Genomic DNA, 57671 nt, shown 5'->3' with positions numbered 1-57671 from the left:
AACATAGGCGTCGAGTTGGATATGTTCCGTAAACTATCAATGACATTTGATTTTTACAAAGAACAACGTGAAGGAATACTAAGTGAGCAGCTGATGCCCACCTGGGCTGGTATTGATGGTAAGATAATAAGCAACCTGGGTGAGTCTAAAACGCAAGGCTTTGAGTTGGAAGCCACCTGGCGTAACAAAACCAGCTTTGGACTTAACTACTGGATAACAGGCATATTTGCCTACACCGAAAACCGCGTTGTAAAGCGTGGCGACCCTGATGGCATGCCTGAGTACCAGAAATATGCCGGCAAACCCATTGGTACTGTCAATGCCTTGCTAAGCGATGGCTTTTACGGTTCATGGGACGACCTGTACAATCGACCACAATCTGAATGGAGTGGCAACCGTATACCTGGCGATCTGGCATATCTGGACTATAATGCTGATGGCGTTATTAACGACCGCGACAGGGTACCGATGAAATATCAGTCGACTCCTAACCTGACGAGTAGTTTGCAATTAGGTATCGAATACAAAGGATTTCATTTAACAGCCATGCTAACAGCTACCAATGGCATGTATCGTAATATGCCGGGCACCATGCTGTGGGAGTTCCAGAATGGTAATACCATGACATTCAATCATAGCCTCAACCGCTGGACGCCAGAAACGGCCGAAACAGCTACGCATCCGGCGCTGCACTTGCAGGGTGATAACAAACACAATATGCAAACGAGCCAGTTTACTTATCGCGATGCCAGCTATATACGTTTGCGCAACGCCGAATTTGGTTACACGCTACCGAAAAAGACAGCTCAGAAATTGCTGGGCATGACAAAATGCGAGCTCTATTTAAGTGGAAACAACCTATTAACATTTACCGACTTTGATAACCGCATCGATCCTGAACAAGGTACAACCAATCTATATCCGATTGTTCGCAGATTCAATGCCGGAGTAAGAATAGGATTCTAAAAACACACAGATATGAAACGAATAATATATATAATCATATTGATTCCAGTCTTTTTCTTAAGCTCGTGCTACGATTATCTGGATAAAGCACCTGAACAAGAAGTTGACATTAACGTGGTACTGAGCGATTATGCATCATTTCGCTCCTACACCGACTATTTGTATTTCCTTCGAAAAGATTATTTTGAATGGTTCCACCGTGGTTTACCTTGTGCTAACTCCGATGAGGCAGCTACAACAAATACCTCGTGGATGGACTCGTTCAAATACAAGAAAGGCGACAACTGGCAGGCACCTGACTACAAAACTACCTACGAACTGGGTTATGCAAAAAAAGCTGACAACAAGGAGTACGGTAAGGAATCTCCCATTATTGCCAATGCTATGCAAGGATTGCGTGTGGCTAACACAGCCCTTGAATACTTTCATGTATTAACCGATGCCACTGAGGAACAAAAGCACCAGATTAAAGGCGAGATACATTATTTCAGGGCCTGGTATTACATGCAGATAATTCTTCGATATGGTGGCATGCCTGTTATCGACCAAACCTATGGACCAAGTGATGACATAAATCTTGAACGCTTGTCCTATCAGGAATCGAATGATTGGCTGCTCGAAGAGTTTGACCGGGCCATTGAACTATTGCCCGAAACCTGGCCACAAAATGAGTTGGGACGTGCTAACAAAGGCATGGCTTATGCCGGTAAAAACCTTGCACTGCTTTATGCTGCAAGTCCTCTGATGAATCCTGAATTGGGACATGAGTATAATATTGAGCATTGCAAAGCCCTGTGCGATAATGCTATTAATATTTTTGAGATGGAGCAGAAAGGCATCTACCGCCTTTATTCACTGGAAGAGTACGATGATATATGGTACAGTAAAACCAAACCGGTATCCGACGAAGCCATTGTATACGTGAACTTTAAAACGCGCGAAAAAGGCGATATGAAGGTAGGCGGTGTTTGCCACCGACTGGGAGGTTTCCAATTTTTCGACTCACCCACTCAGAATGCCGTGGACCGCTATGAAACCTTGAATGGCCTGCCTATTAGCGAGGACCCAACGTATGATCCCCAGAATCCATATATCAATCGTGATCCCCGCCTTTATAAAAACATATATGTGAATGGCGATGTGATTGCCCGCCAAGGCACAAAAGAATTTATGTTTGAACCATTTGTAGGTGGATTAGATGACCCAACAAAAGAAAAAGCCGGCAAATTCAGAAGTGCGCGTGGTGGATACTTGCTTCGCAAACACTGGCCTTTTGGCGTCAATAACAAAGCTAACGACTGGGACGGGTGGTTCAAACCATGGATCAACTATCGACTGGCACAGGCATACCTCGATTTTGCTGAGGCTGCCAATGAGGCTTATGGCCCAACCGGAGCAGTACCAGGCACGAGCATTACCGCACTGGAAGCGGTAAACATTATTCGCAGACGCGCACAGATGCCGGAAGTAAATAGTCAATATACTGGTTCGAAAGACTTATTCAGAGAACGAATTCGCAACGAAAGAGCTGTTGAGTTAATGTTTGAGAACCAGCGCAGCCACGATTTACGTCGATGGATGATTGCCACTGAAGTAATGAAGGATCTGAAAAGAGCGCATATTACGAAAAATAATGACGGCACATTTACCTATGGAGCTGTTCTGCTAGATGACATTTACCAGCCCATTTTTAAGGAACGTAACTATTGGTATCCGGTACCAAACAACGACGATTTTCTGTCAACATCGTTTGAGCAAAACCCAGGCTGGTTATAATCCTATTTATTGAAAGAAAAACGAAACAAATGAAGATAATATATCATAACATAAGAGTCATGGCAATGCCTCTGTTACTGTTAGTATCGATGTTGTTTTTAATACCTCAATACGGTATGTCGCAAAAAAACAATATCACCATCAGCTCAACCGTAACAGATGCCAATGGCATCCCGGTTGCCAACGCCATGGTACGCGTATTTAACAAGGGAAAGGTCATCCATACCGACAAGGATGGCCTCTTCAAACTAGAGGTGAATAGCGATGCTGTTATTTACATTTCGGCCAATGGATTTGAAACACAAATGTATGAACTAAGCCAGAGCTTACCCGAAAAAACTATTACGCTTGCGGCCCTTACCCCATTCCTGTTACCCGAAGACCAGATCAATATACCTTTCGAGACGATTGAAAAGAACAGGCTGACGGGAGCTGTATCTGTAGTTGATGGCGACGAGCTATTAAGCTATCCTGACCTGTCGATGCTGAATTCATTGGCGGGTCGTGTGGCAGGTCTTTATTCAACCCAAAACAGCAGCACACCCGGATGGAACTCTCCAACTTTAGTAATCAGAGGTTTGGGAGGCTTAGGCAATAATCGCCCGCTAATCCTGGTAGATGGGTTTGAGCGTGAGGCCAACGCTTTGCTACCCGAAGAAATTGAGTCGGTTGAGGTACTGAAGGATGTAACAGCCAAAATGCTTTATGGAAGCAAGGCTGCCGATGGCGTTATTGTTATCACAACCAAAAGAGGTAAAAACAACTCGCGTGATGCCAACATCAGCATGGAATATGGTATTATGGCACCAACCAGTGATCCTCAATGGTTGAATGCGGCTGACTATGCTACCCTGTACAATCAGGCGCGGGCCAACGATGGTTTGGCTCCTTTATATTCCGATGAAGCCATCGCGGCTTACCGCAACGGTTCGTCACCAATATTGTATCCCAACAACGACTTTAATGGCATGTACCTGAATAACCATATGCCAATGAAACGCGTTGCTACTGAATTCAGGGGTGGAGGTAAAAGCTCAGCCTACTATGTTAACATGGGCTATACCGGCACCGGTGGTTTGGAAGATATTAAAGAACCCACCGAATACAATAAATTCAATTTGCGTGGTAACCTGGATATTGATGTTTCCAGTGTTACTTCTGTAAAAATGGATATCGCGGGTCGGATGGAGTACCGCCGTTCTGCCAATATTACAACACAAGATTTTTTTGGAGCCTTGTCATCGCACCGCCCCAATGAATATCCGGTATTTATACCTACCGATTCTTTGGCATTACTTGGAGGTAGTTACCTGCACCCCAACAATATTTATGGATTAGGTAACGAAACAGGCTATAAAAAACAGGAAAACAGAAATATACAATTCAACCTTGGTTTACACTTCAACCTGAATAAATACATTGAAGGTTTGTCGGCCGGTGTGGCCTTATCATACGATAATGAAAACTATTACCGCTATGCCAATGTCATAAATTTTGCATCTTATCAGTTGGTACCAACTTATACCGATGAGGAGTATAACCTGGTTAAGTTACGTCAGGAAAACCATGGTTCGCCTGATAAGCTGTCGGAAAAAGATAAATCATATAACCACCGCGTGGGTAGCACCTGGAATATTGATTACAGCCGAACATTCAATGGTTCACATGATTTAAATGCCAACCTGGTATTGCAACAATACCAAACACAGCGTTACAATCAGATTCAGTATGACAAGTTTGCCAACTACGGACTGCGCATTAATTATGCCTACAAAAACAAATATGTAGCCGAGTTAAACACCTCTTTAATGGGGAGCTCTCACTTTACCGGCAGCAACCAGTTTGGATTATTCCCGGCATTGGGACTTGCCTGGATCATGAGCAACGAAGGCTTTTTGGCTGACAACGCCAACATCAATTACCTTAAGTTAAAGGCTTCAGGCGGTGTGATGGGCAGCGATAAAGGTTTGGGCTACTTCCTTTACGAGGATCAGTACTCACAAAATGGATCGGTAAGCTTTGGCCCTACCAACAAGAATAATCGCCGCGTTTACCAACTTGATAAGTACGGTAATCCGAACTTAACCTGGGAGAAGCGTCGTGAATTCAATGTGGGTATTGAGTCGATACTTTTCAACAATACCTTAAGTGTAGAGCTGAATTACTTTAATATTTTGGATTACGACATCATCACATCACCATGGGCCAATCATCCAAGCTATATTGGAACTAACTTGTACAGTGTTAATAATGCCGAGGTAATAAACAATGGTTTCGAGGGCGATATCATCTATTACAAAAATATGGGTGATTTCAAGCTATCGGCCGGTGTCAACTTTGTATATTCAAAGTCGGAGATTAAGAAAAGTTTTGAGTTGCCTTATCCAGCCGAACTGCAATACCTGTCAGGTATTGGTCAGGCAGGGGATAGAATATACGGCTATGTGCACAATGGTTTCGTAACAGATTCAGATATAGCGGCCGGCTACACATCAACGCTGGGTACCGTTAAAGCTGGTGACATTAAGTATACTGACTTAAACAATGACGGTGTGATTGATCCAAAAGATCAGCAGGCAATAGGTAATTGGTTCCCCCGCCTAAATATGGGTATGCACATCAACCTGCAGTACAAAGGTTTTGGCTTATATGCTTTAGGGGTGTTTCAGAATGGTTTTGATGTGATGAAGAACAACCGCTATTTCTGGAATTACGGCGAACGTAAATACTCAGCAGAGGCCATAAGCAGTGATTATGTGCCATTAACAACAACCAATGGTAACAACAACTTTACAGGTTCCGATTACTGGCTGGAAGATGCCGGTTATTTCAAGCTTAAAAACGTGGAATTAAGCTATCTCTTACCTGACAAGTTATTGCCAAAGCTATATATGAAAAAGGCAAAGGTATTTGTGAGAGGCACAAACCTGCTAACGATCAGTCAGTTTGACAACCTGGATGCCGAAAATATTGATGCCGGCATTAATGATTTCCCATTGATGAAAGCCATTACCGGTGGTATTTCTGTAACCTTTTAATGTTAAAAGATGAAGACAAAAAATTATAATATTACCAGTCTGTTCCTGATTCTACTCGTGGTTTTAGCAAGCGGATGCAGCGACTACTTTGAACCCGAAATAGATAAGAACAGAACGGAAGAGCAAATATGGAGTATACCCGATTATGCCGAAGGTATTTTGATGGCTGCCTATAAGGAGATACCAGACATGTACAATACTTATGGAGGTGATTTTCTGGACTGTGCTACAGACAATGCCACCTCAAACAGGTATGGAGCTTCTGTTGATAAACTGCGTGCAGGAGGCTGGTCATCCAATTACAATCCTTTGGATGTATGGGGTGCCGCCTTCAACCAAATTCGTAACATTAACCTGTTTATTGAAAATGGCCTGGATATCACCTATGTTGATTACAACAAAGAGATTGATTCAGCTAAAAAGGCACGTTTAAAGGGAGAAGCCTTTTTTCTACGGGCCTGGTACCAGTGGCAACTGTTGCAAAACCATGCCGGACCCGATGAGCAGGGCGCTGTGCTAGGTTATCCTATTCTAACACGGGTATATACGCAGGATGAAGAAGTAAAGCTGGCCCGTAACACCTATGCCGAATGCGTGCAGCAAATACTGAACGACTGCGATACCGCTGCAGCCTACCTCCCGCTGGAGTACATGGAAGGAGATGAAATACCTGAAGAGATCAATGACAACCAGATTGGCCGCGCAACTGCCACTGCAGCTCTGGCACTTAAATCACGGGCCGCTTTGTATGCTGCCAGTCCCTTGTTTGCAAACAATGAACCTGACAAATGGGCAACTGCTGCTCAACTGGCTAAAGCGGCCATTGATGTCATTGGAGCATTACCATCCATTGATGCCAAATTCTACAACGATGAAAATTCGCCAGAGCTGATCATGCGCAAATATGGGTTGAACCGTTCACTGGAGAATGCTAATTTCCCGGTAGTACTATTCGGACAGGGACGCACCAACCCAAGTCAGAACCTGGTGGATGCATTCCCTATGGCTAATGGCTATCCCATTAGCGATGACTTAAACAGCGGGTACGATGAATCAATGCCATACGAAGGTCGGGATCCTCGTTTCTACCGCACTATTCTATTTCATGGGGCAATATTTAAGGACTCAACAATTGATATGTCAACAACAGGCTTAAATTCCGAAATGGCCAGTCCTGAGCGTGCCTCACGCACCGGGTATTTCCTGCGCAAGTGGATGAGCCCGGATGTTAACCTGGAAGTTGGTAACGCCAAATCGGATAATCATTATTTTGCCTTATTCAGAAAAGTAGAGCTATACCTGAATTATGCTGAGGCTGCTAACGAAGCATGGGGTCCTGATGCCGATCCATTAGGACTGGGCTTAACTGCTAAAGATGCCATTAACGCCGTTCGTAACCGTGCCGGAATTGGCTCAACAGCTTATGCTGATAATGTGGCGAGCGATGGAGTAGATGCTTTCCGAAGCCTGGTACATAACGAGCGTCGTATAGAGCTGTGCTTCGAGAACCATCGGTTTTATGATCTAAGGCGTTGGAATAGTTCCCTTGAACAGCTGAACACTACCATCAAGGGCGTTAAAGTAGAACGTATTGTCAGCGATGTTGATACCACGTTCCAATTAACACCTATTGATGTGGAAAACTATCAGTATGGCCAGCACATGTTCTATGGGCCAATACCTTTCAGCGAGGTGATTAAATCTGGTGAAATTGTGCAAAATAAAGGTTGGTAACAAATGATTAAGAATATCAACCCCAAACAATTAAAACATTATATAATGAGACAGATATTATTACTACTTTCAGCGGTGTTGTTGACTTTCACCAGCTGTGAGAAATACGAGGACTACCTATACGACTACGAGTACACCGCTACTTACTTTGCCTTACAGAAACCTGTACGCACCATTACACAGGCCAACAACATGGCTCTTCAGGTAGGTGTTACCATTGGCGGAGTACGCGAAAATAACCAGGAGCATATTGTCAATTTTGAAATTGACGAAACCCTGTTGGAAGTGACACCTTTTACACTATTGCCAGAGGCCTATTATAGCTTAAGTGATGCCAACAAAATGGTTATTCCCAAAGGAGAATTTCTTGGTTTAATAGATGTTGATTTGAACGAAGAGGCTTTTATGGCTGATGAACAAGCCCACCTCAACCATTATGCATTGCCATTGCGCATTACCGAAACAACAGCTGATTCAACACTTGGTAATGCGGAAAACCCTATGGCTGGTAAAGACTATACCATACTGGTTGTAAAATACATTAACAACATGCATGGGTATTATTATCAGAAAGGGAATGAATACATAACTGATGCAACAGGTGCTGCCATCGATACGATTGAATATAGTCATGAAGAACTGGTTAGAAACGAAACCAGAATGGTTGCAACCGGCAGCAAAGATAGTGTTGTAATTAACGGCGTTGGCAGTCATTTGGATGGCACCGTGATAGACAAAGTAACTTATACCTACAAGATGGCTTTGCTAAGAGATGCTACCGGCAACATTAGCATTAAAAACGTTATTGAATCAGACATCAATAATGTGGAAGATTTAGGTAGTAGTTTTGATTTGAGTAAACGCCTGTTTACACTCCACTACAAATGGATTGATGCCGACGGGCTGACGCATACCGTTGAAGAAGAATTAATATTTCGTAATGACGGTATCTTGTTTGAAGAGTGGTCATTAGAATAACAGCATCCTTATCAGTACAAACAGTTAAAGCCCTGCAATAGAACTATTGCAGGGCTTATTGGCTAAAAACATCAGCAACCTATACACTAAATTTATCTCATCTCAGTTTTACTCTTAAAGCAAAATCCTATGAAAGAGCTAACAATCCTACTTTTTATGGTGCTTATAGCCCTACCGGCACAGTCCAGGGGCCCCAAGTTCCAGAAGAAAGTTACGATGAACTACATTGTACCTAAAAATGCCCTGAAGATGGGTATTGAAAAGGTGGCTGACTCCACCTATCACTACTGGTTTAGGCGCATGATAAACGATGATTATACCGAAACCTTTCAGTTTATGACCACACAAAAAAACATTATGGCTGAAAGATTTAACCTGGACTGCAAGGAGGGAACCATCATCCGCGATGGGCTCTACCAAAAAAGCTATAAAGGCGAGATCATATCCGAAGGTTATTACCGTAACAACCACCGCGATGGCTATTTCTGGGTGAAAAATAAAAAAGGCAAGCTTATCCAAAATGAAGCCTACAAGTGGGACGGACAGCATGAGCAAGGCCTCATAGCCTATTTGAACAGCGATGAAACCATTGCGCGTAAAACGTACCTGCGCGACCGGAAGAAACACGGTAAAGAAATCTTCTATTACAAAAATGGCCAGGTGATGATGAGCTGCGAGTATCAGGGTAATAAAAAGCATGGCGAGCTGACTGCTTATTACCCCGATGGCAAGCTTCGACGAGTAGAGATGTATGAGAACGACTCGCTGGTTTCGGGCGAAATACTTGATCAAAATGGCAGTAAAATACCTTGGGAGCCGGCACAACAATCGTCAATTGATTCTGACCAGCTGGCACGTATCAAAGCTGACATTCACTCTATCATAGAAAGAACACAGCCTGATAAGGCACATCTCAAGCATTTGGCATTTGGCTTCACCCTACATACAAATGGGAAGATACTTCCCAAATCGTGTCGATACAAAACAAAGCTCAACAAAGAGGTTACAGCTGCCATTACCAGATATCTATGTCAACTTAAACTTGAACCTTGCCGCCATGAAAACCAATCGGTTAATGCATACTATAGAATAAAACTGAATTTTGCTGAAGACATCAGTTATGATATTTCAATGGAGCGATTAAACCAGTATGAAGGCAATACCACACTCTTCTATGGTGCCAAACCCATCGATGATTCCGAACCACTATATTTTATTGTTGAACAGATGCCGGTTTTTCCTGGAGGTGAACAAGGTCTGAGGAAATACATTGCGCAAAGTGTAAAGTATCCGGTAGAAGCCCAGAAAATGCGTGCACAGGGGCGTGTGTACATCTCATTTGTGGTGGATAAAAACGGAAATCTGAAAGATATTAAAGTAGCCAGAAGTGTGGATTACAACCTTGATAAGGAAGCTCTGCGCGTAATCAGTAATATGCCTAAATGGATCCCAGGTTATCTTAATGGCGAGCCTGTAGACGTGTCTTATGCGATTCCTATCAATTTTATACTTCAATGCAATGCGGATAGAATGCTCAATGTTGATAACTTTTAACACCTATCAATAAAAACCGTGTAAAAAAACCTGACATGATGTACAGTCCTGTCAGGTTTTTTTATGCCTTATCACATCCTCATCTTTTCCAAGCATACACTCCTTTTTACTAAATAACTGTACAATAAGCTGCTGCACACTGCAGCAAGGTTTCCAAATGTTTGGAAATGTTCCCGCGCACGGCAGCAAGGTTTCCAAATGTTTGGAAGTGTTCTCGCTAATGGCAGGAAGGTTTCCAAATGTTTGGAAGTGCTCCCGCTGACAGCAGGAAGGTTTCCAAATGATTGGAAGTGTTCCCGCTAATGGCAGGAAAATTTCGAAATGGTAAAAAGTCATACGGATCGCATCCTCATAGGCATCTTGAAGATAAGGATGCGATCCATTATGCTTTATAGCGTTTACTCCTCCAGCTGCATGGCTGGACGCGGCCAGTCGGCATCCACAAAATCGGGCCGTTTCTTCGGCTTGTTCACCACCACCTCTTCGGCCCCTTCGGTATACAAGTCCCAGTTATCGGTTCTGAAGGGCGATGCCGGAAAGCCCTCGGCATTATACAGCAGGTTCTGTTGCGAGGGATTCATGGCCCAGGCATAGCGCACCGCCACCGGTTTGGCCACCTTGGGTGAGCTCACCACAACAGTATTTCCTTTTATCTCGGCTTGGGCCCAATGCCACTTTTTGTCGGCACCGGCAATGGCAAAGCTGTTCAAGGGCGCTTCTGTGGCTTTGGTCAGGCCCTTACCCACCCCATCGAATGACAATACTATACTATTACCTTGGCTTGTATGACTGGTATAATACGGCCCGTGTCCCACCACATCTTTATGGTACACCTCGCGCAGCACCGTGCAGGCATGGCGTACACCGATGGGCTTCTTATTTTTAGGGTGCAAAGCAATGGGGCTACCCGTATCGATGGATACCACCATCCCTACATTCTCCATCTCCTGCGCCAGCTCAAGCATCATCTGCCTTGATACGGCCCAGGGAGCTTCCACCCCTTCCACCGGCTGCTTCTGCTCAATGCCCCAACTGGGCAATTGCGTCATCGAAAAATAGAAGTCGCTCTGCGTATGTCCCTCCGAATGCGTGTACCACATCTCGCGATAAGTCTTAATCAGGCGCTCAAGCTGCCCTTTAAAGGCCAGTGCCTGTTGCACCGTTTTAGAGTTGCGCTCGCCCTGGTACCAAATGATGCCCCTGATGCCATAACCCACTAATGGATGCACCATGGCATTATAAATATGCTGCGGATACTGATTGCCCAGTTTGGCCGGTTTGGTAATGATGGGCGCCATTAAGTGCTTGTTCTTACTCTTCATGGTATCGCCATTGGCCATAGCCTGATGGTAAGTCTTCAAATCGGCAAAATACTGCTTCAACATACTATCAGGATCAATACCCAGCTTGCCGGTTTGCCGAAGCGTCACTTCATCCAGTCCCTGCTTATGGTAGCGGCTGCGGGCTATGTCGTCCTGCTTCTCCCAGGGTATCCACCCTTCAACAGGTGTGCCGGCATAGGCCTGCACAATGATGCCCACCGGCACATTGAGCTGCCGCTGAAGTGTTGAACCAAAATACCACGACACCGCTGAGGTGGCAGCAGCCGATTCGGCATCAGACACCTTCCACTGCCCGGTGGGGCAATCCTTTTTGGGTTCATGCCAATGCTGGCGGTCCGACTTATAGATGCGTAGGTTCTCCTGCTTAGCGTGCTTAAGGTCGTCTTCGGCCGTAAAGGTGTTGCGCAGGGCCCAGCCCATGTTCGATTGCCCCAGGCAGAGCCATACCTCGCCAATGGCCACATTCCGTAGCACCAGCTTATCGGCTCCGGTTGACACGGTCAGTGTCTCGTCCGTACGGTGCGATGGTGTGGGCAGCAGCACCTTCCAGCAGCCTGATTCATCGGCCGTGGCTGACAGCTCTTCACCCCACGAGGCGCTAACATTTACCCTATCGCCTGGCCTTGCCCAGCCCCAAATGGCATTGGAAGTATTTTGCTGCAGCACCATGTGGCTGTCGAAAAAAGTGGGCAGCCTCAGTTGGGCTGTTCCCGTCAGGGAACAGATACATGTCAGCAGCAACAGCTTCATGTATTTATAGTAGATGGATGTATTTAGCATACCATTATCGCTTAAGGAATTTTCGAACCAGATAGCCCTCTTCCATTTTCAGACGCAGCATATACATACCCTTGGGTAACATGGCCACATCAATCCCCTTGGCAATTGCCTGACCACTGGCCGAACAACACACCCTGCCGTTTACATCCATCACTTCGGCACACGAACCATCGTAGCCCTCTATGTATAATTTTTCGCGAGCCGGATTCGGATATAAACTAACCGACTGGGCCATACGCTCTGTAATAGCTGTGCTCACCGGCTCGCGAGAATTGGGATCGTTATTAAAAAGGATGTCATCCACATAGATATCCACCGGGCCAACCTCGTTAGTGTAATCCACCTGCATCCACACTTTGCCACAAGCACTGTATTCAGCCCCCATATCAAACACCAGGTCTTGCCAGGTATTCAGCTGCGCTGCATCATAGGCCTGCATACTCTCTGTAATCACCTTGTCGGAGTTGTCGCTTTTCGATATCTGAAAGCGTGTGGCAGAAGCCCTGCTTTTCAGTACTTTCATGTGTACATAGCGGGGGGCATCAAACTCTTTCACCACGGCCGAGGTGCCAATGTAGTTGCGTGTATTATCGGGCCCTCGTGTCACCTTCAGCACCGTATTACTGGTGTTGATGCCTGCTTTCAAAGGATTAGCCACAATATCGACCTGAACAGCTCCCAGCACACCATACTTATAGGATGTGTTTTCAAAATCTTCAGAATAGATAGTACCATCGGGCGGATAAATCGTCCACTTATCTTCAACCACCACCAGGTTAGGTGCATGTCCTACCCAGTTAGCATCAGCAATCACCTTCACAAATTCGGCATAGCTTTGCGCCACATCGCCGGTTGACTGGTAGGTATTAAACACTGACAGAATGGGATCGCTGCTCTGCTGCATCTCCTCCAGCAGATATTGCCGATAGGTTTCAATCTCGTCGGCATAGGCCGGTTCGTCAATCAGGTTGTTGAGGCAATCGGGGTCATTGGCCACATCATAAAATTCTTCTGGAATACGTGTCAGGATAAAATCGCAACGCTCCTGCCAATAGCTGTCTGTTTGTCCCAGGTTTAGCATGGTTTCAAAAAAGCTGGCACCCAACGACGAGCTGTTGTAGGTGGTTCGGCCATCGTGCCATGGATTGAAGATGTAGGCGTATTGCGTGGTATGCACCTTGCGGAAGGCGTAAATATTTTTACCGATGGTTGTATTATAAGTTGTGAAAAGGCGCTCCCGCCCGTTCTGCTGTTGCCCACGCACAAGCGGTAAGAGCGATTGCCCATCTAATCCTTCTGGGGTGCTTATGCCGGTCGCTTCGCAGATGGTGGGAAAGATATCCAGAGCGGACACCAGCTCGTTGATATCGGTACCTGGCGTCAGCATCTCACTGCCGGTCCAGCGCATTATCAGTGGCGTTTTGGTACTGTGATAGTAAATATTTGATTTGATACTTGGTGCTGCCATCCCATGGTCAGACAAGAAGAACACCAGAGTGTTATCGGCAATATTCTGCTCATCGATTACCTGCAGCACTTTGCCCACCACATCGTCGCAGCGGCGCGATGAACAGAGGTACTCGGCCATTTCGGTGCGCACTGTCTCATCTTCGGGCAACCAGGCCGGCATGGTAATATCCTCGGGATAATAGATTTTTGAGGGATGCGATAGCTTTTCGCTCAGTGTAGAGCCCACACTGCTCAGTTTATAATAAGGTCGGTGCGGATCGTGCGAATTTACAATCAGGTAAAAGGGCTTGCCCACATCGTTCAGGGCCGAATCAATAACGGTGGATACCCTGTCGTAAAATACATCGGTGTTGCGCTCCATCTCTTCATCGATAGCCCAGGGGGTCACATCTTCGTATGGAGTGCTGTGCGCTACCTTACCCAATATACCAACAAAATAGCCATTGGCATTAAACACATTGGGAATGGTAGGTATGTTCTTAATACGTAAATCATGGAAGCCCTCACCTCCACTGCGGTGCGGTAAACGCCCCGTGTTAATGGCATTACGCGATGGCATGCATGCGGTTGATGCCACGTGTGCATTACTAAAGGTGATGCCGTCGGCCGCCAGCTGATCGATATTGGGCGTTACACCAACTGCCTGTTGCTCTCCATTGAAACAGCCTACTGTGTTCCAGTTCATATCATCAGCTGTTATTATCAGAATATTGGGGCGCTGGGCCTTCAGACCAGCAAAATAGCTTAAGAGTAATACAACAATTGCATATTTAATTTGCTTCATGTCTTTTGATTATTTTCATTTGGCCATCCATCCAGTTAATCACTATAAAGCAAAAACCGGATAGCCTGGGTAGGTTATCATGAGCCTGACACAGTTCCTCACGCACGATAGGGTAACAACTCACATCAATAAAGTGAGCCGATGCAAATGCCACATCTGCCAATTGCTCGTTTTGTATAGCTTCGCTCATCTCATTATCTCTTATCTTACTCATAACATTACCTCTCACTATACTGCTGTTTCTAATGTAATGAAGTACCAGAGGAAGAACGTAACCACACTGCAAGATTAACCAGAAATCAATGTCAAAACTTGCTACCACCTTTGACATCTCTTGCGTTTTAGTTTGAAACATTTTTACAGCGCAGTCCATCTTGCCCCTGTCACTTTTACTTCATCACAATTATCTACAATTACTAATACAAATCATGCTTGAGTCCACTTTAGGGCTCTTTCGTTATTCATTCATATTCCATGGATAAACCTATGGTTATACTGTATTCGCAGAAGATTATCTACAATAATCACTTACGTAACACAAGACACCAAAAAGCGAGAATCAATCATGTAACAAGCTCAAATGGCTGTATCTATGCATGATGGCGATTAATTGTCTTACTTATTCTTTTGCGCTTTTCTATGCTTCTGCCATTTAGTCATCTGCTCTTTAGTGTATACCTTTTTCATGTCGGCCATGTATGTTTGCATATTAGCCTTTCTGGCATTTTTAAGTTCCTGCGAACCTTTGGCATGCTCTTTTGATGTTTTTGCATTATTCAATCGCAACTGGGTCTTTAGCTCAATCATCTGGTTTTGCTGCTCCTGGCTTAAATCCATCACTTCAGCCATCTCTGCCACCTCCTGCTTTACGGCATCCTGTGCTTTCTTGCTCAACTTCTGTGCATTTACGTTAGTCATCATCGCTAATGCACAAATCATCATCGTCAATTTTAAAATCTGCTTTTTCATAACTCTTTCCTTTTATTTAGTTGATTGTTTTTTTCTATTAAATGGTACTTTAAACAGTCCACGGTCTGGCATTTGCGAATCCAAGCTATGGAAGGCCTCCAGCAGCTCATTAAACTTCTCGGGGTAGGCTTCCGACAGGTCGTGCCGCTCCCACGGATCGTTTTTAACATTAAATAATTTGGGTTTGATGCTGCTCTTATCCATCACCATATCCTTGGTCATGTGCAGCACCTTCTCCTGGTCGTTCCAGGTAATTTTCCAGTCGCCCTCGCGGTAGGCATAATCATCCTGGTAACGCCAGTACAGGTAGTCGTGCGGACTCTCCTTTTTTTCTTGGTTCAGGTAGGGCAACAGGTTCACCCCATCGTAGCCGGTGGCAGGTGCATCAATCCCCAGAAATCCAGTGATGGTGGGTGCCACATCAATGGCTATCACCGGCTCATTATAGCGTTTGCCCGCAGGCACCTCACCAGGCCATTTCACACAAAATGGTACGCGTATGCCACCTTCGTAGGTATCCCCTTTATAGCCGCGCAGGCCATTGGTCTTACTCATCACAAAGTCGCCGGTATTAATCTTGGTTGGCCCCGCAATGGTAGCCGGCGAGCCATTATCCGACAAAAAGAAAATGGCCGTATTATCATCAATGCCGCACTTCTTAAGCGTCTCCATCATGGCGCCCACACCGTCGTCAATAGCCAGTGTCATGGCAGCCAGAATGCGCCTGTATTTGTGGTCATATTCATAGAGTTCATCCACTCGGGCCAGGTCCTCCTCGGTGGCCGACCAGGGGTAATGCACCGCATTGTAGGCGACGTATAAAAAGAAGGGCTCGTTGTGGTTGGACTCGATAAACCCCACCGCTTCTTCATTAATTTTATTAGTGAGGTAATCGCCCTTTTTATATTTTACAACCTCGCTGTTGCGATGAATGGGCCAGTTATCTTTGCGGGCATTGTAGGTTGTATCGGCCCAAAAATAATCGTGTCCGCCAGCCAAAAAACCGTAGAAATAGTCGAAGTTACGATTCCATGGCAGAAACTCGTCCTGCGCCCTACCAAAATGCCATTTACCAAGTGCGCCGGTTGTGTAGCCAGCCTCTTTCAGCATGTCCTGCAGCATGGGCTGGTACGTTGGAAAGCCCCCTTTGGAATTGGGTCCGAAATTACCATTGATACCAAATTTATTCTGGTAGCGCCCTGACATCAATCCGGCGCGTGATGGCCCACACACCGAGCAAGTAACGTATCCCTGTGTAAAGTAAGTTCCTTCTGCCGCCAGCTTATCAATATTGGGTGTTACCATATCCAGCGCGCCATGATAGCCCACGTCACCATAGCCCATATCGTCCACTAAAATGATGATAAAGTTGGTTGGCTTTGGTTTATTAGTGGCTTTGACACCTCCAACAAACACCAACAAAAAGAATATAAGTGCAGATATATTTTTAATACTCATATTATTTACATTTATGAATTTGGGATAACTCTGAAACACCCACCTCATTAAAGGCTTCAATGGCAAAGTAATACTCCTGCTTGCTATTCAGTGCCCTTACCTCACGTTCACAACCTACATCGGCCCACACCTGGTAGCACGAGTACAACTTATCGGGTGCGATACCCCACAGGATGTTATAGCCAACGGCTCCATCAACCGCTTGCCAGCTGATAAAGGCATTACGATCATCTGTATCGCGCTTAGCTATCACTGACTGAGGCCGAGTAGGTAATTGGCCTCGCCCCTTCCCGAATATCCTGATGTCTGACAGAGCCAGGTTTTGAGTTGGCGTATGAATATTTTCAAATTTGATGTAGCGCACCTCAACACTTTCGGGCAGCTCAATGTATGGGTTAGAGCGATTAACCGTTTCGGCACTTTTATCGGCAATCAGACTCCACTTTTTGCCATTTAACGAGGCATACACCTTATAGCGATTATACACCTTCTTCAAATGACTCTCCAAATCGCCTCTCACGGGATAAGGTGCATATAAGGAAGTATCGTGCTGCAAATAATCGCTGTAGTTCAACTGAATGGCATTTACCTGGCAAGCATCACCTAAATCGATGATGGCATACTCACCTTTATGATTATTCTTAGCCACCCAATAGGTTCTGGGATTTTCGTCAGTCAGATGCTGTCCGCCTAATGCATCATCCTTCTGCGATGAAACCTTTACATCTTTTTTATAAGATAAAAGCATCCATCCTGCAAACAGGTCATTAGTATTGGTCCATTTCTCATTGGCCTTCAACTGGGGGAAATCGGCAAAGCGACTGTTGGCATACATCAGGCCGTCCTGATCAAAACTGGCCGGCAGCATGCTAATGCGGCGCTCAAATACCCAATTGACGCCAATCCAGCTGGTACCTGTATTCCAATAGTTGCCATACTTATCCTGAAACAAGTTACCATGCCCGGCCCCATTGAGAAAACCTCCCGGCTTGTAGGCCACCGGGTTATTGGGTGCATACTCCCATGGCCCGAGAGGAGAATCAGAAGTGTACACGCCATTGCCATACATATTTTCACTGGTACCTGGTCCGGCATAAGTCAGGTAATACTTCCCGTTGTACTTATCCACCTCCGGTCCTTCGATGTAAGGGTGCATGTTGGAGCGATGGTCGCGACCAAAGCGCTCCCAGCCATGCAGCTCAGGATAGAGGTAGACCATTGCCCTTTTTCTACTATCCAAATCAAAATGTGTAGATGTTTTTGTATTGATAAGCTTTGTGCCGTATAAGGGATACAAGTTGGATGAGCCCCAGTAAATGTACCACTGTGACTGTTCATCGTCATAAAACAAACCCGGATCCCAGATATTACCATCAGCAGATGTTGGAAACGTAAGGCTTTCTTCATAAACAGCCCATTCGCCTTTAGCAGGATTAACACTGTAGAACACTGGTGCTTTACCTTTACGGCTTGAGGCCATCAGAAACAAGGTGTCGTTATGCGAAATGGCAGCCGGTGCAATCATATCCTTGAAATACAGCTCCTCGCCTTTCCAGTTTTCAATACTACTGGTTGGACTGTGCTCTTTAAAATAGCTTATCGGCCAATCACCCTTAGGTATGATACGTGTCCAGCTGACCAAATCATCGGACCGCCAGTAGCCACGCGCTGAAGTTGAAAACAAGTAATACCCTTCATGCTTACCATCGATATGGTGATTGATAAAAACCGGGTCGGCACTTCCCCGGGCGATAATGGGTGGATGCTCCTTAAAATTTGAGCGATTATGCGGAATGAACTCACCGTACTGGTAATCCACATCAACGGGATTACACCATGTCGTTTGCCCTTTCGCCACGGTTTGTAGCAGGCCAATGGCACACATCACCAATAATAGTGCTCGAAACATGCTTAGCTGATAAAAGGCAGCCCGCACCAGCCGATGCAGGCCCCCTGATTAAACAATTATTTCATATGTCTCAATCGCTTAAGCGACTTTTGAAGGTACTCATCAGTTAATTCATCAGAATCCTGATATTTAACTCTTAGTTCTTCCAGACGTTTGTGCAAATCGGCCTGAACATCGGCATACTCTGCCTGCCCATAGATGTTATTCATCTCATGTGGATCTTCCTGCAGGTCATACATCTCCCACTCATCCACATCGTGATAGAAATGAATTAGTTTATAGCGCTCGGTGGCAATACCGTAATGACGTTTCACCATGTGCCAGCTTGGGTATTCATAGTAGTGATAGTAGTGCACCTTGCGCCAGTCGGCAGGTGTTTCTCCTTTTAACAATGGCACAAAACTACGGCCTTGCATATCCGTTGTATTCTCTACTCCGGCAATTTCCATGAATGTTTGTGCAAAATCGAGGTTAGAAACGATATCACCGTTAACACTACCCGGCTTAACAACATGTGGCCATTTGACCAATAGTGGTGTGCGTAACGACTCTTCGTACATAAAGCGCTTATCGAACCAACCGTGCTCACCCAAGTAAAAACCCTGATCGGAAGAGTAAACAACGATGGTGTTGTCTTCCAGACCGGCTTCCTTTAAATAATCCAATACACGGCCCACATTTTTATCCACACCGGCAATGCAAGCCAGGTAATCCTGCATGTAGCGCTGGTACTTGAATCGCACTAAATCTTCTCCTTCAAGCTTGGCATTGTTATAGTATTCGATGATTGGATCATACACTTCATCCCAGGCTTTTTCCTGGTCTTCATTCAAGCGGGCTGTGGTACCCAGCTTTTCTGCATTGAACATTTTCAGGTCGCGATCCATGCGCATAGTCACCTCAATTGACATATCCTGCTCTTTAGCTGCACGCCCTCGGTTTTCGTAGGTATCAAACAAGGTTGGCGGCTCTGGAAACGTTACGTCCTTGTAAAGAGATAATTCATTGGGTCCAGGTTCCCACTCACGATGCGGCGCCTTGTGTTGTAACATCAGCAAGAATGGTTTTTCTTCAGACTGTGCCTGCTTCATGTAATTAATGGCTTTATCGGTAATGATTTCAGTCACATAACCGGTTTCGGTGTGCTTACCTTCGGCCGTTTGAAATTCAGGATTGTAATAAAACCCTTGCCCCGGTAATACCTCCCAGTAATCGAAACCAGTTGGTTCAGAGCCCAAATGCCATTTACCAACAATCCCCGTTTTATAACCAACCTGTTGCAACAGTTTTGGGAAAGTGACTTGTGAACCGTCAAATCTGGTTCCGCCTTCGTTGGATACAAAACCATTGAGGTGACCATACTTACCACTCAAAATAGCGGCACGCGATGGACCACAAATAGAGTTGGTGACCAGGCAGCGGTTGAATAGCATACCATCGGCCGCAATGCGATCGATATTTGGTGTAGGTGCATAATCCTTAAGCATCCCTCCATAGGCACTAATGGCCTGGTAAGCATGGTCATCGCTAAAGATAAACACGATATTGGGCTTGGTAGCTTTTGTTTCTTGTTTTTGCGCAGGCTGACAGGCAACCATCAGAACGATTGCAATCAGTAGCATCAATGGACTTTTTCTCTTCATAACTATTTAATTATTTACGTATGCGGTTTTTAGGAGCGCCCCACCACTTTGAGTCTGGTAGCTGGCTATCCCACTCATCAAAAATTCGTTGCAGTTCTTTGGCCAGTTCAGGAAACTGAGCAGCCAGATTATGTTGTTCCCTAGGATCATCGGCCAGATTAAATAGCTCAGCAGCATCGGTATCTTTCATCCCTCTGTCGTTCCAGCAAAGTTTCCAGTCGCCTTTTCGTATGGCATAATCATCGTCCCTTCGCCAGTATAAAATATCGTGTGGCATGCCATCTTCTTTACCCGTAAGAAAAGGTAACAGGTTAACGCCATCGAAATCATTATCCGTTCCAAGATCCAAATGACTCGCTATAGTTGGTAATATATCCAGGTTAATAACCGGCTTATTGTAAGTACCGGGTTGTAATATACCGGGCCATTTTATCAGAAAGGGCACCCTTATACCTCCTTCATAGGTATCACCTTTCCAACCTCGTAGTCCTCCGGTTGACGACATGTAATCGCCGGGCGTACTGCCTTTGGCCTGTCCCTTGGGCGACCCATTATCGCTAATGAATACAACGACAGTATTTTCAGCAATCCCCTGCTCTTCGAGTGCTTTCATTATTTCACCCACACCATCGTCAAGAGCCAGCACCATAGCTGCAAACTTACGTCGGTTAGGCAACTCAATGTCTTGCAGGCGCTCAATATATTTATCAGGCACTTCCCATGGATGATGTACTGCATTGTAAGCCAAGTAAAGAAAGAAAGGCTCCTCTCCGACTTTTTCAATAAACTGAACTGCCTTATCGGTAAATACCTCAGTAAGATATCCATCAAACGTTACGGGTGTATTATCATCAAACAAAGGCCATATGCCTTTCTTGTCACCCATTTCAAGAGCCGATTTGTAGTAGGAATGTGAGCCGTTAAGAAATCCATAGTAGTAGTCAAAGCCTTTTTGGTTGGGGCGCTTCGACTCTGCCACGCCCAAATGCCATTTGCCTACCATGGCTGTTGTGTAGCCTTTTTCTTTAAGTAATTCAGAGGCCAGCACCTGGTCATCGGGAATACCCGAACCCTGCGAAATTGGTGAGTGCGGCCAGCCCGAAGCACTGCAATTCTCACCCAATCCGAAGCGTTGCTGATATTGTCCGGTCAGCAGTCCGGCACGCGAAGGTGCACAAACGGACGCAGAGACATACCCCTGGTTAAATATGACCGACTGACCCGCGAGTTTGTCAATATTAGGCGTTGAAATATTTTCAGAACCATTGTAGCCCACATCACCAAAGCCCATATCGTCGGCATAGATAATTATAACATTAGGTGTTTTAGAGGCTTGCTCCGGCGCTGCTGCATACAGCATTAAAAAACCTTGACTAACCAGTAGAAGCAGAAGAAGCTGCAATAATTTCAATTGTTTTGACATGTTGTTTCAATTTATCAACCAAAACGAAAATATCAACAACTACAAGCCACTTCAATTAATTGACCTTAACATCAATTTCAACAGCTGAAAAAACAATTTATTTTACCTATACAGATGCCTACTCACATTAACATCAAACACCATAATTCACTAATAGAATGATCAATAAACCATTTACGTATTTTAAAATGAGATCATAAACTCAGTCAGGTTCTCATTTGGATCCAGGTGCAGTTTTCGGCGAATTTTATACCTATGAACTTCCACACTTCGTGGCGAAACATTCATAAGTGGCGCAATCTCCTTTGTTGAAAGGTTCATTTTCAGATAGGCACATAAGCGCAAATCTTTTGGAGTTAGATCATCGTAGGAACTTTTGAGCCGCTTAAAAAAGTCCTCGTGCGCCTTATCAAAGTGCATGCGAAACACATTCCAGTCATCTTCATCTTCAATGCTGTGGTCAATCATGCGCAAAATTCGGTTCATGTACTTCTCGGGATAACTAACCTTTAAGTGCTCCCTTTGTTTAAGTATTTCCTGCTTCACCTCGTTTAATACTTCCTTGCGTTTAATGGTAGCAATGGTGCGGTTAGCCAGCTCGGTACTCTGGTGCTGTATTTCTTTTTGAAGCAACTCATTCTTCAGGCGAATCATTTTTTCTTCGTTGCGCAACTGTTCTTCTTTGTGCTGCTCATTCCATGCTTGCTTCTCGTCCTCTATCAACTTATTATGGTAGCGCTTTAAAAACCTATTAATGAGTATTGAGATGCCCACCAATATTATAAGAGCCAGAATAGACACACAGATAATAAACCAGGTTTTGGCGAAGTAGGGCTCTTCAATTTCAAATGTATATTGCACAGGATGCAATTGTTGTCCGAACTCCCCTTCTCCTTTTACCATGAGTGTATATTTGCCCCATGGCAGCTTCGTGAAATTAATTTTATTTTGAGGATTCCCTTTTATCCAATTCTTATGATAGCCGTCTAATTTATACCAATAGCTTGATTTGTGATTGACCGAGCCCACCGACATATATTCAAATATCATTCGACTATTGGCATATGGCACTAGTGCAACAGTATCATGCCTATCCAGTGATAATTTGTGCATGTTATCATTCAGGCGATAGGCTGCATTTTTAATATAAATGGTATCAGCCAGAGTTTGTTCCTGCTCAAAAGCTGAGTTATAAATAAGAGCCAGTCCGTTTTCAAGGCCAAAAGCCGTGGTAGTATCATTTAAAGCTACTATTACCGGGTATTTCTCATCAAGCGAGTTATGCGGATCGTTAAAAGCAAACTCAAATTCCTTTTTTACAATGCCGCTATTAATATTGAAAAGTGCCACTTTGGGAGGTAATGCAAACCAGTAGGATTGAAATCCTCCTTGCCTGACTGCGTTGGCAAAAGCATACTCACCAAGCTGCGCTTCTATGCGCTTATAGCGTACAACGGTATCGCGCAGTTCATCATAGGTGAACAGTCCATCCCTGGTTGTAAAAATGATTCGGCCATCCAGCTTTGACACCTTGCTGCCAGCATTCTGTGGTAAACCCTTTTCGAGTCCATATCGCTCTTTTTTTAGTGGTTCATCTATATTAGGGACACTAACTTTAAACACCTCGTTGCGCCTGGTATGCGAAACCCAAATATTATTGTGATGATCAATTGACATACTGCGCGTTGGCTCAAAGAATCCTTTTAGAATACTCTTCAAGGTAAAACCATTTTTTTGCTGGCCAAACAGAGCCAGTGAGGTATAAGAATTCTGCAGGAGATAGTCTTTTCCTTCAAGGCTAATTGATACAAAGTTTTGACCGCCACCGATATCAGCAATTTGTTCCACAGCATCACCTTTGATTTGAAAAGTACCCAGATTATGCCCACACAGCAATACATCCCCTTGATTATGAAGCGTCCAAACCTGCCCCTTCAACTCTTCAATAACTTTAAAATCAGCTGAATTTAACTCACTTAATGAAACACCATTAATGGGATGATAATAAACACCCTGGTTGGTGCCAACAAAGAGTTTATTTTGATAGATGGCAGCTGCATGCACCACGCCCCAGTTGGCTGCTTCATTAGTAATATAATAAACCGGACGATTAAACTCTACGCACGCAACACCCTTATTCAAAGCCACCCACAAACGTTGTTGTCTATCGCACTTTAGGTGGTGTATTGTATTACTTTCAAGTCCATTGCTCACATTGAGGAGATCAACTACCTGTCCTTGTTTGTTAATTTTAAATATGCCCTTATCCAGAGTGCCGATGTAATAAAAGTTCCCATCAAACGCGCCGGCATTGATATTATAATTCTTTATTTGTTGCTGAGCTTCACATTCCCATTCCGTTACCTGGTTTTTACCATCCCAAATGTAAAGTCCTTTTTTGGCCGATCCTAACAAGAACTGTTCATTTCCAAAAGGAAGAAATACTCTTGTGTAAGCACGATTCAGCACGTCGCTTCCTTCAACTTCGGCAAACTCGTTGTTGCTAAATTCGATAATACTTCCGCGTGTTTTTTGAGTCACAATCCTATTGCGAACATTGTTCAAAAAGATGATACCACTTCCAATCTCACGAACCGTAACGGTATCGTTTTTATAGATATACAGCGTATTGAATGCCTGAAAAATAACCTCATCATTTTGTGTATGAACAATCTTCCAAATCATATCATTATGCAGAACATCCCGTGCCAGTGTATCTGATAAAGAGGTATATTTCAGATTACCCCAGGCATTGGCCTCCCAGTAACCAAACTCCTCAAAAGAGCCGGTGTAAATACGCGCACCACTAACTAAAACTGAACGAACACTACCCTGACCAGGTGTTTTATACAACTCCCAGGCATTGCCATCGAATTGCAGCAGCCCGGCTTCGTTACCGACATAAACAATTCCTCTTTCATCGAAATCAACAGACCAGTTTTTACTAAACCCGCCATATGTATCTTTCAGTATATTATTAATCTTATTGCCTGCTTGAAGGGCACTATAATTAATACTAAGAAGACTGCCTATAATCGCAACTGACCGAAAGAATTGTTTACAAATCATCATATTATTCCCGCAAAAAAGCAATATACAAAAACAAGAGCTAGAAATACCTCATACTACCTAAAAGCTAATCATAAACTCTGCCAAATTACTTTCTGCCGGCAAATTCAGTTTCTTTCTTAGTCGATAACGATGTACTTCAACACTCCTTTCTGAGATATCCAGGAACGGAGCAATTTCTTTACTCGATAAGTTCATCTTCAGGTAAGCACATAAGCGCAAATCTCGCGGGGTTAATTGAGGGTACAATTGTTTCAGTCGGGTAATAAAGTTATTATTGGCTTTGTCAAAATGCTGCTCAAACATAGCCCAGTCGTCTTCATTATGCATGTTTGACTCTATCAAATCAACCAGCTTCTTATAATACTTATCCGGATATCGTATCCCAAGCTTCTCTTTCTGTGCCGTTAGTTCTTTTTTAATAGTGGCAAGCACTTCTTTGTTACGAATAGCATTTAATGCGCCGGTGGCTATGTAGGTATTCTGTTGTATAACTTCATCTTCTAATTGAGTTTTTAATTGCTTTAACTCATCCACTTCGGTTGCATCAACTGTATTTATTTCCTGTCTGGCAGGGATCAGATATTTGTTAAGATTTCGTTTAAAGCGCAGCAGAAGGAGTAAAAGCAGACTTAAAGCAATCAGGCACCATATAATAATAACGCCTGTTTTGAGATACCAGGGCTTTAGTACCACTATGTTAATAAGTTTCTCTTCTGTTGCTTTACCCCATTGATCATAGGCGAGTATACGAATATAGCTCATGTTTTGGGGCAAACGGCCTAAATTAAACTCTGGCTCACCACCCTGGTAAGAAATACTGTCTGCGCCGGTAATAACATCCAGATGATATTCCATTTGTCTTCCGGGTGAAGCAAGCGTAGCCACACTCACCTTAAAATCCTGATTCGCATTTGGAAGAGTGATGGTGTTGCTCGAAGGATTCACTAACGATACTTCCTTACCTCCTGCTTGATATGACAATCGTACATTTGCACCATACACGTTTTGCTCACTATTCTGCAAAAGGTCATTGTGATAGTAAATACCCAACCCATTTTCCATACAAATAAATGATGCCAGGGAGTCAATGGTGATGATATTCTCGAAATTTTCAACCAATCCAAGGTGCGGCTCAACAAATTTATACTGCAATACTTTGGATATACTACCATCTTTTGTGCGGAACAATGCCAGGCTATTATTATTAATCAACCAGTAAGCGTCCTGATTTTGTTTAATAATTTTGTGCGCGCTCTTAAATGCACCTAAGCGCTGGTTCAATTCCTGGTAATAAACAATTGAGTCTTTTAGCCCATCATAGGTGTATACACCCTCCGAACTGGTGATAATGATTCGCTTATTAAACTCATACACCTCACTTTGCATGTCCTTTGGTAATCCATGCCTGGCTGTGTATACGTTATAGCTATAGGCATCTCTTAGGTTATGTTGCAAACGTATATTATAAAGCTCACTCTTTCGATCGTGTTGCAACCATATTTGGTTTTTATGATCGACCGCCAGCGACATAGTCGGTTCTGAAAAACCTTCTACGGTACTTTTGAATTGCCACCGCCCATCAGGGCCTTTCTCAAGCACCACAAGATCTGAATAAGTATTCTGCAGCAAGTATTCTTTTCCTTTGACTTTAATCTTTTGAAAACTTCTTCCCCCTGCATAAGCCGTTATCTTGTGCACCTCATTATTATCAATAAGAAAAGTTCCTTTGTTATGACTGCAAAGCAGCTGATCATCCATCACCTGAACCACCCAGGCTAATCCCTGCAGTTCTGCTAACTGCTTAAATCCATCAAAAGACAAGAGCTGTTCTCCGGGCATAAATGACTTGTACCAAACACCTTTATTTGTAGCCAGATACAGTCTTTCCTGATGATAGGCTACAGAATGAACAGCCCCTATACGCTTTTCAGAATCAACCAGCAGTTTAAGCGGTGCATCTAATTCGAGATAACCAATTCCCACACTCATGGTAAACCATAGCCTGTTATGAGCATCAAACTTCAGGGATAGAATGGTATTATCCTGCAGATAGTTGTGGGTATTTACTTTGTATACTATTTCCCCCTCGGAATTTATTATCAAAAGTCCCGAGTGAATGGTGCCAACATAATAATATCCATCATGGAAAACGGCACAATTAATATCTTCGTTGACGAGCTGCTCATTGGCAGGTACCTGCCAGCTTTGCAGTGCATCGCCATTCCACACAAACACACCTTTACTTTTGGTCAGCAGTAAAGCAGCTCCATCTTTATAGGGTACAACCGCTTTTAAACGTCTCTGCCTGAGTAAATCTGACTGTAACACTTTTTGATAGCCGTAGGGTGTAAGCTCAAGTAATTCGCCTCTTCTGGTATTACCCCATAGTCGCTTATCGTGCTTCTCAAGCAAAGTTGGTGGATTATTCACCTCGACTTTTTGCACCTGTTCGCCGTCAAACTTAAGCGTCATACTGAAGCCCTGGAAGACGATGTTGTGCTCTGTATCTTCGTAAATGCGCCAGATTTCCTGGTTATGAAAAGTGACATTCAGCAGTTTATTATTGATGGAGGTGTAATACAACTGACCCTGAGCATTACGTTGCCAAAATCCAATCTCTTCGGAAGAACCGGTGTATATTAAACCATCGGAAGCTACACATATGGACCGCACTCTTGAATGAGCAGGTAATTCATTGAGTGTCCACTGTACGCCGTCGAAACTTAACAAGCCCTGATCATTTCCTATGTAAACATATCCATCATTGCCATGATCAATACACCAGTTGCGATTACTGGCTTGATACTGATGCTTATAGAATGTGGTGACCTGTGGCAAAGAAAAATCAATGGCACATAAGGCACTTGTAAAACCGTTTAATACCAATAAACATGTTACTAAAATTGCCTTATATACCATCGTAATTCCTGTTTTTGTTAACGAATAAAATTAACAATTCATATGAAGAATCATATACGCATTAGCTTATTTCTTATGGACGGAACTAAAGCTAATGTCATCCAGATAAACGGGCTGTCTATTCATTCCACTGGTTGATTGAAAGATAAAAGCTATCTGCCCGACAGCTCCCTTAAAAGCCTGGCAATCGAATTCCAGCTTTTGCCAGCCTTCATCTGCTTTTGCTTCATTTACTGGCTTAAACCTCACTGCTTGGCCTTTATTCCCTTTTATCTCAACAAGCACTTCGCATGGTTCTTCTATTTTAACATTTAAATTCAGGTAACGCTGCCGGCGCTGAAAAGCAGATGTTTTCATAATGACAGCCATTTTCTGATTGCCCGCCTTTGCTTCTGGCTGAAGCATAAGACAGTTATCTGAACCATTTACAGCATCCTTCTGTGGATTGCTTGCAAAAATAGGCTGTCCCATATTCTTCCATGGCAAAAATTGCTCAGCATTAATACTTTCAAAATCCTCATGTGGATGACGAACATATTTACCAACCGCAGGGCTCCAACCCCATTGTTTTGGTCCGGCTGCATCTGACCATTTAGTGTACTGCTCCTGAAGCTCTTTTACCACTTCTGGATGCTTTTCATATAAGTCTGTGGATTCTGTTTTATCATTGGCTATATTGAATAACATCGGGCGGCCTTTCACCTCGTTTTTAACCAGCTTCCACTCGCTGTTTCTAATGGCCCATCGATGGTTGATACGCCAGTACATTAAATCATGTACACTCCCTCCTTTTTCAGTGTTGATGTAAGGCAATAAATCATGCCCAGCCATAGCTTTGTCTTTCTTCAGTGACACGGCATTGAGGATGGTTGGTAAAAAATCCAGTGTACTCACTGCCTCATCAAACACCTTGTTTCCTTCTATCTGAGCTGGCCACGACATACAAAACGGTAAACGAATGCCTCCTTCAAACAAGGTGCCTTTTTCTCCGCGGTATGGCATGTTATACGAGTAATTACCCTTTATTTTACCACCATTATCACTCACAAAAAAGATGAGCGTGTTTTCACGCTTACCAGATTTTTCCAATGCATCCAATACTTTTCCCACATTGGCATCCATAGCATACTGCATGGCACATAGAGTCCGCCGTTTGGAATGATTGATATTTTTAAATGGTTCCTGATAATGTGCCGGGGGCTCCTGCAGCGGCCCGTGAACCGCATTAAAAGCCAGGTATAAAAAGAATGGCTCCTGGCCCTCCTGACTAACAAACTGAGCAGCCTCTTGTCCAAAAGCATCTGTAATATAACGCTTTTCAGAACTCACCGGCTTGGTATTCCTGAATAAGGTTCTACTTTCATTATCACCGGGGTAATAACTTGCGGCACCGCCCAGGAAACCATAAAAATAATCGAATCCGCGGTTGGTAGGAAAGTAGGCATCGGCCTCATGACCAACATGCCATTTACCAATACAAGCCGTTCGATAACCTTCCGGTTTCAGGTATTCGGGAATAATCTTTATCTCTGGCGGAATACCCGCCAATACATTAGGTGCAGCTCTGAACGGGCCAGGGTTATCATCAAAACCAAAGGTTTGCTGATATCGCCCGGTGAGCAGTCCGGCCCTGGATGGTCCACAAACAGGTGCAGTCACATAGCCACTTGTGAAGTAAACCCCACTTTTGGCCAATGCATCAATGGCAGGTGTTGGTATCTCGTTACTATGCTGATGATAGCCAACGTCGGCATTGCCTAAATCATCGGCTACTATGATAATAATATTAGGTTGCTGAGCCCAAAGCACGGGGCTCAGCAATAATAAAGCAAATACTAGTAAGTTTCGCATTACAAATGGCATTATCGTTTTTAAATCGTTTCCTTGTATTGTTCCTGCAACTCATTCAGTCGTTTTTTCAGGTTACGGGTAATTTCCTCATAACCTGGCTGCCCATACAAATTATTCATTTCTGATGGATCTTGCTGCAGATCATACAATTCCCATTCATCCATTTTATGGTAGAAATGAATGAGTTTATAGCGTTCGGTGCGCACACCATAATGTCGGCTCACTGAATGAAATCCGGGAAATTCATAAAAATGATAATACAAGGCATCACGCCATTTATCCACTTTCTTATTCAGCAGTAAGGGTTTGAATGAGAGTCCCTGCATATCATCAGGTTGTTCCAATCCACAGAAATCGAGAATGGTTTGTGCAAAATCCAGATTTTGAACCATCTGATTGATTTGTGTGCCGGGCTTGACAGCTCCGGGATATTGAATCAAGAGTGGCGTGCGGAAAGACTCCTCATACATAAAGCGCTTATCGAAAAAGCCATGCTCACCCAGGTAGAAACCCTGATCGGAGGTGTAAATAACGATGGTGTTTTCATCCAGACCGCTTTTCTTAAGATAATCTAATAGACGCCCCACATTTTCATCTACAGCAGCAATTGTCGCCATATAATCCTGTAAGTAACGCTGATACTTCCAAAGAGCCAGTTCTTGGCCGTTGAGATCCATCTTGTGAAAAGCCTCGTTAATCGGACGATAAGCTTCCCAAAATCTCTCCTTCTGTTCATCGGTAGCGCGATTAAACAGGTGAGGCCATGGGTCGTAGCGGAAACTATCAACACCGGCAGCCACAGTCATTTTCAGATCGTGACCTTCGTACATATCACGATAGATATTCATCTTCTGCTTATCTGCAGCCACACGACCGTCATAGTTGTCAAAATAAGTATCGGGTACCGGAAAACTCACCGAATCATACCTATTGTAATGACGCTCGGCCGGCCACCAGTTGCGGTGCGGCGCTTTGTTCTGCACCATCAGCATAAAGGGCTTGTCCATATCACGTCCTTTCTGTAGCCAATCCAATGACTTATCCATAATGAGGTCGGTAGCATAGCCGTGGTTCATAACCGTGTCTTTCCCGGTAATGAAATCAGGGTTGTAGTACTCGCCCTGGTCATTGAGCACCTCCCAGTAATCAAAGCCCTGGGTTGGCACGCCTTTCAGGTGCCACTTACCAACTATCGCCGTTTCGTAGCCAGCGGCCTGCAGGTACTTTGGCAGCGTTGGCTGGTTTTGATCAAACTTATCGCGATTGCGGGTAAAACCGTTGATATGACTGAATTTACCCGTCAGAATGGTGGCGCGGCTAGGGCCACACAATGAGTTGGTACAATAGGCCTTATTAAAAATTGCCCCATTCTCGGCAATACGGTCGATATTAGGTGTTGGTGCTACTTTGGAAATACCATGTCCATAGGCGCTGATGGCTTGTATGGCATGATCATCTGATGTAATCAGAATGATATTCGGATGTTTTTTGGTGGGTTTGGTTGCCGAGCACGACAATGAAACCGCCACAAAAACAGCCAGTATAATTTGGGTTATTCGCATATTTATTTTCATCTCTTCTGGTTCTTGGTCTGTTACTTATTCCAGGGTAAAATCGATTTGATTATCTGTATCTGAATTGGTTCCCACATAAACAGTGAAGTCACCAGGCTCTGTGCCAAAGCTCATATCCTGCCTGTAAAAGGCCAGCATATCTTCCGTAATGGTGAATGTTATTGTTTTTGTCTCGCCTTTCTTGATGAACACTTTCTCAAAAGCTTTCAACTCTTTCATTGGGCGGGTTACCGAAGCCACTTTATCGCGGATGTATAACTGTACCACCTCGGCACCATCAAAATCACCGGTATTGCTCACCTCTACACTTAAGGTGATATCATCACCTGCACGCATGCTGGACTTATCCAGCTTTAAATTGGAATACTTAAAAGTGGTGTAGCTCAAACCATAGCCAAATGGAAACAGTGGCGTATTAGGTACATCCAGATAGCGCGACTTATAGGTATCTTTTGGCTTCTCAGGATTAAACGGACGACCAGTGTTTTTATAATTATAATAGATAGGAATCTGCCCAACATTACGTGGCATGGTCATCGTTAATTTACCCGATGGCACTTGCTTACCGTAAAGCAAATCAGCCACTGCACGACCGCCTTCCGTTCCCGGATACCAGATGTTCATCACCGCATCTGCCAGCTTCACTTCTTTCTCGATGGTCATTGAGCGCCCGGTCATATAAACCAAAACAACAGGTTTACCCAGTCCGGCAATCTGTTCAATTAACTCCGCCTGAACACCAGGAAAATCAAGGTTGGTGCGACAAGCTGCCTCCCCAGACATGCTCCATTTTTCCCCCATTACCATCACTACTTTATCTGCATTTTTGGCTTGCTGGATAGCCTTGGCAAAACCTGAGCGATTATCAGAGTTTACATCACAGCCTTTGGTAAAACTAACATTGCCTTTGCCGCCATTGGCTATGATGGCATCCAATATGGTTGACTCAATGGCCTGTGGTTTGCCGGCAGCTTTCCAGGAACCTAGCAAATCTCTTTTTGAGTTGGCTAACGGTCCGATTACGGCAATTTTATCGCTTGGCTTCAAAGGCAGAGCAGCCTGCTCATTCTTTAGTAAAACACACGATGCCGCGGCCATTTCATAAGCTAACTGACGGTTTCTATCTGACAGTACTTCAGCCTGCTCAAATTCCTCGTTGCAGTATTTATACGGGTCATCCATGATGCCCAATTCAAATTTCAGACGCAGTACATTTCGAACAGCATTATCTAATTCGGCTTCTGACACATCCCCTTTTTCGATGGCCTGCTTGAGGTATTCCATGTACACACCACCTTCCATGTCCATATCAACACCGGCTTTCATGGCCAATACGCCGGCGTGGTATTCATCCGCAGCCACACCATGAGGAATCAGCTCGTTGATGGCCGTATAGTCGGTCACCACCATGCCATCAAAGCCCCATTCATCTCGTAAAATATCGGTTAGCAAATATTTATTGGCCGATGCCGGTACACCATCTAAATCATTAAATGAAGTCATCACCGTGCGAGCACCTGCGTCAACCGCTGCTTTGTATGGAGGCAGATAGGTTTCGCGAAGCACCCTGTCTGACATATCCACACTGTGGTAGTCGCGCCCGGCCTGAGCAGCTCCATAAGCTGCCATGTGCTTCACGCAAGCCAGCACCGTTTCATTGCTGCTGATATCATCGCCCTGAAAGCCCTTCACCTTTGCTTCTGCAATTCGTTGACCCAAATAAGGATCTTCGCCGGCGCCCTCAGACACACGGCCCCAGCGCGGATCGCGACCGATGTCGCACATAGGCGCAAAAGTCCAGTGCAAGCCCGATGCCGCCGCCTCACGCGCTGCCATACGGGCACTTTGCTCAATGAGTTCTAAATCCCAACTGGCCGATTCGCCCAAAGAAATTGGCGTGAGTGTTTGATGCCCGTGAATGACATCGTAGCCAAACAAAAGCGGGATGCCAAGACGGGTCTCATTGACCGCCATCTCCTGCAACTTGTGTGTGTAGGCCACTGTATGGGCATTAAATATATTACCACAGCGGCCTTCCTTAATGGCCTCTTCTTCACCTTCCCGTAATACCGGGCCTGTTACATCCCATCGACTGGTAAATAAAACTGTCTGACCAATTTTTTCGTCGATCGTCATTAAGCTCAACAGACTATCAACACGCTGTGATATTTTATCATTTTTAGAATGGTATTGGCGCCCTGACTGATTGCAGCCGACGACCAACACCAATAAACTCAATCCAATTAAGATGCTTCTTGCTGTATTCATCTTATCAATTCTTTTTAAAAATTCTCTTTCCTTATTCCGTTTCCAGTCACTTTGTTATCGTGTATCAACCTACTCCATATCACCTAGTAATAGCGGGCACAATGTACTCCTGCAAATAGCTGAATGGCTGCCTGGTTCCATAGCTTGTAAACACGGCTACAGCCTTGAGCTCGGGCAGAACGAATATAAATTGTCCTAAAGCCCCACGAGCTGATATCACTTCGTATGACTTCCCCTGGTAATCGACCTGATGCTGCCACCAGAAATAGCCATATTGGTTTTTACCATTATTGACCTTAGCTGTTGTGGCTTTTGTAATCCAGTCTTTGGGCACCACCTGCTGCTGCATCCAACGCCCTTGATTGAGTGTAAGAACACCCAATTTGAGCATATCGCGCGAACATAACTTGAGACCGGCCGCCGCTTTTGTTAAACCACATGGGTTTGTTTCAAATGCATAATCATCAATCCCTAAAGGCATAAAAAGATGGGCGTGAACATAGTCCTCAAGTTTGCTGCCGGTTGTATTATAAATGATGTGATTAATAATCTCCGGATCGATGCCCTGGTATTTATAGTGTTGACCCGGCTCAAGCAAAGAACAGTTAGATAGAATTGATGGTATACATTGGTTTACTGCCAGTTCGTTACTTTTGGGATGATCTTCATTCAGACGTATCCCCGATTGCATGGAAAGGGCGTCGGCCAATGAGATATCTTTGGCCAACTCGGGCAAATCACCAGTATTTAACTCAGGCAAATACTTTAAAATCTTATCCTCCTCACTGTCCACTTTACCTTGAGCAATAGCTATTCCCAAGGCATAAGCTGTTACACTCTTTGTTATTGACATCTGAAAATGAGGCTTATCCCATGCTGCATCAGCAAAGTACTCTTCCACCACCAGTTTGCCATCTTTAAAAAGTAAAAAGCTATCGACACTTCCCTTTTTGCTTGACTTAATACGCTCAGGATCGCTATACCAATTCAGGTTATCTTTTTCAATAACACGAATAAGCTGCATCAACTTTTCCGTTTCAACAATCACATTATCAACAGCCGCCACCGCCAGGCCATCGCCTCTGTCAACCGGCACCTGATAGGCCTGATTGCTGCGCTGATTAAAATTCGCCAGTTGCACCCTCCTAGTTTCAGAAGGACGCGTTACCTGCGTTTTTTCAGTGGCTACCCCGTCGGCTTGTTGATGCTGTGCCGTCACCATCAGATGATGGCTTATCAGCAACAGTGATATGGTGAAGATTCTTTTCATTATTGCCAGCCAATAAGCGAATTAGTTTTTAACTAACTTCTTTGTGATAAAAGACCTGTCGCTACTCAGACACACCAAATAGTTGCCATTGGCCAGATCCCCAACCGAAAAATCAACACGCGATGAATGCGTCGTTGAAACATTTACTTCTTTTACCAATGCGCCGCTGATATTATAAACCTTCAAGGAATCATAGCCTTGTCCGGCACGGATGCCATCTAAGCTTACTTGATTTTTAGATGGATTCGGGCTTAACACCACCTCATCCTCCATCTGACGGTCGCGAATGGCACTTGGCTTTTCTGAGAAAAAATCGTTGTACTTATTAAAGAAATCGGTTCCCAGAAACTGTGGCAATGCAGCCAGGCCAAAGAACATGCACGAGTAATCAACACCTTCCACCTTGTTGGGCTTCCAATCCAAATCACTGTAGCTATACTTCCACAGAATAGTAGTGCCCGGCAGTACATCCACCTGACCAATCTTGCGTGTATCTTTCAGCATCGACAGCAGGTCTTCTCGCACCCTGTCGGGTGCTGCTGGTGAAAATCCGGCCAGGATATGAGGTGATACATTCAGGTTTTGATTCTGATCCTTTGATGTACCCATGTTTTCGGGCAGGCAAATACGATCCACCTGGTACTTGCTATCGGGTGCTCCAACGCCGGCTCCTGTGCCATATTCATAGGGCTGCCAACCAAGCGCTTTCAAATCCACATCGCCCGCATCACTGCGGTCGGCCCACCATGCTGAATCAGCCTTCATGGCCATTCGCATTTCATCAATATAGGCTTTATTGGAAGAGAAGTGATTCACAAAATTATGGTTGAACATGAATGTAAACATGGAAGTGAAGCGGGCCAGAGATGGCGAGGCTACTTCAAAATCACCATCTTTACCATTGTAAACAGCGTGTTTCAGGTTGGATGGATTCTCATAGTGCTTCATCCACAGCTTATGTGCTGGCGAATTCTCATCATTAGCCTGATTTTTAGCGAACCAGGCCACAATCATGTATTCATTAAAGGGCACTGTCCAGTTGCCATTCGGTGTTCCGTCCTCGTACATACCGAGAGCAATTTGTCCTTTATCCACATCGCCCACAAATACAGAATGATCGGTTGTGTTATACAAGTTGGTTGCCAGCTCATATATTTCGGTGTTATCCTTAAAGTAGTTACGGGCAAACAATGCACCACCCAACATCAGATCCGTATCAATGGGGCTCCAGTTTGAGCCACGTGCTGCACCGGTATTAATATCATAAAAGTGGATATAACAGCCTTTAGCAGTGCGAGGCAAATTAAACCCCGGAACTTGTCCAGATACCGCTTTCAGGGTTTGTATCACCTTCTCTTCGGCAGTTGGCTCCCAGCCCATGGCATGCCCTACACATAGCGACATAAGCCCCATTCCGATATTGGCTACCGAGCCCCTGTCGGTTGTGCCTTCCATCTTCACCATATCGTAATAGGCACCATTGGTATGGCGTAGGGCCTGGTAAAACTTATAAGTATTGTGGAATAATTCTTCCAGTAACTGGTCGTCGGTTTTTTGTGCCTTTACATTAACCACAAGGGCTAAGGTAAAGACCAGTAATATCTTTAATAACTTCATCTTGTACAGATTAAAAAATTAATGTTTAGCCTTTTTCGCCTTCTTATTAGCAGCCTTGTTTTTCTTCTTCAGTTCTGCTTTTCGCTTGATTTCTTCCAACTGCTCATCTGGCATCAGGCTTCTTTTTGTCGGGAATTCATTCTGCATATAATCATTCACCAACTTCTTATCCTGACGATTATCAAACATAGTAAGCGCCGGGTCATTCTTTTCCACCATCCAGTTGCGTAATGCCTGTTGCAGCTCAGCCAGCTCCTTCTGATAATTGGGATCATCAATCAGGTTATTGGTTCCATCAGGATCATTCACCACATCGTATAGCTCCTCAGGTACGCGGTAGCGGTACATTTTGGCCCACTCGAGGTACTCGGCGTATTCAGGATCCTTCTCGATGGTTTTTAATATCTCGCCTTCGTTGGAGTTGGAATAGCGATAGCCCGTCATGTGCCAGGGGTTGAAGATGTACCTGAATCGCTTGTTATCAACTGAGCGCATGGGTGTGGCCTTACCGCCAATTTTATAATCAATCTCACCAAAATGATAGTTGCGGTCTTTCTGCTTCTTACCTTTGACAAGAGGCATAAAAGACTTTCCATCTGTCTGCTCTTTAATCGTGATGCCTGTCGCATCCAAAAAAGTAGCGAACAAATCCACTTCAGCCACCATGTGCTCGTCATCCACATGCCCTGCTTTCATGCCGGGATGGTGAATGTAAAACGGTGTTTTGGTGCTGGCCACATAGGTATTGGCCTTTGCAAACGGAAAGGCAGACCCATTATCCGAAAGAAATACAATCATGGTATTGTCGTATAAACCGGCCTCTTTAAGTGCATCAATCACCGCATTAAAGGTATCATCCAAACGACGAATCGAGTTATAATAGCAGGCCAGTTCGTAACGTACCTGTGGTATATCCGGCAGATAACCCGGCACCTCCACCTCATCTGGCGAATAAAGTTTTGATGGCCGCTCCTCGCCTTTTTTCATGGGTTTCTCCGGATCATAAAACGGGCGGTGCGGATCGTGCGAATTCACCATAAAATAGAAGGGCTTACCCTCGGCTTTGCAACGCTCAAAAAACTCAGTACTGAATGCCGCATATTTCGATGGGCTACGACCGGCTCCCAACTCGGCATAGTCGTGCACATAATCCCATTTAAACTGCATATCGGGTGTTGAGTGATTTACCTTGCCTAAGATACCAGCGAGATAACCGTTATCCTGAAACGTATGCATAGTAGTGGGCACTTTCTTTTTCATGTGCATAAAGCCCATCATACCACTTGACACGCCATACAAACCGGTGGCCATGATGCTTCGGCTGGGCATACAAATAGGCGAATTGGTATGTGCCTGATCAAAACGCACACCCTCATCGGCAAACTTATCCAGGTTGGGTGTCAGGTCAGGAATATTACGCCCAAAGGTGCCGCTGGCCTCGTAACCCAAATCATCAGCTGTGAATAGCAATATATTGAGAGGCTTATCCTGAGCCCGGGTTACTCCCAGGCTCAGAACAAAAACTAAAACTATAATAATTCGATTCATCATATCGTGTAAATAATTGCTGTTACCAGCCGTTAAGTTTACTCACTGTCTAGAAATGTACCTTCGATATTAAACGATTGTGGCGCCAGATAACCCGGATTCGGACCATCCTTATCAGCCACCATATGAAACATGAAACGCAATTGGTTAGAGGCACTTATCGGCAGTGAGGCCTTATCGATAGTTGCCGCCATTTCGAAATAGCCATAACCTGTATTTTCATCGGTTCCGGCTGTTGGGGTAGTACCCAATGAGGTAGCCACCTGTTGCCAGCTGTTTACGGCTGCTTTCTTCTCATCCTGAGTGGCCATAGCCAGCATGGCCTGGTATTCTTCTTCAGTACACACTCTAATATCGCAACGTAACAAGCCAGAGGTTAACTCAGCTGCCTTATTGGCTAAGAATGAAGCATCAACTCTTACTTCCTGCACATCGCGCACATCAACCACCTCATTAAGAATAACGATGGATTGCGATTTGTTAGCTGTCTCGGTATCATAGCCAAGATCTGCGTTAAATGCCAACCAGCGCAGTATTGGTGTAGCATCAAACTCATCGAGCGGATGATTTTTATCGGCCTGTACATTCCAAAATGCTCTACCACTCTTAAGCGCTCCATAGATTAGGTGCATTTGCAGACCACCCACCAAGGTCTCGGGCTGATCATTTCGCGGACCGGTATCTTCACCTGATAAATCCATGGCAAAAATAGCCTGGTCGTATGGCAGGTTGAGTTTTTTTACATTCACAAGCAGTTGAGCCACTTCAGGCTGACTCACGGTGCCTGTAAATGTTAAGGTGTAGGTACCAACTTCAAATGGCCCGACCATTTTTACCACGCCAATATCTGTAGCGCCCTCTTCCACATAATCTGATTCACGTCCGAATGTAAACACGTCGACTGGTGTCATTAATACCTCTTCAATGCCCATGTTGGCAAACAGGATGCTTACGCCCGGCAATAACCCTTCAAGCACATTCCCCACTTCATCCACCGGCTCGCCTGCCGGATTCACCAGCAGTTCTATTTCGTTGGTGCCCGTTGGCGTTTGAATACTGATAACCGGTAACAGGTCCTCCACCACTTCCAGTTTAATGGCTTCGTTATTAAGCAATGTTCCATAGTCATTGCTGACTTCAACAGCAATGGTGTAAGTGCCCAGTTCAAGTAAATTATCGACTGGCAAGGCAATCAATCCGCTGCCATCCATCGTAAACGGGTGCGCTTCAATTACCACCGCCTCTTCAGCTTCCAAGGCCAGGTAACTGACGCTCAATAAGCTGTAAGTCATTTTACCTTCGCCCCTTACCAGGGGTAAACCCGATGACCATTCGGCACCCTGATTCACCGTGGCTGCATAGTTCTGATAATCGACCACCGAAGGAGCCGCATTGAGTTCCAGAACATCTTTGTCTTCGGTACAGGCCCAAAGACCTAAAATCAGTAATATGGATATAATATATCGTGTCATAATTGTAGTGTTTTAATTACTTCCAAAGAGGATGTTGCTGCACATTTTTATTAAGTGTAATCTCATCATTTGGTATCGGAAATACATTGTGACGCTCTTCCACTGCGTTACCCGGATAAGTCAGAAACTCATCTTTAGCCGGATCATAATCGGGATGATTAACGATTAAGGTATTCTGCTCTTTCATGGCCTCTACCAGGGTACCCCAGCGTACCAGGTCAAAGCGGCGCAACCCTTCGAAACACAGTTCACGGCTACGTTCATCTTTAATCACTTCAAACAGTTGTTCCTGTGTTAAGGCCAAGCCTTCTGAAGCCAGCAGCTCCTGAACGGTTGCAGCACCGGCACGCAGGCGAACGGCATTGATATTATCGATGGCATCGAGTGTTGGACCATAAAGCTGGTTAACAGCCTCGGCTTTCATCAGCAATACATCGGCATAGCGCAATAAGGGATAGTTGATAGATGTTCGCCACTTATTAATCGCGCCACTTTCGAGCACACGGGCTGTGTAAACGTCATCGCCCGAAGCATTGGTGCCTGACACCACTTTTTGCACACGTCGCCATTTACCACCATACCAACGCAACTTATTGCTGATATCTCCTGGAAATGAATAGGCGCCATCCTTGAAGTTGATGTTGTATGGAATACTATTCCAGCCATGGCGTTCATCGGGATTTAATCCAGGCGTTTCTTCATACTCCGCTCCGTAGAGTTGGTTTAAGGTAGCCGTGATATAGACTAATGGGTTACCTTCAGGATCATCATTTACTTCGCCACCAACTTTAGGACCGTTGTAGTTGCCTATGAAACCACCTAAATCGCGTTCGGTAGTGAATTTAAATACCACTTCCCACATGATTTCGCGGTTATCCTGAACTTCCTGAATCTGATTCAGGAAAACTTCACTGTAATCGTCGAGCAGAGAGTGACGGCCTGATTCAATAACGGCATTACAATGCTTCACCACCTGGCTGTAGCATTCCTCAACACCTACAACACCACCATTAACGCGCACGCCGGCCAGGTGCAGGTAGGCACGTGCCAGTAAACCGTGAGCCACCGATTTGGATACCCGGCCAAAGGCATAAGGTTCGTCGGGCAACATGCCGGTGGCAGCACTCAGGTCCTCTATAATCTGGTTGTATACCACTTGTGGCTCCTGACTCTTGAGGTGCAGATCGCCATTATCTTCTGCAATATCAACAAATGGCAAGGTACGTACCGGCACATATTCAAACATGCGCACCAGGTTCAGGTAGGAAAAGGCGCGTAAGGTTAAGGCCTCTCCAATCATGGCCTGACGTTGTTCCAATGTCATATAGGCTATTGTGTCGCGTCCCTCAAGGTTATAAATCAGATCATTCGTTCTGGAGATAAGCGTGAACGACATGGTCCATATCCGTTTGATATCAGTATTAAATGCATTGTAGTTGAATTTCGATATCTCACTCCCGCGTGTACTGCTAGCCAGCTTATTGTGCAAAAACTCATCTGTCCCGGCACTCAGCCAAATGGACATGTGCTCTTTATATAACTCGGCCAGTTTGCTATATACGCCGGCCAGGGCCATATCAGCCTGATTCCTGTCTTTATAGTAATCATCACGCTCAAATTCATTGGTTGGGTCCAATTCGAGAAATTCGCAAGACGTAAGACCGGCCACTACAATGACAAACAGTGATATGTAATATTTCAATTGCTTCTTCATGATTTCATCTTTTTAATTAGAATGTCATATTTAGGCCAAACGTAAATGAACGTCCTTTTGGATAGGCCGAATAATCAATACCACGGTTTAAGGCTTCGTTTCTTACCGATACCTCAGGATCGTATCCAGAATACTTGGTGAACACATATAGGTTATCAACGGTGGCTGACAATCTGATTCTTTCAATATTCAGCTTATTGGTTAGTGTCTTAGGCAGTGTATAGCCCAATGCCACATTCTTAATTCTGATGTATGAACCATCTTCCACCCAGAAGTCGCTCATCATTTTACCACTGTAAACAGGTATGTAAGTCTGATCGCCTGCCGGAGCGGCCCACACACCATATTCTATCGGATTATCGGGTGTCCAGCGGTTGGCCACTTCGCCCAGGTAATTGCGGTTGCGCTGGGCTCCCGGCACACCAAACACAGCGCGGTTGCCGTTAAAAATATCGTTACCATACGACCAGGTTACCAACACGCCTAAGTCAAATCCTTTATATTCGAAGGAGTTATGCAAACCACCATGATGAATGGGATTAGGATCTCCTATGATTTCACGGTCGTTCTCATTCACAATACCATTGCCATCCAAATCGGCATACTTTGGCATACCAGGCCCCAGCTTACCAGCCGTGTAATCCAGTCCGGTAACGCCATCCTTCAGAATGTATTCGCCCGTGGCCGAATCGTGAATAAAATCATCCACCTGATAGATGCCTTCCATGCGGTAGCCATACATGACACCAACAGGCTGCCCAACAAATAAACCATAGATGTTTTCTTCGGAGAAAATGCCTCCTACGCCCGGATTGTAAAGGCGCTCATCCTCACCAACACTCAGGTTCTTCACCTTATTGCGGTTGAAGGAGATGTTAAAGTTGGTGGTCCACTTAAAGTTTTTCGTATCTACATTAACTGTTTGCAGTGTTATTTCCACACCGTAGTTGCTGATGCTTCCACGGTTTTCTTTTACACCTGTAAAACCAGCAGAAGGCGGAACCAGCGCATCCAGCAACAAATCGTCAGTCAGCTTGTAGTAGCCTTCTGTTTCCAGCACAATGCGGTTTTTAAGAAAACCCATTTCGAGTCCGGCATTGTACTGCTGCGTAGTCTCCCACTTAAGGTTGGTATTGGCCAATTTCTTTTGGTAGATGGCCGGGATATATGAGTTACCGAAGTAATAGCCATTACCACTACCCAATGTCACCAATGAATCAAAATTACCAATACGGTTGTTACCCGTAGTACCATATCCACCTTTCACCTTCAGGTTCGAAAACACATTCAGGTTTTGAATAAATGGCTCTTCGATAGCACGCCATGCCAGTGCAAATGATGGGAAATACCCAAATTTATTATCGGTTGGAAATTTAGAGGAGCCATCGGCACGCATCGAGGCTGTTAACAGGTACTTATCGAGATAGGTATAATTAACACGTGCCAGACCTGACATCAGCCGGGTATTAGACAAGCTGGATGTTGACACCTGCGGGTTAACGCCTAACACAAAGTTATTCCATCCGAAATCATCAAACGGAAAATTGTTACTCTTCATGTAGGTATTATAAATTTTGGTATCCTGTAGTGTAAAACCTCCCAACACATTCAGGTGATGATCACCCTTCTTCAGGTTATAGGTTAAAGTATTCTCATTGATCCACGAGCGGCGTTGAACATTACTCACGCTACCATTGATACCTTCAGTACCTCTATCTGCCTGATTGGTACCTGTATTAAAGAACGTCTTGACTTGTTTATGATCAAATGTATAACCAAAAGTAGTTCTGAACTTCAGGTTTTTGGCCACTTTATAATCCAGGTAAGAGTTAACCTGCACCACATCCCGGGGTTCAGAACGATCTGTGTTTTCCAATGTTTGGTCAGGAGGGAAATAGCCTGCATTATAATCATCCTGCTCATCGTCCGATTCAATATCATCCAACGGCAAAATAGGACGGAACATAATAGCACTCTTAATGGCGCTTACTGTTGAAGTTGATATCTTCATGCCGGTATACTCAGTATTGGTATACGACGCATTAATACCCACCTCCAGCTTATTGTTGATTTTATGATCGACCTTTAAACGCCCTGTAAACCTTTTGAACCCGGTATTTATCATGGTTCCATCTTCATCTACATAACCAAAGGAAGCGAACAGTTTGGTTAAATCATTACCTGCCTGCATAGATGCATTGACCCGACTGAAGTTACCAGGTTTAAAAATCTCGTCCTGCCAGTTGGTGCCTTTTACGTTTCTGTATTGTTCCGGATCACCATAGCTCAGGTTGTTCTGTTCCTGCTGCAACCTGGCAAACTCATATGGTGACAGCACGTCTAAACGGCGCTCCTGTGGAATAACACTCACACCTTGTTGCACATTTACATTCACACGCGTTTTGGCCTCATCAATACCTCCCTTAGTAGTGATTATTACCACACCATTTGAACCACGCGAACCATAAATAGCAGTTGCCGATGCATCCTTTAGAATGTCGATACGTTCAATATCTTCAGGTGCGATGGTGGTGATGTAGGTCGGATCATCAATGGGGAATCCATCTACAATATACAATGGGTCAGAGTTTCCGGTGATGGAGTTGCTACCGCGGATTTCGAACACCATAGCCTGTCCGGGTGCCCCATCGGCCTTATTGAGACGCACACCCGCCAAACGACCTTGCAGCATTTCGTCTACCGACGGCGCCGCATTATCCTCAATCTGACTGAGTTTAATGGATTTGATAGATCCTGTAACATCTTTGGCTTTGGTTGTTCCGTAACCTGTTACCACAATCTCCTCCAACTGCTCCGAATCACTTGCCAAAGCCACACTCAACTGCGTTTTACCACCAACAGGTATTTCCTGCGTTTCCATACCTATAAATGAGAAGATAAGCACATCGCTCTCTTTTACGCGAATGTTGAACTTGCCTTCATAATCGGTAATTGTACCTTCGGTGCGGCCTTTGATGCGTATCGTAACCCCGGGCATAGGATCGCCGGTTTGTTTTTCAACCACCAGGCCTGTTACCTTCTTAAACTGTGCCTGTGCCAACACATCTGCACTAACAAATAGCAAACTGATTACTACCGTGAGATATATTGCCTTACTCAAATATGTTTTTAATGTCATCATTTCACTTTGATTGGGTTAATACTTTGCTCTTACCTGCCACTTATAAACAAATGCTTCGCGACCCAGATTTCCTAGTTCAGGATTCAGGTGTACAGCTTTTAAAGCCATGCGCACCTTACTACCCACAAAGTCGCCCGGTATAGCAAAAGCCTGCGTACCTTCGCCTGCAGCCAACAAGCTGGATTCCTTAATCGGATTGGAATAAGGCAGCATGCCAGGTGCAATGTTCGCTTCTATTTCAAACCATTGAGATGCAAAGGGATCCTCTTCGTTATAAGCCTCATCATCGCACACCAAGAGTGCAAAGCGCTGATTGAAATCATTGTCGATGTAACGCTTATAGGCGGCTATCTCGGCATAGGCACTTATAGCTCCTTCCAGCTGAATTGCGTCGCTCACCACTATAGACACACACTCGGTTGTACTGGAAGCGGTTTTAAAGCTGAGAAAAAGTGTATTAACCCTTTCTCCTCCGCCCGTTTGATCCATCACAACAGGTGCTGTGGCTATGTGCCATGAGTTGGTGAATCGATTGCCCTTAAAAATGGGGCCGTTCGTTGATTCGCTCAGCTCGGTGGTATAATCTTCCTCGTTAACTACATCGGTGTAACTACCTGCCAAGGTAGATGCAGTGCTGTTGATTAAACCAAGGCTCACCTCATTGGGTGTTTTGTACTCGGCATTATAGGCCAGCTTACCTACATTGGCACCAATAATCTCAATGGTGATGGCCTTGGGTGCGTTGTAGCTGCCCAATTCGTTGGCTACGCCTACATCGTAGGTTTTAATCAGCTTACTATCATCGGCCACATCAACCTCAGCAATCTTTTCAATTTCTCCTGTTTGCTCATCTATTGCAAAATAGTTGAAGGGATCATCCAACGAAAAGGAATAAGGACCGCCACCATTAACGTTAGCCGGTGAAGTGAGATCGCCCGTTGAAGTCCCGTAAAACGAATACAGCGACGGCACATAACTCAGTTTGCTTGGTTGCACCTGCACTGCAGTAAAAGCAAAAGCATTTTCAAACACCTCTGAACCTGATGGGTTGCTCACCTTCACAGCCAGCGAGTACTCGCCAGGCAGTAAACGACAATACTCTTTGATGTTAATATTTCCCTTATTACTATCAATAGAAAACGAGGATGCTTTCACCTCATCTGATGCCGGGCCATCGATAGATTCGATGGTAAATATAGCTCCTTCACCTCCCATTACTGTTGGCGTCACCGATACGTAATCATCACCAATGCGGTAGGTATCGATAGACATGTAACGTAATGAATGAGGCACGCCTGCATACTTCTCATCATCGAGAAAGGTGTCACAGGCCGTCACAAAAAACAATAAGGTAACAGGAAGCAACAACTGTTTCCAATTAAACCTCTTTTTTCCATTTTCCATAAAACTGGTTTTTCTATTACTTACTGATTCATTCATCTAAAAATCCTGAAAAACATTTTTTCTTTTTTTCAGATTCTTTAACAGCAAATATATTTTGGGCTCAAGCGCCTTCTAAAAAAACAACTGCAATAGAACTTTCATTTAATACATTATAGCCGTTCAATCGCCGATATATTACCCCAACAGCACAACCCAAATCAATCCTTTAATCATTATCTGACTGCACATTACATCATTTAATTTTTTAATCTTTTCATTACATCTTTATTTGCAAAATAAATGCACATATAGCTCATATATTAACTCAACTTTAGTTTTAAATATACAAAAAAGGATGCCCGACATGGACATCCTTCCTTTATGACTGTGCAAATATGTTACTCGTTTAAATCTTAGTGACCTTTCCGATCTTTGAAATGCCAGTTTCAGTAATAGCCCTTAGTAAATAGGTACCATTATTGAGGTTATTGAGTGACAGCTGACTAATATTGGCACCACGCTCAACAGCCACCAAGGCGCCATTCAATGCATATACTTCAATACTTGCCACATGTTCTAACCCTTTAATGCTTACATCTCCATTGGTTGGATTGGGGTAAAAATACCCCTGTTCAGTTCCGATGTTTTTAATGTCAGTTGACAGATTATCAACGAAGGTCAGCTCATCAAACCATATGGTACCATCTGCATTGGGCGTAGTTGCCCCCATGATAATACTGAGCTGGTTATAGGTATTTTGCAAGCTGGCATAGGGTATATCTGAGAAGTCAAGCCTAATTTCGCTCCATCCGGCATTGCCTGTCACCGTGCTTTTTTTAACCAAAACATCACTTCCATCTTTTGACAGTGCAATCTGTATATCTGTACTGATATCGGATCGTACCTTTAAAGACAAGTATCTATTTACCATCAGATCCCAAAACTGATCGCCCAGATTAACAGACAGAGTGGTTGCCGTTGTGGCTCCATTGCGCACTATCCTACCTGTATTTAGTGAAGCATTGGCGTCACTATTATCCGGATTATTAACCACCCGATAGGCTGAACCAGCACTATTTTGCAACTGCCAGTTGAGCTTGGCCTGATTATTCTTATAGAGACCTCCCTCAAAATCCTCGGCAATCACGTCGGCGCCTGGCACTTCATACTGCTGCTTCAAACTGGCCAGTTTGAGCTTTAGCGCCTTAACCACATCAGCATAGGCTTCATTCTTATACACATTATTGACTTCGTGAGGATCATTAACTAAATCGTAAAGCTCCCATGCGTCATCGGTGTAAAAATTAATGAGCTTGTATTGGCTGGTTCGCACCCCTTCATGACGTGGAATACCATGCTTACCATGATCATAATAGTGGTAATAAACAGCATCACGCCAATCAGATGGCACATTGCCTTCCACCACATTCTTAAACGATTCACCCTGCATATCTCCGGGTATGTTTATATCCAAATAATCAAGTAAGGTTGGTGCAAAATCGATGTTTTGAACAAATTCCTGCACTTTAGTATCAGGCATGATGTGATTGGGATATCGCATCAGTAGTGGCATCTTCATACCATCCTCGTATATAAAACGCTTTTCGTAATAGCCATGCTGCCCGGTGAAGTAACTTTGGTCGCCACAATAAATGACTATGGTATTATCGGTTAATCCATTAGTATCCAAATAATCGAGTATCCGCTTAACATTTTGATCAACACCAGCTACCACCTTGAGGTAATCTTTAATAAAGCGCTGATAGGCATAGGCTTTACCACTCTTCTCGCCGGGCACAACCTGTCCGGATGCCACTAAAGCGTCGTATTCAGCATTTGCGGCATCATAATAGGCATGATAGGCCTTCCGCTGCTCTTCAGTCATTCGCTCCAGCAGCTTATACTCGGCCAAATTATATTCGCCATACTTAGGAAAATAATTGTATGCCGTTGATTCTATGTCGAAACGCAGACGGTTAATGGCTGTAGACGCATACTTTTCGCGCGTGCTATAATCATCATAAAGCGTTTCAGGTTCCGGAATCGTTTCGTCTTCATATAACTCCAGGTTACGAGCCATGGGCATGCGGGTAACATGAGGCGCCTTATAGTGCACCATCAAACAGAAAGGCACATCTTTATTGTCGTCCAGCCATGTTAATGACTGATCGGTTATTACATCGGTGGAGTAGCCTTCCACTTGAGTGGTTGCGCCCGTTTGCGCTTTAAAAGTCGGGTTATAGTAATACCCCTGACCACCGCCTTCGGTTAGTATGTTCCAGTAATCAAAGGCATCGCCCGGGTCTTCGCCTTTAAGGTGCCACTTGCCTATAACTGCAGTGGTATAACCATTGTTTTGAAGGATGCGAGGCAACTGCTGTTGCGTATTATCATAGGGTGAACCATTTCCATATACGCCGTTTTTGTGACTGTGCTTACCCGTTAATATAGCCGCCCGGCTGGGCTGACAGATGGAGTTGGCACAATAGCTGTTGAAAAAAATGGCACCCTCATTGGCTATCCTGTCAATATTAGGCGTTTGGTTAATACCATCGTCATACGCACTAATGGTACGGTTGGCATGATCATCAGCCATAATCAACAATATATTTGGCTTCTGCGCGTAGGATGCCATCACCATCAATAGGCCAATCACTATTAAAATACTTTGCCTCATATCTGTTTTCTCCTTAAAATTAAAACAAAAGGGCTATCCCATAGGTAGCCCTTTTCTATAACACTAATAGTTTTTAACGCTTTAATACTTTCTCAGTATAAACTTTACCTTCTGCTTTAGCTTTAACGATGTATAAGCCCCCTGGTAAATTCGCAATATTTATCTGCTTAATTTCATCGCTTTGTAGCTGTGAAACCACACGACCTGTCATATCAAACACAACCACTTCGCTGACTACAGTCTCACTGTTAATTTTTATAAGGTTGTTGTCGTTGATGATTTGTGGTGCCGTAACAAGCTCATCACCAATGGCAGTTGGAACATTATCAGGTATTTCTGTTACTAATTCAAAGTCGTCGAAATAAATTTCTAAATCCTCAGCCCGCTCATCACTCCAATCCAATTGGATCTGGAAGGCATCATAATTATCAGTTTGAGTTTTAGTTGAGATATCGAAATAACATTGCATCCACCCACTCTGATTTGGTGCTAAACCATCCTCGCCATCAACACGGTTTTTAACAACGCCTATCCATATTCCAGGAGCAGGAGAACTTACATTGTCAGCATTCCAAATACCAGCTTTACCACGTGGTTTTAGCACCGTGGCCGGAGTTCCACCTGTCACATAGATATTGACTTTAACTGCAGCATAATCATTTGCCTGAAACGTTTCACCTTCGGGCAATTGAAACATTACTGCATCAATCTTATTTCCTCCATTATTGTCAATTGAATACGCATTAGCTTTTAACACTGTTTGTGAAGAATTTACAGCATCAGGAGCTGGGTTATCAACTAAACTGGTGGTTTGCAACCCACTCCCGCCTATTATAACAGGCCCGTATTGCAATGCAGTTTCAAAATCACAAATTACCTGTGCCGACATTGCGCTCACGGAAAGAGCAAAACCTAAAGAAAGTAAAACTTTTTTCATAACATATAGATTTAAAATTAATTGATATAACAAATCTATAAGTCGGCTGAGAGGAATGACATTATAATGCCTATGTACGACTTTCAAAGAAGATAAATGGTGCATCACACCACCTATACAAGCACAAGCCACAAGATAGCTATCTTATTAAATAACTACACATTACACTTTTTTAGGTTTTTATTTCCAGCAAGATATTTTTTAATAAACACCTGCATAAAAAAGGGTGGAATTAACGTTGATTCAACTAAAAAGGAGCCTACCATGCCAAGCTTGCCTATTTTGAATTACTCCCAAAGGCGTATTGCTTCGATGGATATAACAGCTAAAATGTGCGTCGGCTTTTTACGCAACAAGCAGTAATAGAACACTCGGTTAAGTAAGAATCTCTGCCTGAAGCCTGTCAAAGTGCCGGCGTTTGCGAAGCGCCCAGCCATAGAAACCCGCAGGTGCAAAAATAAAGGTGGGGATGGTGCTGATAAATGGTTCGGGCGTTCCTTTTAACGAATGCATGCCAAAGGTAAGCGCCGAGGTTAACAACGTTGGAATCAATACTGCCATCAGCAGTGCATTTCGTCGCTGTCCGATTCTTATGGCAATATTCTCAGTCATTTTGGTCATAACTCCTCCAATAACAAAGGTGTATAGCCCTTGCTTGGATGCGGCCACCAACGCCAGCTGCCAGCCATGCGCATAGTTGACCACAAAAACAATGGCACCCAAAAAGAGTGCGCCTGCCGTTCCCATCTTAACATCAAAAAACGGATTACCTGTGGCTGCTTTATTGTTTCTCATGTCACTCAATTAGATTTCGGAGCAGGCTAAAGCAAAAATGATACCAAGACAAATTTTACTACAAATTGAGATGGTACCTAATCCTAGTTAGGTTTGCACCAAAACCTAGTTAGGTTTACATCGAAACCTAGCTAGGTTTTAAATATTGCTTAATTACAGCTTTTGTATAGTTGTTACCATTCATAAAAGGTATTGAATAGGTATGGTATAACAAGGCAATATTTCCACCTGAAGACAGGGTTAACAGCTAATCCAAATAGGGAGTGTTCAAATATCGAAAGTAATCGTTTATATTGTTGATGCCTTTAATCTGCAAACTATTGATACGCTATTTCAGGACTAGACAGACACATATCAAAAAAAATCCCCCTGACAATCAGGAGGATTTGTGACCCCGGCGGGACTATTCTGTTAAATTCAATGAGGTTCCACGAGCACACAAAAGAGCGTTTAAACGCCCTGTTAATAAGGGTTTCGTAATTTTAGTTGTTTTATTCGAATTCACATAATCCTGTTTGATATTTCAATTTCTGTGTGTAATATTGTGTGTAAATAACCTACACACAATGGCAATATTTAAATACTATCTTGAAAGAAGAAAAGACAAGGATGGTAACATCAAAACAAAGAATGTTCCCATTATATATTCGTTCAGTTTTAATGGCTATCGCCTAAAAAGTACGGTTGGTGAACGCATCGACCATAAGCATTGGGATGAAAAGAAAGAAAGAGTAAAAGGAGGAAGAGAAAAGCTCCAGATAAATCAAAGGTTGGAAACCTTCAGGGAAAAAGTTCTTCGCCTCTATCGCGAATCTGACATTCTTGGAGAAGTATTTACACCTGAAACGCTCAAACAAAAACTCAACTCAAATAAAAATGGTTGTAAAAAGCTCAAAGAGTATTTCAATGAGTTTTTAGATTCGCTCAAAAACACTTGTACGCCTGGCACTATCAGAAAATATAAATCAGTAGGCAGTCAATTAGAAATTTACATTAACAACAAAAGAAGAGCATTACATTTTAATGACTTCACTCCTGAATTATTTGAAGAACTTGTCACCTACTACATCAATGTTAATAAAAACACAAACAACACGATAGCTAAAAATATAAAAGTTTTAAAGCGCTTTTTGAGCTGGGCACTAGATAAAGGATATCATAGTAATGAGAAGTTTAAGAAGTACACCTTTTCCGAGAAAGAAGGCGAAATCATTGTGCTAAGCATGGAAGAACTTATGCACCTTTACAACTTCACCTTCAAGCAAAAGTATCTTGAGCAAGTTCGAGATGTATTTTGCTTTGGCTGCTTCACAAGCTTAAGATATTCAGACATCGCCAATCTTAAACGAACTCAAATTAATAATAACACATTGCGTTTCTTCTCAATCAAAACCAAAGAACTAATAGAAATCCCACTTAATAACTATGCACAGGAGATACTAGCAAAATATTCTCACCTACCTGATGAAAAATGCCTTCCTGTTATAAGCAACCAAAAAATGAATCTGTACTTGAAAGACATCGGTAAAGCTGTCGGATTTAATGACCACATTACAATCGTTCGTTATCAAGGTTCAAGAAGGATTGAGGAGAGCACACCAAAACACCAACTACTCACATCACATGTAGCACGAAAAACTTTTATTACTAACGCTTTCAGGCTTGGCATACCTTCTGAAATCATTATGATGATATCAGGACACAAAGACCACAGAGTGTTTAAACGCTATAACAAGATAGCCCAAGACCAATTAAAAGAAGCAATGAATAAATTTAACAATGTACCGAATGGAGCGCCAGTCAATTGATACAATAGTCATTAACATTATTAATGGCAAAAAAGAGAATTTAGTTACAAGCAAAATGTTCTTTGACGTCCTTCACTGGAGCTTTATTCATGAAAGAAAGTTCTTAAATGAAGAATTAAGGGAAACTGGTATCGAGAGGGAAATTGAATCACTTGAAGCCATTTTAAAGGCTGAAAAAGAAGATGAAGCCATTGATTTTTATTACAATCAGCTTAACCGATATCTTTCATATCACTTTTTTGAGGATGGAAATTTTCAACACAGAATAATTGGTCATTTTAAAAAGATTAAAATTGATAAGGCCACAAAGAAAAGAATGAGGCAATTAGCTGAAAAAACGAGAAAAAAATATGGTCAGGCAACTACACCGGAACAGTTTACTGAAATCATTTGCAGGGAAATGGTTAAGGACTCAAAAGACCTTAATAAGAAATCAGGATTAAATCTCCGTGCTCGTTTTGACAGAATGTTATATGGCTATCAGCTTAAGAGTGATGAAAACTCAGTAAACTTTTACATTGCTCTAAAAGAATTCAAGTCATTCTTGGAGGGAGAATTATACAAACCAGAAGTAATAATACCCGAAAGAATTAAGGTTTATCAATCCAAAGAGGAAATTGTTAAGTATTTCAATCGATTGACAATTATCAATAAAGAAGAGGGCGAGTTTGAAGGTGAACAGATATTAAGCAAAGAAGATGTTGATAAAGTCCTGTCATTCGCATTTGAGGGATTTGAGCAATTAACCAATTATGAGAAGGTTTTTGTTAAGTGTACTAACGAAAGCCTTAAAAGATTCATTCGAGAATTTTATGACATTGAGAAAACTAAATGTTTGGATGTTAAAGCATACGATTACTATAGCCTTTTGAAAGATGCCTTTTTAAATTTCGAGAATTGGAGCTTAAGCACTGTAAAAGGAAAGTTTTCCAATCCAAGACCAATGAAATATCCATTTCGATAATAATTGGTGACTTTGGTGACTTTTGAAGTCACCACTGTTTCATTGGGTTTCTTGCAGCATAATTAATAATCAAAAACGCAAAATTATGCTGTATTTCGAACTAAATGAAAGCTCACGAGAAGAGCTAAAACAAATCTTCAGAGAGATTATTCAGGAAGAACTTTTAGAATTAAACTCTCAATCCACTCCTCCAAACATTCGTGAAGAAAAGGATATTCTTACCAGAAAAGAAGCGATGGAGCTTCTTAACTGTTCACACAGCACTTTATATCGCTATCAGAAAGAAGGCGAAGTACCCTATTTCAAAATAGGAAAGAAGGTACTTTTTAAGAAAAGTGAGCTTTTAGAATTCATCAAAATCCATCAGAATTAAGGGCAGTTCAGCCTAGTTATTAACAAGGCTGAACCTGTCCAGAAACTAGACACTGTTTTCTGTGATAATTCAGCCCTAACCTTTTAATAATCAACATATGTTTGACTCAATAGGACTACGCATACATAATTTGCAAAAAAATCAACGATTGGTAGATATTTTGGAGAGCTCAAAAACAGCAGATAAGGTATATGAACATCAAAATCCATTTGCCGATTATGTAGATACCGAAACAGGTGAGATTCATAGTAGTAACCAAAGTAAGTATCTTCAATTAAAAAGCATCCACTATGGAGACTCAGGAAAGCAATTAACTTTTTTCAAAGATAAAAAACTAACATCTTCGCATTACTATCTTGGTTATCAGGTAAGATTAGATAGAGATTACATTGAATTTAACTATTCAATTCCCAAGTATATCTTTGGTACAAACATCGTTCAGTTTGTGCCACACATTACGGAATTCAAAAACTCTTATGGTCGGGCACACCTTGAAAGCATGGAGCGAATCCAAGCCATTATTTATGATAGGCTAATCTTCTTTGTGAAGTATTTCCTCAAGATGCAATTTCCATTAATTGATAGTTTTGGTTGGATTGATTTGAATGATGTTGAAATCAATCGGTTGGATATCTGTTTTAATCAATACTTTGAATCAAAAGAGAAAGCCTTAAAGTATTTAGAGTATCAAAAGCGCATTAAAAAGAGATACTTACGAGAAACATCGAAGAATAAAACCGATTGGGGCACTTCTATTTTCCTGAATACTGGCCGTTATGCTGCTAAAATTTACCACAAAGGAACAGAGTACGGAAGTTCTAAAGGTGAGCGTAATCATCACCGCAAAATGAATAAAGCGTTTAAACGCAATCTATTTCAGGTGGAGGATGTATATGATACTAAAGGGAAACTCATTAAAGAAGGCCTTCAATCCCATGCTGATAAGATTCTTCGATATGAGATAAGCTTTAAAAATAGCATGATGAGTCACCTGTATAGAAAAGATGTTTTTGCAAAGTATTGTATTGTCAGAAAGCAACTTGAAAAGAGCTACAAAAAGGTGCGTAAAATTAAGAAGCGTTGTGACCGCTTAATTGAAAAAGGTGCTAAAGACCCCAATAAAGAATTAAGAACATTGACGAAGGAAGAAATAACCGAAGCAAAAATCTATGAAAAAATTCTAAACAAGAAGGTTTCGTTTCGATTGGCCGTTGGTAAAAATACAATTCAAAACAATGAATCGCTTGTAAATTTAAAGTACAGTAGTAAAGGGGATATTTCGCTTCCTATGGAAACATTGTTTTCAAAAGCTCTTGTCAAAGAGATGTTTAATGTGTTCAATGATTTCCTGCAACAATTTAAAATTGACGTACAGGAAAAGTTTACTGATGTGACCAAACGAGTGATGAACTACAATAAAAATGTTGATGCCTACAATGAGCACTTTGCCGACTACAATAAAAAAGGAAAGCAAAGTAAAATCAACATGAATAAGATTAACTCAATTCTAGCACACCTTCAATATCATACTTTGGACGAACTGGTTAAAATGGGAATAATCTCAAGAAGTGGTAAGTATGATATTAAAAGCCGCTTGGAAAAGCTCGGCATTAAGCCGAATCAGCTTGCGGTTGATACAATGGATGTGCATACTGACTTAACGTTTAAACGCTATATCGATTACCAACTATGGGATAAAAGCCCATTGAAAACTAAAAACAAAGTATTTATCTAATCTTAAAAACTAACAATATGAAATTCAAAACAACAATAGAACAGAACAAAAAGACAATCAGAAAAATTTCTTTCAACATTAAGAAAGATGACAAGGTGCTAATCGAGAAGAACTCGACCTTTAGACTTAAAAGTCCTTGTGGAGTAACCTTAAAAGTTCTCAACATGAGAGTCTTTCACCACCTAAAGAATGGGAAGAAGCAATTCCTTTTTGGAGTAGCTGAAAACCTAATCGAAGAAGATGAAAGATTGTACGATGGTAGAAAGTTGATTAGTTCCAGTATAAGAATTAAACCGGATACAGATTTTCATAATTTAGAAAAGATGGGAATAATAACAGAGAAACTCCCTGCTCACAAACTCTTTAAAATTTAAACATTCAGCCCGATTCTTTGAGTCGGGCTTTTTGATACCTAAATTGGCTAAAACTAAGTTTAGATTAAAAATGTAAGTTGCAGAAAAATTTATGTCAAGAAGTATATCTTTTGTCCTTTGGTTATAACAGAGGAATTTGAATAACATTTTTGGAGAACGAAGCATCCACCCGGCAGAATTTTATACGAAGAAAAGCTCACGCGAACTATTTAAGTTGCTAACTGAATATACTATTAAGGTATCAGGAAGGCTGATTAGTTGCAAAAATTCAAGTTTTAAATAGAGGTTCTAATTTAATTAGTATAAACAAATTTTATACTAATATCATAAAAAATAAAGAAAAGTAACCTGAATGATTATTTGCAGAATAAGCTAGCATGTATGTTAAATAATTTAAAATTCAGTATTAAGCACACTCATTTAACGAACAATGATAACAATAATATACAAATCAATATACCAGAATCTTGCACCTGTTCTTTATATATAATATTATCGAAATATATTTAGAACGCATCTAAATTCACATCTGCAATATATAAAGTATACAAATTATCCTAATTTTATAACAAAACTTTAACATATGGCAGATAATCAACATTCTGCATTAAATGATGACTCGTTTAATCAGTTTCAATTAGAAGAGTATAAAAATATTTCAAATGCTCACTTTGAGACGAATAAGCAAATTTCAGCTTTTTACCGTTACTACTTATTAATTGCATCTGCTCCGGCGATAATATTTGTATGGTTTAAAGGAGGGGGAAATATCATTAATAGCTTATTAAATTGTCCCGCTGAAAATATAAATGTCAACCTTTTTGTTGGTTTTTTTATGTTTATACTTTCCATAATTGGCATGTTTGCATGTTTTTATATGATTAGCTTTAGGCTCGATAGTATACTATATGCCAGAACAGTTAATGGTATCAGAAATTATTTCTTCAGTAAACGGGCTAGAAATGATTCACATTTCAGAGTATTACCTTTGTTAACAAATCAACCAGACTACAGGCAAAAACATACGTTTGGGATTATCGTTTACTCATTTGGCTTAATTAATTCGATTTATTTTGCAATTGGAGCGAGAATAATTGCTTCTGTTGGAGAAGAGTTTTTTACAAATTACTTTTTGATTAAGATTCCTATTATACTTACAAACTACGGAGTAAGTCACTCAATACTAGCTGCAATTTCATTTTTCTTACTACACATAGGCTATTATAGATTTATTGCTAACTATAGAAAATACAGTTACATGAAAACGAATATAATAGGAGTTGATATTGATGGCGTCTTAAACAAGCATCGTGATACTTTTTGCACAATGCTATGGGAAAAGAAAGGCATAACTCTCTGGGCTGATGATATCGATAAGATTCCTGTTCATCAGATGACCAATAGCATTATTACAAGGAATGATGAATTCGATATTTTTAATGATCCAGAATATTGGAAAAGACAAGATGAATTTCAAACTGATGTAGGTAAAATAATCCAAGAGTTAAGAAACTCTTTTGGTTATAAAATTCATATCCATACTTATCGACCTTGGCCACAATTCTCATTTGGTACTATCAGTAGGGTAATTTTAGAAACAAAATGGAGTGATAACTCGATTAAAAAAATTACTAAAGAATGGCTTAATAGATACAATATAGAATACGACAAACTATATATCGAGAGGACTAGCATCGATAAAGGGAGAATGAAATTCATATTTCTCGGTTCTCTATTTAATCTGATTCGAAAGGATTTTAAGAATAGGTTTTTTTATACTAATAATAAACCCTATAGATACTTTGTTGAAGATGATATAAATAATGCAAAGAAACTTTCGAGATATTGTGAATATGTTTTTCTTATAGAACAAACTTATAATTGTAATACTGAAATAGATATGCCGATTAATATAATCAGAGTTAAAGATTGGAAAGAAATTAAAGAATATATTAAGGAATTAGGATGACAATGAAGAGGCTAACCCAATATATTGCTGATGAAACTGACGGAACGAGTTATTCAAGCTTAAAGTATTGTTTTGATGGCATTGATGTTCCAAAAATTCAATACGATGATCATCAAAATATCTCAGTAAAAAGATTTGGCGAAATAGAGAGAATTCCCAAATCAAGAAATCTAAAGAAAAAAGCAGAGCAAGTACAAAAGTACTCGAAGCCAATATTTAAGTACTTTCTTGATGGCTCAAGAAGAGTATATAAGATTGACGATATAGCATATGGCAATAGGGTTTACCCCATAGTTGCAGGTCAAATAGGTGTAGGTTGTTGCATCCGAGATAAAAAACAATTAAAAAAACATAGTATTGAAAATCACTTGGTGCTATCTCTTC

The 57671-nt window shown here is 42.7% G+C and carries 36 protein-coding genes (2 of these 36 running past the window's edge); 13 read left to right on the top strand and 23 right to left on the bottom strand.

The annotated features are described in order from the left end of the window. From KEM09_RS02730 to KEM09_RS21890, 6 genes are all read left to right on the top strand, one after another. On the top strand, nt 1–966 hold the 3' end of the coding sequence (locus tag KEM09_RS02730; protein WP_212225158.1) for a SusC/RagA family TonB-linked outer membrane protein. The gene continues 2112 nt to the left of window position 1, outside the view; the window shows 966 of its 3078 coding nt (coding positions 2113–3078); its start codon lies off the left edge, out of view; it ends in the stop codon at nt 964–966. Nucleotides 967–978: 12 nt separating this feature from the next. After that, nucleotides 979–2742, top strand: coding sequence for a RagB/SusD family nutrient uptake outer membrane protein (locus KEM09_RS02725; protein WP_212225156.1), 1764 nt, complete (start codon nt 979–981; stop codon nt 2740–2742). 29 nt (nt 2743–2771) lie between these two features. Next, nucleotides 2772–5780, top strand: a complete 3009-nt coding sequence (locus KEM09_RS02720) for a SusC/RagA family TonB-linked outer membrane protein (protein WP_212225154.1) — start codon at nt 2772–2774, stop codon at nt 5778–5780. Nucleotides 5781–5789: 9 nt separating this feature from the next. Next, the gene (locus KEM09_RS02715; RefSeq protein ID WP_212225142.1) at nt 5790–7514 is read left to right on the top strand and encodes a RagB/SusD family nutrient uptake outer membrane protein; all 1725 of its coding nucleotides are present in this window, start codon (nt 5790–5792) and stop codon (nt 7512–7514) included. A 45-nt stretch (nt 7515–7559) separates the two neighbouring features. Continuing rightward, the gene (locus KEM09_RS02710; protein WP_212225140.1) at nt 7560–8492 is read left to right on the top strand and encodes a DUF1735 domain-containing protein; all 933 of its coding nucleotides are present in this window, start codon (nt 7560–7562) and stop codon (nt 8490–8492) included. A 129-nt stretch (nt 8493–8621) separates the two neighbouring features. After that, a complete protein-coding gene (locus KEM09_RS21890) occupies nt 8622–10046 on the top strand; it encodes an energy transducer TonB (RefSeq protein ID WP_244824780.1) in 1425 nt (474 codons plus the stop codon). A 398-nt stretch (nt 10047–10444) separates the two neighbouring features. Here the strand turns inward: KEM09_RS21890 and KEM09_RS02700 are convergent, their stop codons facing one another. The 23 genes from KEM09_RS02700 to KEM09_RS02590 form a co-directional block, all read right to left on the bottom strand. Further along, nucleotides 10445–12169 carry a sialate O-acetylesterase gene (locus KEM09_RS02700; RefSeq protein ID WP_212225138.1) on the bottom strand — a complete coding sequence of 575 codons (1725 nt, stop codon included), beginning with the start codon at nt 12167–12169 and terminating at the stop codon, nt 10445–10447. A 4-nt stretch (nt 12170–12173) separates the two neighbouring features. After that, nucleotides 12174–14423: a sulfatase-like hydrolase/transferase gene (locus tag KEM09_RS02695; protein WP_212225136.1), complete on the bottom strand. Its 2250-nt coding sequence runs from the start codon at nt 14421–14423 to the stop codon at nt 12174–12176. Then, entirely contained in the window at nt 14410–14754 is a 345-nt protein-coding gene (locus KEM09_RS02690) for a hypothetical protein (protein WP_212225128.1), read from the bottom strand. Before KEM09_RS02690 ends, KEM09_RS02695 begins: the two co-directional genes overlap by 14 nt. Nucleotides 14755–15038: 284 nt before the next feature. Further along, nucleotides 15039–15392 carry a hypothetical protein gene (locus KEM09_RS02685; RefSeq protein ID WP_212225126.1) on the bottom strand — a complete coding sequence of 118 codons (354 nt, stop codon included), beginning with the start codon at nt 15390–15392 and terminating at the stop codon, nt 15039–15041. Between the two features lie 12 nt (nt 15393–15404). Beyond that, the gene (locus KEM09_RS02680; RefSeq protein ID WP_212225124.1) at nt 15405–16850 is read right to left on the bottom strand and encodes a sulfatase family protein; all 1446 of its coding nucleotides are present in this window, start codon (nt 16848–16850) and stop codon (nt 15405–15407) included. Between the two features lies 1 nt (nt 16851). Beyond that, nucleotides 16852–18759 carry a family 43 glycosylhydrolase gene (locus tag KEM09_RS02675; RefSeq protein WP_212225122.1) on the bottom strand — a complete coding sequence of 636 codons (1908 nt, stop codon included), beginning with the start codon at nt 18757–18759 and terminating at the stop codon, nt 16852–16854. 56 nt (nt 18760–18815) lie between these two features. Then, nucleotides 18816–20402 (bottom strand): sulfatase family protein, encoded by a 1587-nt coding sequence (locus KEM09_RS02670; protein WP_212225114.1) that lies wholly within the window; start codon nt 20400–20402, stop codon nt 18816–18818. Between the two features lie 10 nt (nt 20403–20412). Further along, a complete protein-coding gene (locus tag KEM09_RS02665; protein ID WP_212225112.1) occupies nt 20413–21825 on the bottom strand; it encodes a sulfatase family protein in 1413 nt (470 codons plus the stop codon). A 183-nt stretch (nt 21826–22008) separates the two neighbouring features. Further along, nucleotides 22009–24897, bottom strand: a complete 2889-nt coding sequence (locus KEM09_RS02660) for a helix-turn-helix and ligand-binding sensor domain-containing protein (RefSeq protein ID WP_212225110.1) — start codon at nt 24895–24897, stop codon at nt 22009–22011. Nucleotides 24898–24954: 57 nt separating this feature from the next. Beyond that, nucleotides 24955–27816, bottom strand: a complete 2862-nt coding sequence (locus KEM09_RS02655; RefSeq protein WP_212225109.1) for a LuxR C-terminal-related transcriptional regulator — start codon at nt 27814–27816, stop codon at nt 24955–24957. A 66-nt stretch (nt 27817–27882) separates the two neighbouring features. Further along, the gene (locus KEM09_RS02650; protein ID WP_212225107.1) at nt 27883–29667 is read right to left on the bottom strand and encodes a sulfatase-like hydrolase/transferase; all 1785 of its coding nucleotides are present in this window, start codon (nt 29665–29667) and stop codon (nt 27883–27885) included. A gap of 20 nt (nt 29668–29687) precedes the next feature. After that, nucleotides 29688–31241, bottom strand: a complete 1554-nt coding sequence (locus tag KEM09_RS02645; protein WP_212225105.1) for a sulfatase family protein — start codon at nt 31239–31241, stop codon at nt 29688–29690. A 24-nt stretch (nt 31242–31265) separates the two neighbouring features. Beyond that, nucleotides 31266–33509 carry a glycoside hydrolase family 3 N-terminal domain-containing protein gene (locus KEM09_RS02640; protein WP_212225103.1) on the bottom strand — a complete coding sequence of 748 codons (2244 nt, stop codon included), beginning with the start codon at nt 33507–33509 and terminating at the stop codon, nt 31266–31268. 79 nt (nt 33510–33588) lie between these two features. Then, complete coding sequence (locus KEM09_RS02635; RefSeq protein WP_212225101.1) at nt 33589–34779, bottom strand: serine hydrolase domain-containing protein; 1191 nt, start codon at nt 34777–34779, stop codon at nt 33589–33591. Between the two features lie 21 nt (nt 34780–34800). Next, nucleotides 34801–36396: a T9SS type A sorting domain-containing protein gene (locus KEM09_RS02630; RefSeq protein WP_212225098.1), complete on the bottom strand. Its 1596-nt coding sequence runs from the start codon at nt 36394–36396 to the stop codon at nt 34801–34803. Between the two features lie 18 nt (nt 36397–36414). Next, a complete protein-coding gene (locus tag KEM09_RS02625) occupies nt 36415–37947 on the bottom strand; it encodes a sulfatase family protein (protein ID WP_212225083.1) in 1533 nt (510 codons plus the stop codon). 35 nt (nt 37948–37982) lie between these two features. Then, nucleotides 37983–39416 carry a hypothetical protein gene (locus KEM09_RS02620; protein ID WP_212225081.1) on the bottom strand — a complete coding sequence of 478 codons (1434 nt, stop codon included), beginning with the start codon at nt 39414–39416 and terminating at the stop codon, nt 37983–37985. Nucleotides 39417–39432: 16 nt separating this feature from the next. Then, entirely contained in the window at nt 39433–41130 is a 1698-nt protein-coding gene (locus KEM09_RS02615) for a RagB/SusD family nutrient uptake outer membrane protein (RefSeq protein WP_212225079.1), read from the bottom strand. Between the two features lie 16 nt (nt 41131–41146). Next, the gene (locus KEM09_RS02610) at nt 41147–44272 is read right to left on the bottom strand and encodes a SusC/RagA family TonB-linked outer membrane protein (RefSeq protein ID WP_212225077.1); all 3126 of its coding nucleotides are present in this window, start codon (nt 44270–44272) and stop codon (nt 41147–41149) included. Nucleotides 44273–44287: 15 nt separating this feature from the next. After that, complete coding sequence (locus tag KEM09_RS02605) at nt 44288–45676, bottom strand: hypothetical protein (RefSeq protein WP_212225075.1); 1389 nt, start codon at nt 45674–45676, stop codon at nt 44288–44290. 385 nt (nt 45677–46061) lie between these two features. Continuing rightward, nucleotides 46062–48332 (bottom strand): sulfatase/phosphatase domain-containing protein, encoded by a 2271-nt coding sequence (locus tag KEM09_RS02600; protein WP_212225073.1) that lies wholly within the window; start codon nt 48330–48332, stop codon nt 46062–46064. A 73-nt stretch (nt 48333–48405) separates the two neighbouring features. Next, the gene (locus KEM09_RS02595; protein ID WP_212225062.1) at nt 48406–49269 is read right to left on the bottom strand and encodes a T9SS type A sorting domain-containing protein; all 864 of its coding nucleotides are present in this window, start codon (nt 49267–49269) and stop codon (nt 48406–48408) included. A gap of 375 nt (nt 49270–49644) precedes the next feature. Beyond that, the gene (locus KEM09_RS02590; RefSeq protein WP_212225060.1) at nt 49645–50064 is read right to left on the bottom strand and encodes a hypothetical protein; all 420 of its coding nucleotides are present in this window, start codon (nt 50062–50064) and stop codon (nt 49645–49647) included. A gap of 566 nt (nt 50065–50630) precedes the next feature. Between KEM09_RS02590 and KEM09_RS02585 the strand changes: the two genes are divergently transcribed. From KEM09_RS02585 to KEM09_RS02555, 7 genes are all read left to right on the top strand, one after another. Then, a complete protein-coding gene (locus tag KEM09_RS02585) occupies nt 50631–51872 on the top strand; it encodes a site-specific integrase (RefSeq protein WP_212225058.1) in 1242 nt (413 codons plus the stop codon). Beyond that, nucleotides 51853–52836 carry a hypothetical protein gene (locus tag KEM09_RS02580; RefSeq protein WP_212225050.1) on the top strand — a complete coding sequence of 328 codons (984 nt, stop codon included), beginning with the start codon at nt 51853–51855 and terminating at the stop codon, nt 52834–52836. Before KEM09_RS02585 ends, KEM09_RS02580 begins: the two co-directional genes overlap by 20 nt. 85 nt (nt 52837–52921) lie before the next feature. Beyond that, entirely contained in the window at nt 52922–53209 is a 288-nt protein-coding gene (locus KEM09_RS02575) for a helix-turn-helix domain-containing protein (RefSeq protein WP_212225047.1), read from the top strand. A 97-nt stretch (nt 53210–53306) separates the two neighbouring features. Further along, nucleotides 53307–54944, top strand: a complete 1638-nt coding sequence (locus KEM09_RS02570) for a phage/plasmid replication domain-containing protein (RefSeq protein ID WP_212225045.1) — start codon at nt 53307–53309, stop codon at nt 54942–54944. Nucleotides 54945–54961: 17 nt separating this feature from the next. Continuing rightward, a complete protein-coding gene (locus tag KEM09_RS02565) occupies nt 54962–55318 on the top strand; it encodes a hypothetical protein (protein WP_212225043.1) in 357 nt (118 codons plus the stop codon). 583 nt (nt 55319–55901) lie between these two features. Next, complete coding sequence (locus tag KEM09_RS02560; RefSeq protein WP_212225035.1) at nt 55902–57287, top strand: hypothetical protein; 1386 nt, start codon at nt 55902–55904, stop codon at nt 57285–57287. Between the two features lie 2 nt (nt 57288–57289). After that, nucleotides 57290–57671: the beginning of a hypothetical protein gene (locus KEM09_RS02555; RefSeq protein WP_212225033.1), read on the top strand. The gene runs 779 nt beyond the window's last position; 382 of the gene's 1161 nt are visible here — the first part of the coding sequence; it begins with the start codon at nt 57290–57292; its stop codon lies off the right edge, out of view.

This window comes from Carboxylicivirga mesophila (assembly GCF_018271975.1).
Taxonomy (GTDB): Bacteria; Bacteroidota; Bacteroidia; order Bacteroidales; family Marinilabiliaceae; genus Carboxylicivirga; species Carboxylicivirga mesophila.
Note: the sequence above shows the minus strand (reverse complement) of the source record. Positions and strands in the feature narration are given on the sequence as shown.

What these genes read in the sequence shown, in the direction of transcription:
- KEM09_RS02725 (WP_212225156.1), top strand. Translation starts at nt 979, where the DNA reads ATGAAACGAATAATATATATAATCATATTGATTCCAGTCTTTTTCTTA.
- KEM09_RS02720 (WP_212225154.1), top strand. Translation starts at nt 2,772, where the DNA reads ATGAAGATAATATATCATAACATAAGAGTCATGGCAATGCCTCTGTTA.
- KEM09_RS02715 (WP_212225142.1), top strand. Translation starts at nt 5,790, where the DNA reads ATGAAGACAAAAAATTATAATATTACCAGTCTGTTCCTGATTCTACTC.
- KEM09_RS02710 (WP_212225140.1), top strand. Translation starts at nt 7,560, where the DNA reads ATGAGACAGATATTATTACTACTTTCAGCGGTGTTGTTGACTTTCACC.
- KEM09_RS21890 (WP_244824780.1), top strand. Translation starts at nt 8,622, where the DNA reads ATGAAAGAGCTAACAATCCTACTTTTTATGGTGCTTATAGCCCTACCG.
- KEM09_RS02700 (WP_212225138.1), bottom strand. Translation starts at nt 12,169, where the DNA reads ATGCTAAATACATCCATCTACTATAAATACATGAAGCTGTTGCTGCTG.
- KEM09_RS02695 (WP_212225136.1), bottom strand. Translation starts at nt 14,423, where the DNA reads ATGAAGCAAATTAAATATGCAATTGTTGTATTACTCTTAAGCTATTTT.
- KEM09_RS02690 (WP_212225128.1), bottom strand. Translation starts at nt 14,754, where the DNA reads ATGTCAAAGGTGGTAGCAAGTTTTGACATTGATTTCTGGTTAATCTTG.
- KEM09_RS02685 (WP_212225126.1), bottom strand. Translation starts at nt 15,392, where the DNA reads ATGAAAAAGCAGATTTTAAAATTGACGATGATGATTTGTGCATTAGCG.
- KEM09_RS02680 (WP_212225124.1), bottom strand. Translation starts at nt 16,850, where the DNA reads ATGAGTATTAAAAATATATCTGCACTTATATTCTTTTTGTTGGTGTTT.
- KEM09_RS02675 (WP_212225122.1), bottom strand. Translation starts at nt 18,759, where the DNA reads ATGTTTCGAGCACTATTATTGGTGATGTGTGCCATTGGCCTGCTACAA.
- KEM09_RS02670 (WP_212225114.1), bottom strand. Translation starts at nt 20,402, where the DNA reads ATGAAGAGAAAAAGTCCATTGATGCTACTGATTGCAATCGTTCTGATG.
- KEM09_RS02665 (WP_212225112.1), bottom strand. Translation starts at nt 21,825, where the DNA reads ATGTCAAAACAATTGAAATTATTGCAGCTTCTTCTGCTTCTACTGGTT.
- KEM09_RS02660 (WP_212225110.1), bottom strand. Translation starts at nt 24,897, where the DNA reads ATGATGATTTGTAAACAATTCTTTCGGTCAGTTGCGATTATAGGCAGT.
- KEM09_RS02655 (WP_212225109.1), bottom strand. Translation starts at nt 27,816, where the DNA reads ATGGTATATAAGGCAATTTTAGTAACATGTTTATTGGTATTAAACGGT.
- KEM09_RS02650 (WP_212225107.1), bottom strand. Translation starts at nt 29,667, where the DNA reads ATGCGAAACTTACTAGTATTTGCTTTATTATTGCTGAGCCCCGTGCTT.
- KEM09_RS02645 (WP_212225105.1), bottom strand. Translation starts at nt 31,241, where the DNA reads ATGAAAATAAATATGCGAATAACCCAAATTATACTGGCTGTTTTTGTG.
- KEM09_RS02640 (WP_212225103.1), bottom strand. Translation starts at nt 33,509, where the DNA reads ATGAATACAGCAAGAAGCATCTTAATTGGATTGAGTTTATTGGTGTTG.
- KEM09_RS02635 (WP_212225101.1), bottom strand. Translation starts at nt 34,779, where the DNA reads ATGAAAAGAATCTTCACCATATCACTGTTGCTGATAAGCCATCATCTG.
- KEM09_RS02630 (WP_212225098.1), bottom strand. Translation starts at nt 36,396, where the DNA reads ATGAAGTTATTAAAGATATTACTGGTCTTTACCTTAGCCCTTGTGGTT.
- KEM09_RS02625 (WP_212225083.1), bottom strand. Translation starts at nt 37,947, where the DNA reads ATGATGAATCGAATTATTATAGTTTTAGTTTTTGTTCTGAGCCTGGGA.
- KEM09_RS02620 (WP_212225081.1), bottom strand. Translation starts at nt 39,416, where the DNA reads ATGACACGATATATTATATCCATATTACTGATTTTAGGTCTTTGGGCC.
- KEM09_RS02615 (WP_212225079.1), bottom strand. Translation starts at nt 41,130, where the DNA reads ATGAAGAAGCAATTGAAATATTACATATCACTGTTTGTCATTGTAGTG.
- KEM09_RS02610 (WP_212225077.1), bottom strand. Translation starts at nt 44,272, where the DNA reads ATGATGACATTAAAAACATATTTGAGTAAGGCAATATATCTCACGGTA.
- KEM09_RS02605 (WP_212225075.1), bottom strand. Translation starts at nt 45,676, where the DNA reads ATGGAAAATGGAAAAAAGAGGTTTAATTGGAAACAGTTGTTGCTTCCT.
- KEM09_RS02600 (WP_212225073.1), bottom strand. Translation starts at nt 48,332, where the DNA reads ATGAGGCAAAGTATTTTAATAGTGATTGGCCTATTGATGGTGATGGCA.
- KEM09_RS02595 (WP_212225062.1), bottom strand. Translation starts at nt 49,269, where the DNA reads ATGAAAAAAGTTTTACTTTCTTTAGGTTTTGCTCTTTCCGTGAGCGCA.
- KEM09_RS02590 (WP_212225060.1), bottom strand. Translation starts at nt 50,064, where the DNA reads ATGAGAAACAATAAAGCAGCCACAGGTAATCCGTTTTTTGATGTTAAG.
- KEM09_RS02585 (WP_212225058.1), top strand. Translation starts at nt 50,631, where the DNA reads ATGGCAATATTTAAATACTATCTTGAAAGAAGAAAAGACAAGGATGGT.
- KEM09_RS02580 (WP_212225050.1), top strand. Translation starts at nt 51,853, where the DNA reads ATGGAGCGCCAGTCAATTGATACAATAGTCATTAACATTATTAATGGC.
- KEM09_RS02575 (WP_212225047.1), top strand. Translation starts at nt 52,922, where the DNA reads ATGCTGTATTTCGAACTAAATGAAAGCTCACGAGAAGAGCTAAAACAA.
- KEM09_RS02570 (WP_212225045.1), top strand. Translation starts at nt 53,307, where the DNA reads ATGTTTGACTCAATAGGACTACGCATACATAATTTGCAAAAAAATCAA.
- KEM09_RS02565 (WP_212225043.1), top strand. Translation starts at nt 54,962, where the DNA reads ATGAAATTCAAAACAACAATAGAACAGAACAAAAAGACAATCAGAAAA.
- KEM09_RS02560 (WP_212225035.1), top strand. Translation starts at nt 55,902, where the DNA reads ATGGCAGATAATCAACATTCTGCATTAAATGATGACTCGTTTAATCAG.